This is a genomic window from Nostoc sp. PA-18-2419, assembly GCF_005869855.1.
In the GTDB taxonomy this organism is placed as follows: domain Bacteria; phylum Cyanobacteriota; class Cyanobacteriia; order Cyanobacteriales; family Nostocaceae; genus Nostoc.
Genome location: NZ_SZNH01000023.1, coordinates 1 through 57671 on the forward strand (window position 1 = coordinate 1; position 57671 = coordinate 57671).

At 40.3% G+C, this 57671-nt stretch carries 59 protein-coding genes, 1 tRNA gene and 2 pseudogenes (1 of these 62 running past the window's edge); 33 read left to right on the plus strand and 29 right to left on the minus strand.

Annotated elements, in window-relative coordinates; all coding sequences use genetic code 11:
- On the plus strand, positions 1–260 hold a 260-nt coding region (locus FCR06_RS21535; protein WP_138503360.1), incomplete at its 5' end, for a transposase family protein.
- A gap of 63 nt (positions 261–323) precedes the next feature.
- Positions 324–1307, plus strand: coding sequence for an AIPR family protein (locus tag FCR06_RS21540; RefSeq protein WP_138503362.1), 984 nt, complete (start codon positions 324–326; stop codon positions 1305–1307).
- A 113-nt stretch (positions 1308–1420) separates the two neighbouring features.
- Here FCR06_RS21540 and FCR06_RS21545 read toward each other — a convergent pair whose 3' ends face one another.
- The 6 genes from FCR06_RS21545 to FCR06_RS21560 form a co-directional block, all read right to left on the minus strand.
- Positions 1421–2401, minus strand: coding sequence for an HNH endonuclease (locus tag FCR06_RS21545; protein WP_138503364.1), 981 nt, complete (start codon positions 2399–2401; stop codon positions 1421–1423).
- A gap of 69 nt (positions 2402–2470) precedes the next feature.
- Positions 2471–2944: a DNA phosphorothioation-associated protein 4 gene (locus FCR06_RS21550; protein WP_138503366.1), complete on the minus strand. Its 474-nt coding sequence runs from the start codon at positions 2942–2944 to the stop codon at positions 2471–2473.
- 104 nt (positions 2945–3048) lie between these two features.
- Positions 3049–3171, minus strand: a complete 123-nt coding sequence (locus FCR06_RS34340) for a hypothetical protein (RefSeq protein WP_262984694.1) — start codon at positions 3169–3171, stop codon at positions 3049–3051.
- 85 nt (positions 3172–3256) lie between these two features.
- A complete protein-coding gene (locus FCR06_RS21555; RefSeq protein WP_138503368.1) occupies positions 3257–5329 on the minus strand; it encodes an AAA family ATPase in 2073 nt (690 codons plus the stop codon).
- Positions 5326–5499, minus strand: coding sequence for a hypothetical protein (locus FCR06_RS32835; RefSeq protein WP_189523511.1), 174 nt, complete (start codon positions 5497–5499; stop codon positions 5326–5328). The genes FCR06_RS21555 and FCR06_RS32835 overlap by 4 nt, the downstream gene beginning before the upstream one ends.
- A 325-nt stretch (positions 5500–5824) precedes the next feature.
- Positions 5825–7186, minus strand: coding sequence for a DNA phosphorothioation system restriction enzyme (locus FCR06_RS21560; RefSeq protein WP_223280221.1), 1362 nt, complete (start codon positions 7184–7186; stop codon positions 5825–5827).
- 17 nt (positions 7187–7203) lie between these two features.
- On the opposite strand from FCR06_RS21560, the gene FCR06_RS33665 reads away from it, so the two are divergent.
- Complete coding sequence (locus tag FCR06_RS33665; RefSeq protein WP_223280222.1) at positions 7204–7368, plus strand: hypothetical protein; 165 nt, start codon at positions 7204–7206, stop codon at positions 7366–7368.
- Between the two features lie 60 nt (positions 7369–7428).
- Here FCR06_RS33665 and lexA read toward each other — a convergent pair whose 3' ends face one another.
- A complete protein-coding gene (lexA, locus tag FCR06_RS21565; protein WP_138503372.1) occupies positions 7429–8034 on the minus strand; it encodes a transcriptional repressor LexA in 606 nt (201 codons plus the stop codon).
- 223 nt (positions 8035–8257) lie between these two features.
- Positions 8258–9178, minus strand: coding sequence for an ornithine carbamoyltransferase (gene argF / locus FCR06_RS21570; protein WP_138503374.1), 921 nt, complete (start codon positions 9176–9178; stop codon positions 8258–8260).
- 328 nt (positions 9179–9506) lie between these two features.
- On the opposite strand from argF, the gene FCR06_RS21575 reads away from it, so the two are divergent.
- Together FCR06_RS21575 and FCR06_RS21580 are read left to right on the plus strand one after the other, a co-directional pair.
- Positions 9507–9578: transfer RNA gene (locus FCR06_RS21575), tRNA-Thr, on the plus strand.
- A 571-nt stretch (positions 9579–10149) separates the two neighbouring features.
- Entirely contained in the window at positions 10150–11100 is a 951-nt protein-coding gene (locus tag FCR06_RS21580; protein WP_138503376.1) for an IS630 family transposase, read from the plus strand.
- 1037 nt (positions 11101–12137) lie between these two features.
- Here the strand turns inward: FCR06_RS21580 and FCR06_RS21590 are convergent.
- Positions 12138–12539 (minus strand): hypothetical protein, encoded by a 402-nt coding sequence (locus FCR06_RS21590; protein WP_138503378.1) that lies wholly within the window; start codon positions 12537–12539, stop codon positions 12138–12140.
- Positions 12540–12632: 93 nt separating this feature from the next.
- Here FCR06_RS21590 and FCR06_RS32840 point away from each other — a divergent pair, with 93 nt between their 5' ends.
- From FCR06_RS32840 to FCR06_RS33695, 11 genes and pseudogenes are all read left to right on the plus strand, one after another.
- Positions 12633–12797: a hypothetical protein gene (locus FCR06_RS32840; RefSeq protein ID WP_189523512.1), complete on the plus strand. Its 165-nt coding sequence runs from the start codon at positions 12633–12635 to the stop codon at positions 12795–12797.
- A gap of 286 nt (positions 12798–13083) precedes the next feature.
- Entirely contained in the window at positions 13084–13860 is a 777-nt protein-coding gene (locus tag FCR06_RS21595) for an isochorismatase family protein (RefSeq protein ID WP_138503380.1), read from the plus strand.
- 278 nt (positions 13861–14138) lie between these two features.
- On the plus strand, positions 14139–14186 hold the full coding sequence (locus tag FCR06_RS33675; RefSeq protein ID WP_262984697.1) for a hypothetical protein: 48 nt from the start codon (positions 14139–14141) through the stop codon (positions 14184–14186).
- Positions 14179–14295 (plus strand): helix-turn-helix domain-containing protein, encoded by a 117-nt coding sequence (locus tag FCR06_RS33680; protein ID WP_223280224.1) that lies wholly within the window; start codon positions 14179–14181, stop codon positions 14293–14295. The genes FCR06_RS33675 and FCR06_RS33680 overlap by 8 nt, the downstream gene beginning before the upstream one ends.
- Before the next feature lie 148 nt (positions 14296–14443).
- Positions 14444–14608, plus strand: coding sequence for a hypothetical protein (locus FCR06_RS33685; RefSeq protein ID WP_223280225.1), 165 nt, complete (start codon positions 14444–14446; stop codon positions 14606–14608).
- A 13-nt stretch (positions 14609–14621) separates the two neighbouring features.
- Entirely contained in the window at positions 14622–14918 is a 297-nt protein-coding gene (locus tag FCR06_RS33690; protein WP_223280226.1) for a hypothetical protein, read from the plus strand.
- A gap of 4 nt (positions 14919–14922) precedes the next feature.
- A complete protein-coding gene (locus FCR06_RS21610) occupies positions 14923–15159 on the plus strand; it encodes a hypothetical protein (protein ID WP_138503382.1) in 237 nt (78 codons plus the stop codon).
- 79 nt (positions 15160–15238) lie between these two features.
- Positions 15239–15598: a hypothetical protein gene (locus tag FCR06_RS21615; RefSeq protein WP_138503384.1), complete on the plus strand. Its 360-nt coding sequence runs from the start codon at positions 15239–15241 to the stop codon at positions 15596–15598.
- 388 nt (positions 15599–15986) lie between these two features.
- Positions 15987–16310, plus strand: a complete 324-nt coding sequence (locus FCR06_RS21620; protein WP_138503386.1) for a hypothetical protein — start codon at positions 15987–15989, stop codon at positions 16308–16310.
- Between the two features lie 50 nt (positions 16311–16360).
- Positions 16361–16792, plus strand: coding sequence for a hypothetical protein (locus tag FCR06_RS21625; protein ID WP_138503389.1), 432 nt, complete (start codon positions 16361–16363; stop codon positions 16790–16792).
- Between the two features lie 70 nt (positions 16793–16862).
- A pseudogene (locus tag FCR06_RS33695) lies at positions 16863–17605 on the plus strand (IS630 family transposase); the annotation flags it as partial.
- A 76-nt stretch (positions 17606–17681) separates the two neighbouring features.
- Here the strand turns inward: FCR06_RS33695 and FCR06_RS21640 are convergent.
- Positions 17682–18376: pseudogene (locus tag FCR06_RS21640) on the minus strand (IS1 family transposase).
- Between FCR06_RS21640 and FCR06_RS21645 the strand changes: the two are divergent.
- The 5 genes from FCR06_RS21645 (at position 18357) to FCR06_RS21665 (ending at position 20931) form a co-directional block, all read left to right on the plus strand.
- The gene (locus tag FCR06_RS21645; RefSeq protein ID WP_138503394.1) at positions 18357–18776 is read left to right on the plus strand and encodes a hypothetical protein; all 420 of its coding nucleotides are present in this window, start codon (positions 18357–18359) and stop codon (positions 18774–18776) included. The pseudogene FCR06_RS21640 and the gene FCR06_RS21645 sit on opposite strands and share 20 nt — an antisense overlap.
- Positions 18777–19202, plus strand: a complete 426-nt coding sequence (locus FCR06_RS21650) for a hypothetical protein (protein ID WP_138503396.1) — start codon at positions 18777–18779, stop codon at positions 19200–19202.
- A 64-nt stretch (positions 19203–19266) separates the two neighbouring features.
- Entirely contained in the window at positions 19267–19968 is a 702-nt protein-coding gene (locus FCR06_RS21655; protein ID WP_138503398.1) for a hypothetical protein, read from the plus strand.
- A 92-nt stretch (positions 19969–20060) separates the two neighbouring features.
- Entirely contained in the window at positions 20061–20336 is a 276-nt protein-coding gene (locus FCR06_RS21660) for a hypothetical protein (RefSeq protein WP_138503400.1), read from the plus strand.
- A 115-nt stretch (positions 20337–20451) separates the two neighbouring features.
- Positions 20452–20931, plus strand: a complete 480-nt coding sequence (locus FCR06_RS21665) for a hypothetical protein (RefSeq protein WP_138503402.1) — start codon at positions 20452–20454, stop codon at positions 20929–20931.
- A 55-nt stretch (positions 20932–20986) separates the two neighbouring features.
- Here the strand turns inward: FCR06_RS21665 and FCR06_RS21670 are convergent, their stop codons facing one another.
- Positions 20987–21211 carry a hypothetical protein gene (locus FCR06_RS21670; protein ID WP_138503404.1) on the minus strand — a complete coding sequence of 75 codons (225 nt, stop codon included), beginning with the start codon at positions 21209–21211 and terminating at the stop codon, positions 20987–20989.
- A gap of 538 nt (positions 21212–21749) precedes the next feature.
- On the opposite strand from FCR06_RS21670, the gene FCR06_RS21675 reads away from it, so the two are divergent.
- Both FCR06_RS21675 and FCR06_RS21680 read left to right on the plus strand, forming a co-directional pair.
- Positions 21750–22064 carry a hypothetical protein gene (locus FCR06_RS21675; RefSeq protein ID WP_138503406.1) on the plus strand — a complete coding sequence of 105 codons (315 nt, stop codon included), beginning with the start codon at positions 21750–21752 and terminating at the stop codon, positions 22062–22064.
- A gap of 126 nt (positions 22065–22190) precedes the next feature.
- Complete coding sequence (locus FCR06_RS21680; RefSeq protein WP_138503408.1) at positions 22191–22517, plus strand: hypothetical protein; 327 nt, start codon at positions 22191–22193, stop codon at positions 22515–22517.
- 44 nt (positions 22518–22561) lie between these two features.
- Here FCR06_RS21680 and iscB read toward each other — a convergent pair whose 3' ends face one another.
- The 4 genes from iscB to FCR06_RS21700 form a co-directional block, all read right to left on the minus strand.
- On the minus strand, positions 22562–23305 hold the full coding sequence (iscB, locus tag FCR06_RS21685) for an RNA-guided endonuclease IscB (RefSeq protein ID WP_262984695.1): 744 nt from the start codon (positions 23303–23305) through the stop codon (positions 22562–22564).
- Positions 23306–23359: 54 nt separating this feature from the next.
- On the minus strand, positions 23360–23626 hold the full coding sequence (locus tag FCR06_RS33700) for an RRXRR domain-containing protein (RefSeq protein ID WP_262984696.1): 267 nt from the start codon (positions 23624–23626) through the stop codon (positions 23360–23362).
- A 1529-nt stretch (positions 23627–25155) separates the two neighbouring features.
- Positions 25156–27000 (minus strand): tetratricopeptide repeat protein, encoded by a 1845-nt coding sequence (locus FCR06_RS21695; RefSeq protein WP_138503410.1) that lies wholly within the window; start codon positions 26998–27000, stop codon positions 25156–25158.
- 144 nt (positions 27001–27144) lie between these two features.
- The gene (locus FCR06_RS21700; protein WP_138503412.1) at positions 27145–28449 is read right to left on the minus strand and encodes an adenylate cyclase; all 1305 of its coding nucleotides are present in this window, start codon (positions 28447–28449) and stop codon (positions 27145–27147) included.
- 214 nt (positions 28450–28663) lie between these two features.
- On the opposite strand from FCR06_RS21700, the gene FCR06_RS21705 reads away from it, so the two are divergent.
- The 4 genes from FCR06_RS21705 to cls are packed head-to-tail and all read left to right on the plus strand — an operon-like array spanning position 28664 to position 33683.
- Entirely contained in the window at positions 28664–30244 is a 1581-nt protein-coding gene (locus tag FCR06_RS21705; RefSeq protein WP_138503493.1) for a DEAD/DEAH box helicase, read from the plus strand.
- A complete protein-coding gene (locus tag FCR06_RS21710) occupies positions 30174–31388 on the plus strand; it encodes a DUF790 family protein (RefSeq protein WP_138503414.1) in 1215 nt (404 codons plus the stop codon). The genes FCR06_RS21705 and FCR06_RS21710 overlap by 71 nt, the downstream gene beginning before the upstream one ends.
- Before the next feature lie 5 nt (positions 31389–31393).
- On the plus strand, positions 31394–32239 hold the full coding sequence (locus FCR06_RS21715) for an endonuclease/exonuclease/phosphatase family protein (RefSeq protein ID WP_138503416.1): 846 nt from the start codon (positions 31394–31396) through the stop codon (positions 32237–32239).
- 1 nt (position 32240) lies between these two features.
- Positions 32241–33683 carry a cardiolipin synthase gene (cls, locus tag FCR06_RS21720; RefSeq protein WP_138503418.1) on the plus strand — a complete coding sequence of 481 codons (1443 nt, stop codon included), beginning with the start codon at positions 32241–32243 and terminating at the stop codon, positions 33681–33683.
- 72 nt (positions 33684–33755) lie between these two features.
- On the opposite strand, the gene FCR06_RS21725 is transcribed toward cls, so the two are convergent.
- The 5 genes from FCR06_RS21725 to fabG all read right to left on the minus strand — a co-directional run bounded on the left by FCR06_RS21725 (position 33756) and on the right by fabG (position 37989).
- Positions 33756–34451, minus strand: coding sequence for a PD-(D/E)XK nuclease family protein (locus FCR06_RS21725; protein WP_138503419.1), 696 nt, complete (start codon positions 34449–34451; stop codon positions 33756–33758).
- A gap of 38 nt (positions 34452–34489) precedes the next feature.
- Positions 34490–35047 (minus strand): hypothetical protein, encoded by a 558-nt coding sequence (locus tag FCR06_RS21730; protein WP_138503421.1) that lies wholly within the window; start codon positions 35045–35047, stop codon positions 34490–34492.
- A 12-nt stretch (positions 35048–35059) separates the two neighbouring features.
- A complete protein-coding gene (locus FCR06_RS32845) occupies positions 35060–36361 on the minus strand; it encodes a hypothetical protein (protein ID WP_189523513.1) in 1302 nt (433 codons plus the stop codon).
- A 579-nt stretch (positions 36362–36940) separates the two neighbouring features.
- Positions 36941–37090 (minus strand): hypothetical protein, encoded by a 150-nt coding sequence (locus FCR06_RS32850; RefSeq protein ID WP_189523514.1) that lies wholly within the window; start codon positions 37088–37090, stop codon positions 36941–36943.
- Positions 37091–37242: 152 nt separating this feature from the next.
- Positions 37243–37989, minus strand: coding sequence for a 3-oxoacyl-[acyl-carrier-protein] reductase (gene fabG, locus FCR06_RS21740; RefSeq protein ID WP_138503423.1), 747 nt, complete (start codon positions 37987–37989; stop codon positions 37243–37245).
- 604 nt (positions 37990–38593) lie between these two features.
- Between fabG and trxA the strand changes: the two genes are divergently transcribed.
- Positions 38594–38911 (plus strand): thioredoxin, encoded by a 318-nt coding sequence (gene trxA, locus FCR06_RS21745; protein ID WP_138503425.1) that lies wholly within the window; start codon positions 38594–38596, stop codon positions 38909–38911.
- Positions 38912–39242: 331 nt separating this feature from the next.
- The gene (locus tag FCR06_RS32855; RefSeq protein WP_189523515.1) at positions 39243–39404 is read left to right on the plus strand and encodes a hypothetical protein; all 162 of its coding nucleotides are present in this window, start codon (positions 39243–39245) and stop codon (positions 39402–39404) included.
- A 36-nt stretch (positions 39405–39440) separates the two neighbouring features.
- On the opposite strand, the gene prmA is transcribed toward FCR06_RS32855, so the two are convergent.
- Together prmA and serA are read right to left on the minus strand one after the other, a co-directional pair.
- Positions 39441–40361 carry a 50S ribosomal protein L11 methyltransferase gene (gene prmA, locus FCR06_RS21750; RefSeq protein WP_138503426.1) on the minus strand — a complete coding sequence of 307 codons (921 nt, stop codon included), beginning with the start codon at positions 40359–40361 and terminating at the stop codon, positions 39441–39443.
- A gap of 69 nt (positions 40362–40430) precedes the next feature.
- Positions 40431–42011: a phosphoglycerate dehydrogenase gene (serA, locus tag FCR06_RS21755; protein ID WP_138503427.1), complete on the minus strand. Its 1581-nt coding sequence runs from the start codon at positions 42009–42011 to the stop codon at positions 40431–40433.
- A 509-nt stretch (positions 42012–42520) separates the two neighbouring features.
- Between serA and FCR06_RS21760 the strand changes: the two genes are divergently transcribed.
- Complete coding sequence (locus FCR06_RS21760; RefSeq protein ID WP_138503428.1) at positions 42521–43240, plus strand: Uma2 family endonuclease; 720 nt, start codon at positions 42521–42523, stop codon at positions 43238–43240.
- Positions 43241–43356: 116 nt separating this feature from the next.
- Here FCR06_RS21760 and FCR06_RS21765 read toward each other — a convergent pair whose 3' ends face one another.
- Together FCR06_RS21765 and FCR06_RS21770 are read right to left on the minus strand one after the other, a co-directional pair.
- Positions 43357–44208: an HIT family protein gene (locus tag FCR06_RS21765; RefSeq protein ID WP_138503429.1), complete on the minus strand. Its 852-nt coding sequence runs from the start codon at positions 44206–44208 to the stop codon at positions 43357–43359.
- Between the two features lie 78 nt (positions 44209–44286).
- Entirely contained in the window at positions 44287–45069 is a 783-nt protein-coding gene (locus FCR06_RS21770; protein WP_138503430.1) for a Uma2 family endonuclease, read from the minus strand.
- 483 nt (positions 45070–45552) lie between these two features.
- Here FCR06_RS21770 and FCR06_RS21775 point away from each other — a divergent pair, with 483 nt between their 5' ends.
- The gene (locus FCR06_RS21775; RefSeq protein ID WP_189523516.1) at positions 45553–46044 is read left to right on the plus strand and encodes a hypothetical protein; all 492 of its coding nucleotides are present in this window, start codon (positions 45553–45555) and stop codon (positions 46042–46044) included.
- 498 nt (positions 46045–46542) lie between these two features.
- Here the strand turns inward: FCR06_RS21775 and FCR06_RS21780 are convergent, their stop codons facing one another.
- Positions 46543–48765, minus strand: coding sequence for a glycoside hydrolase family 65 protein (locus FCR06_RS21780; RefSeq protein ID WP_138503431.1), 2223 nt, complete (start codon positions 48763–48765; stop codon positions 46543–46545).
- A gap of 968 nt (positions 48766–49733) precedes the next feature.
- Here FCR06_RS21780 and FCR06_RS21785 point away from each other — a divergent pair.
- Positions 49734–50882, plus strand: coding sequence for a histidine decarboxylase (locus FCR06_RS21785; RefSeq protein ID WP_138503432.1), 1149 nt, complete (start codon positions 49734–49736; stop codon positions 50880–50882).
- A 55-nt stretch (positions 50883–50937) separates the two neighbouring features.
- On the opposite strand, the gene FCR06_RS21790 is transcribed toward FCR06_RS21785, so the two are convergent.
- From FCR06_RS21790 to FCR06_RS21805, 4 genes are all read right to left on the minus strand, one after another.
- Positions 50938–54324: an EAL domain-containing protein gene (locus FCR06_RS21790; RefSeq protein WP_138503433.1), complete on the minus strand. Its 3387-nt coding sequence runs from the start codon at positions 54322–54324 to the stop codon at positions 50938–50940.
- A 202-nt stretch (positions 54325–54526) separates the two neighbouring features.
- Positions 54527–55411, minus strand: coding sequence for a ParA family protein (locus FCR06_RS21795; RefSeq protein WP_138503434.1), 885 nt, complete (start codon positions 55409–55411; stop codon positions 54527–54529).
- A gap of 303 nt (positions 55412–55714) precedes the next feature.
- On the minus strand, positions 55715–56314 hold the full coding sequence (locus tag FCR06_RS21800; protein WP_138503436.1) for a cytochrome b/b6 domain-containing protein: 600 nt from the start codon (positions 56312–56314) through the stop codon (positions 55715–55717).
- 166 nt (positions 56315–56480) lie between these two features.
- On the minus strand, positions 56481–56738 hold the full coding sequence (locus FCR06_RS21805; protein WP_138503438.1) for a PAS domain-containing protein: 258 nt from the start codon (positions 56736–56738) through the stop codon (positions 56481–56483).
- 777 nt (positions 56739–57515) lie between these two features.
- Between FCR06_RS21805 and FCR06_RS21810 the strand changes: the two genes are divergently transcribed.
- A protein-coding gene (locus FCR06_RS21810; protein ID WP_138503440.1) for an AAA-like domain-containing protein crosses the window boundary here: on the plus strand, positions 57516–57671 show its start. It continues 1848 nt past the right edge of the window; the window shows 156 of its 2004 coding nt (coding positions 1–156); the start codon lies at positions 57516–57518; the stop codon falls past the right edge of the window.

A 57671-nucleotide genomic window follows, 5' to 3' on the forward strand; every position in this document is an offset into this window, starting at 1 on the left:
ACAGTGGCTACCAAGGGATTTCTAAGGTACATACAAATAGTCAGTTGCCTCACAAAAAACCTAGAGGAGGTAAGTTAACCAAAGAGCAAAAGCAATCTAACCGGACTTTAGCGAGTCGTCGAGTCCTGATTGAACATGTTAATCGGCAGTTAAAAGTTTTTCGGATTTTGAGTCAGCGCTACCGTAATCGCAGGAAACGTTTTGGATTGCGCTGTCATTTAATTGCTGGGCTTTATAACTACGAAATTCAAAAAGCCTAAATTCCTGTTGAATTTAACTCAATCCTCCACCATACCACGAAACTTTTTTGCAAGAGGTCTAGTATGTTGACTACTCTGGCACAAAAGCCAGAAGAGTTTATTTTTTACAACAATGGAATTTTAATTGTTGCAGACTCCATACAGGTTAAAGGTCATGGTGTCGGTGGAGGGTTTGACGTTGAGCTTTTACTTGTCAGTCCTGAGCAGGAACAGGAAGACAATTTCATAGGTAATGGTATTGTAAATGGTGGGCACACTTACACTGCTATCACAAAAGCCCGCAGTCATTACGATAAATTAAAATCAAAAGGAGCAAAACCAAAACTTAACCAACAAACTGGCAAGGCTGACTACTTAGAGTTGGAAGATGCTAGTGTGCAAATTTTTGTGCTGGTCAACATCAGCCAAGAAGAAATATCAAATATTAGCAGGTATCGTAATACTAGTGAAAGTGTTGAGGAGTTTAGTCTTAAAAACCTAGCTAAAGATTGGGACATCATTGAAGAATACCTTCCTGCTGGATGTAAACCTTATGTTGCTTTCAGAGAAGGCGAAAATAAGCAATTCGATGTGACTGATTTGGTTCGTCGCCTTGCTTGCATTAATAATAAGTTGTATCCTTGGCGAGGTTCAGACGGTTCACCTAAAAATCCTAGTGCAACTTGCTCTGCATACGGAACTCTCATTAAGAATTGGAAAAAGGAAGACTTTAGGGAGATTGTGCCTTTACTTAAAGATGTACTCTATATTGAGGAGTGCCTTCGTGATGAATATGATCGGCAAAAAGGGCAGAGTAAGTTAAACGGCGTTGAAAAAAAGACTTATCAGTTCATTACAGGTAAGCAATTTAATCATACCCTTCCCATTACTTTCGTATTTCCCATTCTTGCAGCCTTCCGTGTATTTATCAAAGATGGAAAGTGGGAGAGTCCTGTCGAAAAGTTATGGGATGAGATGGGAAACACCCTCCTGAATAACTTGCTAACTGCCTACAGAAATGAGGGGAAATCCAGCCGCCTTTGGGCGTTCTGCTTCAACATGGTCTAACCTTCTTCTAGTTCCCATGTTGAAATTAACTGAATAGTTAAACTTACCTGAGCGTTAATAACTATACCCCTATGGCAGTTAAACTCTTATATGGGTATAGTTTGATATTTATTTCATCTTGATTGAAATATGTTTTCACGATGCCATTGTAGCGCTTCCAGTTCTGGAAAGAGTTGCTCTGTATTTGGTAGAAGTATTGTTTCACCATGAAAATCTTTCATAGGTTTAGTATGGGGAGATGCTTCTTCTAAATTATTACTAACTATAATTTTGTATTGCTCATCTACAGCAAACCAACCGCGATCAAATGCCCAATGATGGTTTTTACATAGTGCTATTCCATTATGAATTCTACTATCATAGAATTGTGAGAATGGCTTTATATGTGCGCCATCAACTATGTTTTGAGTTATAGATTTAGTTACTTTTAGACCACAAAAAACGCATTTGTAATCATAAATATTTACAATCGCTTTCCTGAAAAAAGCATTTCTAATTACTGCTTTTCTTATTCTCCATCTAGGATTAGCATCTAAATTACAAGAATCAATAGTTTTGTCTATATCTAAAGGCACATCTTCAAATTTTTGGTTAATGTTTAAAAAACCTTCTATCGTATTATCTTCAGATGGTAGCCAAGCTGAAACAAGTGTATCAATTAATATTTGCCTAGAAATTTCATCTTGAATGGACGTAAATAGTTCATTATCCAAATGTGCATAGTCAACATCTTCCTTGAGTTTGGGAATTGTTTGCGGACGACCACCATCATATTCAGAAGTATACTTAAGATGCCAAAATTTACCCTGCTCATTTTTTAGATGAAAAAAAGGAAGGGCAAAATCACTTCCCTTAAAAGTACTAGAAGCAAGTACTTCCCAATACTTCTTGAATGTATCAATCAATTCATTAGATATTGTGATACGATTATCTGTTATTACACCTTGTGTAATTAGGTCAATTATAGATACAAGTAATATAGGTTTATTAAGAGCATCACCCTTTTTTTGACTTTTATATACCTTAATATTAGAGAAACATTCACAATAATAAACTAAACTCCGCTGATTTGCTGGCTGTTGTTCTTTACTCATTGTTTAATTTATATATCAAAAGTATTTTCTTAGCAATTTGGTAATTATTATGCATGGACTTATAGTGATTTATGAAATAAATTTGCTTAAATCAAAATCCTCTTCTTGGGAGTTCTCTTCAAACCTCTCATGACTGAGAATCAATAAAATTCTTTCAGAGTAATCTACTGCCCCCCGGATTTCTAATTGTAAAATTTCAAGTCCACCATTAGCATATTCTTCAAAAATATAATTACGTTTTTCGTTATTATTTCCTTCTTGGACAGATAAAACTTTTATATCTTGCATTTCAGCAATTGCTATTAAATTTATTACCGTATTATATCCCCTAACTATAAACTGTTCTTGGGGTATTGGTGACGGTTCCCTTTTAGAAATTTCTCCTAAAGGTACGCGTTTTTTATGCTTTGCGCCTAAAGCTGCTGCAAACACAATTACATCAGCAAAAGTATTAAAAGGCCCTGTTCCACCATCTGAAGATGTTAAATCCTTCACCAACTCAGCCTTATCTTTAGCAACCCGGATTCTGCCAGTTTCAGCCATGATATTAATATTTACATTGTTGCTGTTTTAACCAATGGCTAAAAGCGATTCCTAAGCTTACGCACTTGCCAAGGTATTATTTTATAATAGTATGTGGGCGATCGCTAAACGAACAAATTATCCACCAACATAGTCCATCCTGGTACTACAAGTTCAGCTTCAGCCACCTCATCACGGCGATAAGCTTGCGGTTTTTCAGGATTACTAACACGATTAATAATGAACAATCTAGAATAATCCTAATTTAAACAGCGAATGCACGAAATCATAAGATTCCTGGCAAAAGTCTTTCTTTGCGTCCGTGCATAATAATTACCTATCCCGTTCAACTTCTATAATTTCCGTATACTCAAAGTCATTCGGGCTTTGTTTCACTAAAGAATATCTTTCTCCACTCAACTCAATATAATCTTGTTCGCAATCCGGTTTAGAAGAATAATATGTAAGTACATATTCTTTACCAATTCTATTTGTCATTTCTGCTTCCACTTCACCCCGCCACTGAGTTTTAGTCACTAAAACTATCAACTGATTCGCTAATTGAGGAATTGTTTTAGCAATGTGTCGCCGCGAATTCTCATCCAAACTACCAAAGGGTGAATCCATGACAATTGGGAAAGTGCTACTATCGGGAATCATCATCATTTTCCGCTTCTCACTCCATTCCCTTACTTTATCAATAATGCTGGCAATAAAGGATAAACTGAGAATTTGATTTTCCCCAGTGGAAGCTGCAACAGGTGCTTCTATCCCTGTAGTATTTTCTACTAATGTCAGTTCATATTTTTCACTAATTTTAGGAATGTATGGAGTCACAGAAATCTCCATGAATATTTCTTGTACTCGCTTTTCTAGTTGCAGGCGAAATTGTTGCTCTTGACGATTTCTAACTTCTGTTAACCGTTCGATTGCTTCTTGAGTGGCGTTAATTCGTCGCTGTGCTAAAGTTTGCTTGTCTTCATTCAGTTTTTGTTTAGCGATTTGTTTGTTTAAACTTTCAATTTCAGTTTTGAGTTGAGCAATTTGCTGTTGATTTGCACCTTGTTCTCGATTTAATTCATCAATTTTACTTTCAATTTCATCTAAGCGTTTTTGTAAGCTACTAATTTCTTCATTAGCATCTTTTCGCAACCGTTCTTGAATATTATCTAAATCACCTTCAATTTGAGATATGCTTTGCCTTAACTGATTAATCCTAGTTTGTTCTCTATCAACTTCTTCCCAAAATTCTATGGCTTGCTTATCAATTTCATCTACTTGTGCGCTCATCCGAATTGCAGTCTCTTCCACCGCCGAAGAACCTGCTTTGTCTAACCATGTACTTACATGAGTATGAGAATGATTACCCTCGTATAATTCTGCGCCACAAATACAGCGTTGAGAATTAAGTAAATCATTTACAAATTCTTTTGAAATTCCTGATGTTAACTCGCCACGTTGCTTTAAATCATTGATAATTCCTCGAAACTGGGATGTAGTTTCTGAGAGTAAAACTGTGTAACCTCGTGCGGAAATAACTTTTTTCAGGGCTTCTTTCGTTTTTTTATATTCTTCTTGATTTGCCGTTTTCTGCGATTCTAAATCCTGCCATCTTTCTTGCAATTCTTTAGCAGCGCTCAGTTCTCGTAACCGATTACTTGTCTCTTTTTTAAAAGTTTGTTGATATTCTAACTCTTCTTTAATCTCAGTTTGTCGTTTGGTAATACGTTCGCGCTCTCGTTCTATCTTTTCTTGCTGTCGTAATAGTTGTTTAATTTCAGAGTTACCAATAGCCTCTAACTCATTTTCTAAAGTTTTTTTAGCATCTCCCAAATGTCTGATGGAACGGTTGATGACTTCCACACCCAAGAAAATTTTTGTAGCTTCAGCAATTTCAGCTTTTTTATCAGAACGGACTATTTCTTCAATTCGTTCGCCGTCAAAGAAAAAATATTGATGTAAAGTAGCGGGTAAAATTTGATTAATTATATCGTCTGGTTGCTGAATTGGTATATTCCATTTACCATCATCCGCACCAACCCACATGGTTAATTGAGTTTTACCAGCGTCAAAATCACCTTCGTTTTTATAACCTCGACAAGCGCGTTTAACTCGATAGCGTTTACCTTCATGTTCCCAGCCAATTTCTACCCAGCATTCTACAACTTGACCTTTTTGAGCTTCTGCGACCGCCCGTTTATTTACTAACTGTTCTATAGATGCAAAGGCTGCACTAAATTTTTCATATAATACCCAAGTAAAGGCATTCAGTAAACTAGTTTTTCCAGAGCCATTATTGCCATGAATAATCGTCGTGTTGTGAACATCTCCACCAGCTAGAAGCATCTCTGGTGTCGTACCATAAAAGGAGCGAAAGTTGCATAGCTTGATTGAAGTCAGCTTCATCGCACCTCTTCCTTGATAATGTCCAAAATATTATCATTTATATGGCTGTTAATCTTTTTATCTAGTCTGCCTTTTTCCAGTTTCCATACCCGCTCAATAATTCGCCGTACCTCCGGCGGAGCGCTGGTTATTGGCTCCTGCACATCATCGATATTTGCATCTTGTGACATCTTCAGTTTGAAAATATAGTTTTTCTATATTTTAACTTTCTCTAGTAGTGCATTTACCTCAGTAAAGCCACTGTTAGCGTTATCTGGAATTTGACAAAACTATTTTTTCAAATTTATAATTTTCTTTGAAAAAGACTTTATTATTGAATTGTCTTCTGATATAATTAATATTAATAGTTGATATTATAATGGGATGTAAGTAACTTTAAAAATTTTACTTACATCCCATTATAATGAAAGTCATAATTTTATTATTTCATACTTAATGCTTCTTTTTTCAAAACTCGAAAAGTTTTACAAAATAATACAACTATATAGTTGATTATCAAATATCTAATAAACCATATCGCTTTTGTAAATCAAGTAACTTCATTCTAGCTTCCCCAGCGTTATCAGCCAAATCAGCAAACTCCACAAAGCGACGCAATTCCTTTTTTAAAAGATTACGCTCAACTTCGATAGTTTCTCTATCCAAATCTGGTGGCAAAACAATCATGTCAAATATTGTCGCGCGTTCCTTGGCAGGATGAGGACGCAAAACTCGTCCACGTCGTTGGATAAATTGGCGAGGATTACCAGAACTTGATAAAATCACCGCAGTTTGAATTGCCGGAATATCAACACCTTCATCTAAGCAACGAATTGCTACTAAACCTTGCAATTCACCGTTTTCAAATTGACGGCGCAATATCTCTCTTTCTTGTAAAGTTGTTTGAGCCGTATAGGTGCTTACCTTATACCCTAAATCTACCCCCAGAATTTTAGCAACGGCTTTGAGTTGACGCAGGGATGAACGTTGCCCATCTTCTTGTGAACCATCACTGCAATAAAAAAGAGTGTGAGTAGTATCTCGGCGAGTTGCCATTAAATCCCGTAAAGCATTTAATTTATTTTCTGCTGCCCCAATTAACCTTGCTCTTTGCATCAATAACGGTTTTAAATCTTCATTGTCTTCAAATCCCGCTTTGCCATTTTCTCGTTGACGATAAAGTAGCGATCGCCCAATTTTTTTAGTTAGCTTTAAATAAGCAATACTTTCTGCCTCGGTTAATTCCACTAACACCGGATAATAGAGATAATGTACCAAAGCACCACAGGCGATCGCATCCCTCAAAGTGAACTCTGGTTGAAGAACTGGGCCAAAATAATCAAATAAAGATTGCGTCCCAAAATCGTCAAAATATCTCTCCGGTGTGGCAGATAAAGCCAGTCTCAACCCTACACTACGCGGTAAACTTTCTTCTAACTTGGGTGCGCCTAAATTATGCGCCTCATCCCCAATAATTAAAGTTTTGGCAGGAAAATATTTGAGTTGAGAGCTAAACCCATCTCCAATTAATGTGGAGTTAGTAGTAATCACAGTCACAAACCGTTGAGAACCAGAACGCAGATTATAAATTTGCGTGGAAAGTTGACTTTGCCAAGTGCGTAAATTCTCAAAAGCTAAAATGGGTTGCAAATTAAATTTTTCACATTCTCGCGCCCATTGAGTGACGAGATGGCGGTAGGGACACACCACCAACAGAACTTGTAAATTAATCTGTTGGTAGAGTTCACAAGCGATCGCAAGTGCCGTAATCGTTTTACCACTACCAGTAGCCATTTTGAGCGTTCCTCTACCATGATTAGCAAACCAGCTAGCGATCGCTTCTCGCTGATATTGCCGCAATTGCAGAGATAAAGGCATTTTGGGGCATCCTGGTAATGGTTGTCGAGTCTGGTAACTGCCCTTACTTTCCCTTGCAAATGGTAATTTTAACCGGAAAGTGGGCAGTTGCCGTACTGAATTTGGCGTCAGGTACATATGTTAAGCACAAACTAAATTATTGGGCATTGGGTAAACAGGAAGTGTTGATTGATGACTGGTGACTGCTGAGTGAGGAGTTATTATTCTCCTCATCTCCCTATCCCCCATGCCCCATTCCCAATTCAGTTGTAACCCCGCCAAACACCAATTAGGGAACCTTGTACCTGTACTTGCATGGCGCTGACTTCAATGGGATTGTACTTAGAATTTGCTGGTTTGAGGGTAACGCGATCGCCTTGACGATAAAAACGTTTCAATGTCGTACCGAATCCATCAACTCTTGCGGCGACAATGGTGCCATTTTTTAAATGATTTGGTTCTGCTACTGGACGCAAGAATACCACATCCCCATCAGCAATTAAGTCTTCAATCATGCTATCGCCAGCTACCCGCAAAGCGTAAGTTTGGGGAGGTAAGGATAAATTAGAAAAGTCTAAATGATCTACAGCATCAGTAAACGGTTCTATTAAACCACCAGCAGCGATCGTGCCTAAAATTGGTACACCTTGCTTCACACCACGTAAAATCCGAATCGTTCGCGCTTGGCCTTCAGTCCATTCTATATATCCTTTAGTGCGTAAATGTTCTAAACGACTTTGAATTGGTGCTGGTGATTTCAAATTCATCGCTTGCATCATTTGCCGAATTGAAGGCGAATGCTGATGCATTCTGATGTATTCTGCTAACCATTCGTAAAGTTCTTGTTGAGCTTCCGTTAGACGTTCCATAAATTTGCGGGAAGTAATTATAAATCTCTCTAGAACATTAGTACTACAAAAAACTCCCTATAAGCAATAGAAAGGTGAAAATATTAAAGGCAAAAGTAAGAATATTTTATTTTCTTTGAGCTATTTATTCTTGATTTTTTACTGATAAATTGTCAAGAGTCAGCCACACGTCGCTATTCTGACTCTTATATTTGGGAAAGACTTGGCTTAATCGCGTCTTCCTTCATTCTGCCCCTAAGATACTAGCAAGCAAAGCCTTTTGGGCGTGGAGGCGATTTTCTGCTTGTTCCCAAACTCGTGATTGAGAACCTTCAATAACTGCCTCAGTGATTTCTTCACCACGATGGGCTGGTAAACAGTGTAAAACAATTGCCTCTGAGTCAGCAAGGCTCAATAATTGCTCGGAAATTTGGTAAGGCTGGAAAATTGGCAGACGGTTGTCTGCTTCTGCTTCTTGTCCCATACTCGCCCAAACATCAGTATAAAGTACAGCAGTTCCTTTAGCTGCTAATTCTGGGTCATGAGTGAGTAGAACTTCAGTTTTGTTATTAGCGATCGCTCTTGCTTGTTCTACAATTCTAGAATCTGGCTCAAATCGACTAGGAGTGGCAATTCTCACATTCATTCCTACTAAAGCACAGCCCAACATCAGAGAATTAGCGACATTATTTCCATCACCCACGTAGGTTAAAGTTAACCCAGCAAGGGTGCCAAAAGCTTCTTCAATTGTCAATAAATCAGCTAATACTTGACAGGGATGTTCTGCATCAGTTAGAGCATTAACTACTGGAATCTTGGCATAGTTAGCAAAAATTTCCAGCTCCTGCTGTGCAAAAGTACGAATTGCCAAAATATCGAGATATCTATCTAAGACTCGCGCTGTATCCTGCACAGGTTCCCCGCGACTAACTTGAGTGACATTAGGGTTAAGGTCGATTACTTGTCCACCCAATTGATACATTGCCACGGTAAAACTTACTCGCGTGCGAGTTGAAGCTTTAGAGAACAATAACCCTAAGACTTTATTACACTGCAACTTCAACTGTTGGGATTTAAGTTGAGTTGCCAATTGCAGGAGTTCTTGAAGTTCGGTTGAACTAATGTCCGCCAGACTTAATAAATCTCGTCCGATCAACGCTGCCATGCTTGTGATGTGTAAAGAACAATTTCTCAATTCTGTTCCTTTACCCAGCCGTGTCAAAAAAGTACAATCTTACAACCGTACTAAATATTTTGGCGTCCAGCCCAGGATTTGAGTTAGCTTTCGCTATGAATATTAATTTATCAACTTTATGGGAACTCCAAGAAATAAATTATCCCACTTGAAGTTGATGACTGATGACTGTTAAGTGTGAGCAGGGGAATATTTTTTAGAGATCGCCCTAGACAAATAGATTAATTATGATAATATTAGAAATCGTGGTTGAAATTCTAGAGTGATATATCTAGTGGACTACGTCTATGCCAAACTTGCCAGCATAGCACAGTGGTAGTGCATCCGACTTGTAATCGGAAGGTCATCAGTTCAAATCTGATTGCTGGCTTAAGCCCAAAACCAATATTTTTCTTAGCCAGACTAGGTTCTGGCTTTGTTTGTTTTTCCACGACAAAACGATTTACGGTAATAATATTGTGCTAAATTACCTTGAATTACCGTTAATCACAATACAAAATTAGCGCAAAATTAGCGCAAAATTAGCATGGGTATCAGAAGTGATAAATGGACAATTGAGGCTGTTAACGAGCTGACTTTTCACGGGATGTAGAAAGGGGAAATTGGTTCGCGAATCTCACTTTCAAAAAGAACTCTAACCTTAGAAGTTAGATTTTGTCCAGTTTCAATAAGTCCTCCTTCAAGATTAAAAAACTCCGTCCGTTTCAATGTTTATGCTGTTTATGCAAAAGAAATTGATACTCCTGATGGGTGCGAACCGATAGAGTGGATGTTACTGACAAGTGAATCTGTACTCTCCCAACAAGATGCCCCATCAATTTTGCGTTGGTATACGTATCGTTGGTGAGTGGAAGAGTATCATAAGATTCTTACAGCATTTTTCAATTGAGTAGACTACAAATCTAGTAAAATAAAGATTTAGTAAAAATACTCATGAATAAATGCCTGCCCCCTACTCAACAGATCTACGCCAACGTGTGATTAATGCTTATAAAGCAAAAGAAGGGTCGCAACGACAACTAGCTGATCGCTTCAAAGTGAGCTTATCGTTTATTCAGCGGTTAATACGTCACTATCGGAACACAGGAAAAGTGGATGCCAAAGTTCATGGAGGTGGAGCGATCGCTAAAATAAAAGTTGAGAACTTACCTGCTTTGCAGCAATTAGTAGATGAACAACCGGATGCCATACTAGGAGAATTATGTGAGCGCTATTGCATTCAAAGTGGAATTACTGTCAGCGTAGCGACGATGCACCGTGCAGTTCAACGATTGAAATTGACGACTAAAAAAACTCTGTATGCCAGTGAGCAAGATAGCCAGCGAATCAAACAGATGCGCTTTGAGTATAGGGACTGGGTTTTGGGCGTTGATCCTCACAATTTAATATTTGTAGACGAGTCTGGTTTGAACTTAGGCATCACCCGAATCTATGGTCGTGCACTACGTGGTCAGCGGTTGTACGACTCTTGCCCTAAAAATCGAGGACAAAACATCTCATTGATTGGGGCACTAAGTATGGATGGACTAATTGCTACCATGAGTATTCCTGGTAGTGTCAACACCGATGTATTTCTGACCTATGTTCAAGAGGTTCTTGCACCTCAGTTGTGGGTGGGAGCAGTCGTAATAATGGATAATTTGTCAGTGCATCACGCGCAGATCATTCAAGATGTGATTGAATCTGTCGGCGCAAAGGTCGTCTTTTTACCTCCTTATTCGCCTGATTTGTCCCCGATTGAATTGTGTTGGTCAAAACTTAAGCAGTGTTTGCGTGCAGCAAAAGCTCGAACTTACGAAGCGCTTGATCAAGTGTTAACCCAAATTATTAATCAGCAAATCTCGTCTGATGATGCTTGGGGCTGGTTCGCTCACTGTGGTCTATTCATATGAAAACCGCTGTAAATCTGGCTGCAAAGCAGAGAGCTATCGTTTGGCTGGTGAGAGTATGTCATCAATGCTGGGGTTTTTAACAGTTATTGCAGCACAACTACTACAAATGACTTATTTACATCGGAACTCTCCTCATAGTTCGGCAGCGGATTTTTTGATGGTGGCAATGGCAACAAAGATAAGCTGCTCTTTGGCATTGGAAGCTATACAGTCTCAAATACCACAACTGACCAGGGCTACTATATAGTAAGCAATGGAACGACTGATATGTTCGTAAAGAACTTTGAGTTGATTGGTAGTGCCAGTAATCCTGCTGCCGCTTTTAGTTTCTCTAGTGTTGTTGGCGAAACTTTTATGGTGTAGGTGTGGATACAATACTTCTCGGGTTTTGCATTTTTAACTCGGAATCAGGTTAAGGGACAAGCACGCAATAAATTACTCAACAAAAATCAAAAAGCTAGAGTAATCAAGAATGATAATCATGAGGATTGCTTGGGACAGATGCTTTAAAAAGACTTCTGAAGTTCCCAATTTAAAAAAAAGGGTCAACGTGATCGCTTTACCTTAGAAGGTGCAATTAAGGTCATTGGATCAAACAAAATTTTATTTAGAGACAGCACAGCTCTTACAGAAAACTTGAGGCATGACCTAGAACGACGAGGAGCAATTTTTGGCGATCGCCCCCCAGTTCTCAACCCGAAATAAGCCTACATGAAAAATTTTTCACAAGCTCCAATAGTCCGATCGCAACCAAGAAACTGAAATTATCCACAAGTTATCCACATGACAGAGGTAACAATTTAGTGAGGACGTTGTTTGGCGCCGCTATTCCATCGCTCAAGTCTTGAGCCTGCTGCATTGGATACTTAAATTTCCAAGCGCATAGGTATGCTCTTGGCAAAATATTTCGCTCTCGATAGCTGAAAAATTTTGGTACACCTCGTATTGGCGATCGCGGTGTATTGGCGAGTTGCAGTCAGGCGATGCCAAACGCGAGTGCGTCTTGTAGAGTTGGCGGCAAGCTACGCAAGTAGTAATCAGGATTCTCGCCGAATTTGGCTTCTGATAAAGAGTTGTTCTGCAATAATTAGAATGAGCAGTGGCTCTACAGATGCTGTGGCGATCGCCTCCATCGACCAGTTGTGATTTACCAGGTTGGAGATCGCTATAGCAAGCGTTACTACAATAAGAAATATTGGTAGGAAGATGACAAAATTCCGATCCCAAGCAGGTTTATCGCGTAGTTTCGCTTCGCTCCGTAGTACACCTTGACGCCAAAATCGAAAGGTACTAAGGACAGCGGCAAGGTATAACAGTCCAGCATTTACTAGCAGGCTTGTTTTTTGGTTTGGAGTGATGTCAGAATGCTCAAGTACGACCACCGTTAGGCAAACTCCCGCTGCTAGATACAGAAAAGTAAACATAGTAAAGTGTCTCATTAGTTTCTCCTTGGCTTTAAGGAGGACAGGCTCGCTTAACAAACGCATCTAAATTATACTTGCTCAAGACATACTCACTGCCCTTCAAGGGCAATGATCTTGACAGTTCAAAGTAACTTGCGCGATCATTATAGTCTTACTCTACAGTCCCGCAAAATTCTGGCATTGCGATCGCACAGACTCAATCGACTTAAATTCTATGCGTTGATCGGTGAATGTCCACCTGATGAATTCATTCCTGTAAGAATGCCAAAGTGATCCAGTGTTGCAGATTCACTCTTTACGAATGGGATTGCAAAAACTTTGGTAACTATTCTCATGCAAAAATAAGCAATATCTGACGATTCCTGAATTTACAGGGGTGAGTGTGTAGTAAAATTTGCTCACCTATGTAAAGCAGATTTGACCCAATTTACCACTTCTTTAGCGCCACGACATCCTTTTCCTTTCTGTTCTGAAAGCAGAGCAAGTGTCCGGTATCCCACACGGTGCCGATCCAAAGAACCAAATCCGTTTACCCATCTACTAAACAAGAAAGGCAACCATGAGCAATCCATCCACTCCACAAGGTCCTGCCGACATCTTCAGCCCGCTCACCGACGGCGTTCTACCCAACAAGACCTCCGCTGACGAGGCCCGCAAAGCCGGCCGCTACGGCCACGACAAGCCGACCCCGGACAACAGCATCATGCTGCTGGTCGATCATCAGGTCGGCCTCATGGTCGGCGTGCGTGACTTCGTGTCCCTGTCCGAGTACAAGAGCAACGTCGTCGGACTAGCGCGCGTGGCCAAGGTACTCAACATCCCGACCCTGATCACCTCTTCCAATGCACAGTGGCAAAACGGCGACACGCTAACCGAGATCAAGGAGCTGTTCCCCGACCAGCCGATCTACCGGCGGACCGGCATCATCAACTGCTACGAGGACCCGACCTTCCGCAAGGCACTTGAAGACCTTGTGGAAAGCACGGGCCGCCGCCACATCATCATCGCTGCCGTGACCATCGGCACCTGCTGCGCGTTCCCGACGCTCTCCATGCTCAATGACGGCTACAAGGTGTTCCCGGTCGTGGACGCTTGCGGCGGGTGGAGCCGCTACGAGGCGGAAGCGGCTATGTCGCGCATGAGCAACGCGGGCGCAGAGTTGGTGACCACCTTTGCGCTGGCCTGCGAGTTGCAGGCCGACTGGAAGTTGCCCACCTCCAACGCCATGCTCGACCCGTTCAACCAGAATCTGCCGGAGTATGCCTTCGTGATCGGGAACTTCTGGAACAACGCCAACCAGCACACGGTGCCCGACCCGTTCGGCATGGTGAAGTAAGCAACCCAGCCATTATTGATGCATGCAGAGGCCAGGATGGTCAAAAAGCAGCCCTGCTGAATTGGGTTGCTTTTCGGTGTTGTCCTACACCAATGGAGGTGGGTCATAGCCAAACTGGCGTGACCTAGCCACTCCTACAACTCTGTATTGTCCGCCTCGTCAGCGCACTGTTTGGTGATCGCCGTCTGCGTGTTCAGCGCGCAAAAACTTGGCACGCTCGTGCCTACTGGTAAATTGGCATTGAGCCGAGATAGCTGCGTCAACGGCAATTAGCTGATTTGGTAGGGGTCACAGAAACTACTGTTCGCAATTGGGAGAATGAATAACCGAAGCGGGGTTGAGTGGTTTGAAAGAATTGCAAAGTTGTGCAATGCCTTAGAATGCACTCCTAATGATTTATTTGGTTACGAAAAAATTGGAGAAGGTGATGATTAACCCTTCTACTATTAACCCCCTGACTCTGTCTTCAGTTTCACTTAAAGAGCGATCGCTATCTCTTCATAAATAGTTCGCTAGTGCCACCGAGGCATTTTGTAAGGCTCTGCTTTGAAACTGGAGAAGAAACTAATTTATAAAAGAACTAATGCAAATTCTAGATTTTTTGGTTGACATTAACGGCATTGGTCAGTTGTGGGGTGCGAATGACCAATTTTTAGGAGTGTTATCGAATAATCAGTATGATGTAAACTCAATCAGCAATCCACATGGTATGTATGGAGCGCAATATGGTTTGTTTATACAGCATTAGCAATCCACATGGCATGTACGGAGGTCAATATGGTTTATACAGTCCATATAACCTGTATTGCCTTAATCCTCCTATCATTTTCTACCAGGGTCAACCAATTTTGATAGTTACAAGAAACGCTTACGTACAGACCAATGGACTAGCTGTAATCGATCCAGATTTGTTACTAAGGCTATACGTGCAACTAGCAAGCTCCATGCCTACAGTTGATTTAGTGCAAGTACAACTAAATGCATTATCGCAAAGTAGCCAAGCCAATGCTCAAGCTATTAATAATGCGATGAGCATGGTCGCAAACTTGTTCCATTAACGGAATGGTCGGCACTAGCCAAGCAGCGATCGCAAATCTGAAGCAGCAAAAGAAAATGATTAACCCTCCTGCCTTTTTCTTAGCCTTCTGCCTCCTGCCTTCTGCCTTCTGCCTTCTGCCTTTCCCTATGAAAACGATTGAAAGTAAGCTATATCCAACCGTTGCCCAAGCACAAACAATTAACTTATGGCTTCAAAGCCTGAAGTGGATATGGAATCAGGGGGCTGGAACTTCGCTTTGAAGCTCAACAACGCCGATGGAGAGAGAAGCTAGATCGCCCTCTTCCCGACAGCCTAAAACTCAAATGGAAGAACGGTAAATTGGTAGGCTGTGGCGTTCGCAAGACCAAAGCTGGTTATAAATATTGTGAAATTCGCACATGTAGGGATATTAAAGATCCGCAAAAATTTGCAAGTAGTGAATTTTATAGAAGCGATCGCATTCCCGAATGGCTGAGAGATATACCTAGCCGTTTCAAGAGTGGGACTGCGGACTCATTAAAGAACGCATGGAAAGCTTATTCCGACCCAAAACATCCAGCCAAAAAACCAAAGTTTAAAAGCAAATCCGACAAAATCAAAACTCTAGTAAACAAAAATACTGGAGGCGTTAATAAAGAGCTAAAACCAGAAAGGCTGCCAGACAGCAATAATGGGTATGTTCACTTTCCAAAGTTGTAGAGCCTTTAGAATTGTGCAGCAAGCAGATACCAACGCTTCACGAAACCACCTACTGAATTCAAGTTTCCTGGTTTCAGGGAGGTACCGCGCTTGGGCGTGGAAGCTTATGCCACTGAAGGGGGGCGATACGCCTTCGATGCAGGTGGAAGCTAGACAACTAGCACCGGAAGCTGAATATGCTTCCCGATCGCCGAAGGCCGGCGTTCCACCATCGCGCGGACTGGGGCAATTGCAAGCCCCATTCGCACCTCAACAGCCTTCGCAAAGAAAAAAGAAAAAACGATCCGTGCCAGTGACGGATGAAAGCTTGATACAGCTTAGATTGTGGGATTTTGGCATGGAAATAGGGGCTGAAGGATGAGGGCGATCGCAAGCAGTCACTCACTGGATGTCGGAAAATTCTTCTTCACGGGATTTGGTGCTGGCTACAGTAATAATTCGGCGATTAGTGCCCAACTGGCAAGTGGAAAATACTGGTGAGCCAAATCAAATTCATGCGCAGTTATTAGACTTGGTGATTGAATTTGCTAGGAATGAAGAGTCTGGCTGGGCGGATGTAGTAGCAGTTCAAGTCACTGAAGAAGAACTGGGAAACTTTCCGACGACCAACGAGACCCAGACTGGACAGAAATTTACTGGCGAGTCCGACGATACTGGCCGTAGGAAGAAAGATTTAGCGAAAGAAGATTTGGCGACCAGCCAACCTGGGTAATTCTCCAAGCACTGTACTATGGGGCGAAATTGCACCGAGAAGAGTTGCATTTGACAGAGCTGGGAATCGCCACTCTCACCAGCTGCTTTGTAAATAGTAATCGCGATCCCAAATCGGAAGCCGCCAAACCCAGTGATTTTTTCTACTTCACGCCTACTGAAGATGAAAGGGGAAGGATTTCAAGCGTTGCAGCCAATGCTTTCTTCGCCTTGGCTGATGCAGGTAAATTGCCGGGGTGGGTAGTGTTTATAGCACCTATTGATAAGTTAGTCAAGTCCGGTAATAGCGATCCGTGTACTCCCCTTGCGTGGATTGGTGAAGGTGTGGTGCTGCTACAGCCAGTTGTTAATGATCTGACTTTTGACGTCATGTGGAAAAAGGGACAGGGTGTGGGGAAAGACCGAATTTGCATAGTGTGCGCCTTTTGGAATCCTGATAAATATTACAAGTATTTTCACGCCATTCACTCTAGTACTCTGTAAAGTTTGAATTGAGGGATAAAGTCAGGGAAAATAATCTAAAAGCAATAGCCTCAAAAGACACTAAGCACTGATGCCGAAGAAAAAGTACATTGTCACCTTGACAGATGAAGAGCGCGCGCACCTAGAGGAATTGACTAAAAAAGGAAAGGCTGCCGCCTACAAGGTGAACCATGCAAGGATTATGCTCTTGGCAGACACTAACCGAGTAGAAGGGGGTTGGAAGGATGAGGCCATCAGCCAAGCGTTGAATATTAGTGTTGCCACTATTGAACGAGTGAGACAGCGGTTAGTAGAGCAGGGACTAGAGGGCGCGTTAAGCCGAAAACCGCAAAATAACCGCAAGCCACGTTGTTTAGATGGAAGTCTTGAAGCCCACCTAATTGCTTTAACTTGTAGTGAACCACCAACGGGACAGGGGCATTGGACAATGCGAATGCTGGCACAGCAAATGGTGGAATTAGGTTATGTAGAAAAAATATCTCATGAAACCGTGCGTCAAACCCTAAAAAAAACGAACTCAAGCCGTGGTTAAGTAAATCGTGGGTAATTCCGCCTCAAGGCAATGCAGAATTTGTCTGTTGCATGGAAGATGTCTTAGATGTGTACACTCGTCCCTATGACCCAAATCATCCGTTTGTTTGTTTTGATGAAACCAGTAAGCAACTAATCGCCGAAAAAATTGAACTAATACCTGCCGAACTAGGAAAAAAACAGCGATATGACTACCAATATGAACGTAATGGGGTCTGCAACTTATTCATGTTTTTCGAGCCATTAGGTGCTTGGCGGCACGTAGAGGTAACGCAGCGGCGTTGATAATAGCGATCGCTTTTTTTGTGGTATCTGTTGCAGTTATAAAAAGTTGGGCGTTGCATAAATGCGGGATGAATTAGCCAAACACAGGTATTTGTCTATACTTCAAGTAATGAAGTAATAAATAAACTGAGTGTTTAAGCATATCTACTGTTTTTGAATAACATAATGTCTTTCGGTGTAGACGTGCGAGGTAGTGACTAAGCCTTGTATTTTCTCCTTCAACCCTGGTCATACATGTTTTGCTGAGAATATGGTCTCCTGGATTGATAAAACTCGCGTAAACCTTCCAATCCATCACTGACATAAAAATAGCATTGCCAGAGTCTAACAATATCCCATAAAGGCTGAAATGTTTCTGCACTGTGGTCTGCCAATACCCAAGCTAGGATATTTTTACGAAAGTGATTTACTGCTGTCCATAGCCACCTAACAGTTTTTTTTGAGCCAATAAAAGTTTCTAACTCATCAAGCTCACCAACTAATGGTATTTCCTCAATCGGTGGAGCGTCTGGAAGCATAGAGCCAACTTGTTTTACCCAGTTAATTACAGTTGTGTGATGAACCTCTTTATCGCGCTCAATTGCCCTAAATCCCATACCCTTTACATCCGGTCGCAAACAGCTTTCCTTGACTTCATCTGGATACCCTTTTGGTGGATTGTAGACATCTATAAATTGGCGCTCGCAATCAACACAAATGTGATGAGAGTTTACCTCGACGCTTACTATTTTTTCTAACCCTGGTGGACTTGCAGTATGGACAATGCACAGTAGATAGCCTCAACTCATCCCTCTATTATGCAACGCCTCATGTCCATGTCTTTGAAACCAAAGCTGCGATGTGGCAAGCCGGAGCTAAACTTTCGCCTTGGAAGAAGGATGGAAACGGTGGATATGGAGCAATTACACTTCCTATTTGGCGCTACAGATATGAAGGAGATGAACAAATCACGGCTCCAAAGGTAGGTAATGTTTTGTTTTACAAAGAATGTTTAGGTAGCGAGTGCATTTCTCATGAAGCTGTCCACATGGCAACTAGCTATCTTCGATTGATTCAGCAGTTGCAACTGACCGACCAAATTGACGAAAATGAAGAAAAATTAGCTTACTGCATTGGCTCTTGTATGCGTCAGATTGTAGATAATTTGTATAAATTAAAAATACTTTAAATGGGCAAAATTAACATCAACCAATCAAAATTAAACTCCATCATCAATCAAGCCTTTGATGTGGTAGTCGAGGTACAGGGAGAGGCGTTTCAAAATGCGATCGCATCTCCAATATGGGAATGGCCGCGTGAGACAGTCCGCAAAAACGGGGAAACAGTAGGAAGTCCCCGCGATCGCGTTGACACCGAAGAACTGATTGACTCTCTTGTAATCAGCCGCACACGGGACGCCGCAGAATACGAATGGGAATCTGACCACGCTACCATTGTTCACGATGGTGCAACGCTACAAGATGGCACTGAACTGCCAGGAACATCTTGTGGAAGTAATTGGGCTTTTGTGTGGCGATTTACCCAACGATTACTTAATAGAAAGAGTCTCGCCAATGCCCTCCAACGACAAGTTACTAACGGTGGAACAATGTAAAATTTTTCTAACAGATTGGGAAGTCAGGGAACCCTAGCCCGGATCAGAATCTCCGGAGATTAGAATGTCTAAGACTTTTCAAGTTGGTGCGGGTAATAAGGTAAAGCTTTATGTGGCGTTGTTACCACTAGGCGATCGCACCGAACCAACCGATGTTAGTGTGACTACTTCAGCCGCCATTGCCAGTGGTGCAACCAGCATTACTGTAACTGCCTTGACGGGCCCGATTGCAGGTGGCACACCTTTAACCTTTGATAACGGCACAGATAAATTAACAGTTTACTTAGCTAAAGATGCCAAACTTGGCGCCACCTCATTGCAAATTGAACCAGCTACAGTCGGTTTGACGGGTAGCTCGTCTGCGGCTCAATACACAGCAAAATTGAGATTGCTTGGCGGTACTCAGTTAAATGCGAATATCAACTCGGATAGAACCGACGTACTCGTATTTGAAGACCCACTCGGCTACAAAGATGGAGCGGTTACAGGGCAATCTTGGGAAATTCCTTGGACTGCGAATTTACTTAGTGATGATGAAGCCTTCCGTCGAGTATTTTACGCAGCTGCTAATGCTGTTTCAGGCAGAGAAGTTTTTGTGTGGCAAGAAGATGCACCACCGGCTGGATACGCTAAAGGCGATGGCTTGAAGGGTGCGACTGTAGTAATGAACATGCAAAAAAACATGACATCGACGGCCATCTTGACTCTTACCTGTACCTTTATGGGACAAGGCTCACCAACAATTACACGGTATTCGTTGAGTTAAAAAAGTATTGTCAGCAAGACAAGAGCGCTCTTTCAAAGTAGAGCGCTTTTTATTTGGGAATTTTGATTTCGTACACCTCACCTTGCCAAAAAATGGCTATCACTCCACCTTCAAAAGATTCTCGCCTTGGCAAGGGATATAGCTATTTATTTGCGATCGCCCTCACCAGCATCATTGCCAGTCAATCCGTCAATGTGCAATTTAAAATCAATTCCAAAAGCGAGTTTGAAGCTAGCGTCGCCACCCGCGAACTCAATACCCAAATTTTCTTACCCTGTGTTATTTTAATCGCTGCGATTTTGGGACTTCCTACAGATGCGATCGCCCTTGCTGTGGGGAAAATTTTAACCTCGAAGGAGCCTGAGTGATGTGGGATGGCTCAAACGATTACAGTGCTGGATTAAACGATTCTTCCCTCACTCGAAAAAACGTCGCAACTCCCCAAAAATCATCAAACGCTGGTACGGAAAACATTGCGCCGTATTGCGACTTGAGAGATCGATCAAGGGCGGAATTTCTACGTATCGGATTGTTCCACTACAAGGTGGATTTGACTACCTCATTACCCTTGATTATCTCCCAGACCTACATGGAGAAGTGCTTGGGGAATTCCAGGGCACCATTATCGAAATTCCAGCGAACACTTATCCGCTTACACATCGCTTTGCGGTCTGGCGCGTTTTTCCCAATGGCAGCAGCAATCCTATTGGCATTTGGGATGTTGACCTCGAAGGATTTTGCCAAAACTCATCACTTCGGGAACTCGCGCCCCGCCGCGCTGTTGCAGGAGTGGCATTAGTGCCATTATCGCTAATAGCAAGCTTTAAAAATCCTTCCCTCTCGTGGCAAAACCAGATGGAACGAGTTGACTGGCTTGGACTGCTAAAACAAAGAATTCAAGGGGAATTGCAAAACCCAAATCATAATTTGAAGGCTTGCATTATTTTGCATAATGCCTCATGAAAAATTTTCCATGAAGGGCGATGCCTGCGGCGGGCTGCGCCAACGCACTTTGATATCATCGTTGGTTGTCAATGAAGTCTCGTCTCACCGCTTCAGTGATAATTCGCCGCAAATATCTTACTCTCTCTTCTTGAGGAAGTGCGTGTAGGGCATCGTGGATGCTCTGTGGTAACTTCAAACCCGTTACCTTCTTTGCCAAAGGCTCAGTCAATTCCTCCGTATAGCCTTTGAATTGATATTCTTTAAACTCTTCTGATTGTACTGGAATGGGATTACTCATTGCTGGTTAACCGGGTTTTATCCCATGATAATCCCCAAAAAATATTTGGTCAAATTATTGATATTCGCGGTTAACCGGGATATGATAAAGTGTGGAGGGCAGAAACCTCCACGCTGAACCTAAAAAACTAAAGGAGGAATATGACACAATCCGGTAACGGACACAGTCAGTACAACCCGGAGGTTGAGTACCAACGAGTTGTCGATGACTCGGACGTTTTTTACAAGGAACCTATCCCACTATTCTAAAAATCCCTAATCGTTGTCATAAAATGTGCTTCAAAACCTTGATTTTTCATTTTTAGTTCTCAATCAACTTAAGCTTTGTAGCATAAATCTTATTAGTGGGATAGGTTCAAGGTTGATCCGGAAACGGGGGACCGGGAAGACGTACTCACCGCCAAGGATGTGATGGATGAAATCGACAAGAAGTTGTCTGAATCAGACGACGAGGAATGATCCGTCCTAACACCTAGCCAGTAGCCCCAAGCGCCACTAGGGGCTACTGGTTTCCTTAGTTCTTCATTTATATTACAACAATGAATATTTGCATTCCGAGTAACTTGAGAATTTTTCATCATCAACAAGGTCGCTGGCAGCACATTTTGGGAAGCTCGTTTTACAATCCGCATGGCGAGCCGCCAGATTTAGAATTTGCTATTCGCAAATACAATATTTCACGCCAAGAGCTTGTAACAGGGCTATTTCGAGCTAGTGATAATAAGGCAGGGTATTGCATCGGGGATCTAAAACAAAAGCAATTTTATTATTGCGGTATCGATGTCAAAGCAGTGCGAGAAAAATTGCGATCGCTTGGAATTGGCAGGGATGACCCGATGGAAAATAGTTTGTGAAAAATTTTTCAGGAGGGCGATCGCATTGTTGATAGATTAATGCGTTGGCGCAGCTCGCCGCAGGCATCGCTATTCTTTTTCGACTAATTCATAGAGAAGCGATCGCACTTTGATATCATTTAACAAATGAGCACAGACACAACTGTTTATCATCCCGATTATTACCGCATCGTTGAGCGCGTCTCTAACGGATGGTTATTTAAAAAAGGCGAATTATTTTACACATCTCTACCATTCGCTGTTGACATGAGCGACCTTGAGCTTCTGTATGGTATTAGCAAGCTTCAAGTTGCTGTTGAACTACGTAAAATAAATGGTGACAAAGCTGGTTATTATTTAGCAGACCTTCGCAATAAAAAATATTACTTTTGTGGAACTGAAGTGGAAGACGTGAGACTCAAATTGCGATCGCTTGGAATTGGTAGGAACGATCCAATGGAAAACGAGTCATGAAAAATTTTTCATGAAGGGGTAATTGGCGTTCCTTTAATGGCTAATTAATTAGACAAAGGTGGACTAACAGCATAACTGTAACCATCGACTTTGTGAATTAATTCATAATACTTGTGTCTCACTGGACTAACTTTGCCTTTACTCGTGACCATTTCAAAAACCCCAGTAGCGCGAACAACTACTCGCCCTACATGCACTCCCGCAAATTTACCAGTAGGGAGAATAGCGCGAACCATGTCACCAGACTGAAAGCCAAAGAATGATTTTTGTCTGGTACGATGCCTGATTGGAAAACCATATTTATTGGTGAAGCACATCTGACGCGTACCCCATCCTTTTGCTGTTATCAGCAATGGTTGAGTAATTAAGACCCGCAATGCCTCCATAACACCAACACAAGCAGCATCTAGCCAATGGGTTTTAGGTAGGTTAAGTCGAGTGCGGTTAAACTTGGTTCTACCTCCAGTACCCACTTCCACGGGCAGTCCAGTCGCTTGCAGTCTGTTGTACAATGCCCATCTAGTCGAATTGACTGCCGCCGCGTCTTTTAACGGTTGCTTTGCCTGTTTTAAAATACACGCTAGCACATCGGGTTGATCTGCCAAAAAATCTTTAACATCTCGGTTCCCTTTGGCTTGATTACAAGCGTGGCAAGCCAGAGTCAGGTTAGAAACGCGATTGCTCCCACCTCGACTTTTGGGGTGAATGTGTTCGATTTCTAGTGAGATATTGCCCGCACCACAATAAGCGCATTTTCTCCCCCACTTTTCTAACAAATACTCGCGCACCTCATAACCAGCAAGCTCACCCTGTTGATATTCAACTCCTGATATTTCTGGATTTTATATTACTTGGGTGTCAAACTTGACCAACTCATGAGACATCCCTTTTATTGGGGCAAGTTTTCTCAATCTCCTTGTCAAAGTCAGAATATTTTCAACTCTAGAGTTGAGACTTGGTGGTAGCCACCCATCAGGACGAGCACGGTTTAGAAATCGGGCTTTGCGGTAGCGAGTATTGCAGCTGCGTCTTCCCCTGCGGATGGCGCGACGTGACTCTAGGTCGTTTTTGATTTGTTGCCCTCTGTGCGTGAGTTCAGCACCCCACACAACCTTGTCATCCTGTACCAGTGCTAGTCCAGTGTTTTAGAACCAGGGTCAACTTTGAGTTGACCCTGGTTCGATTGTTGGTGAGGCATTACTCAGAATCAAAAGAGATTTTTCTAACCGCAAGATTTTTTATATTGACCCCGAAAACGAAGAGCGTGAATACGGGTATTTAGAAGACGTGGTAGACGTAATACGTCGTAAAACCTGTAAAAACAAATCTCCAGAGGAGATATGCGACTGGCTTGATGGGGTTTTAGACGAATACATCGCAGAGGTGGGTACCAGGAAAATCTTAGATGATTCGCACCTTCATAGACTCAGGAGTTTTGATTGTAACTGCACGAGGAGAAGATCCTATTTCTGAAATGGCGATGCAAATTCTCGACTGGGATCTTTGAGAATTTGCGTCAAGTATTTTTTTGAAATTAGAAGTACTTCCTAAGGCAATTTACAATGAGAGAATCGCTGAAGTCCGTTTTATGAAGAACATTTTAATAGCGTCTTACACTGGGCAACAAATCTGCACGAAATTATTCACAATGCTTATCATATAGAGGCCAGCCAATCAGGGCTAGGGGCAATGGATGCGCTTCATATAGCAGCGGCGGTCTCACTTGGTGCAGTAGAATTTATTACTGCTCAGAAGGCTAAAAGTTCCATTCACCGTACTAATAGCATAAGGATTATCTCAATTTCGCCTAATTAATAAAACTTCTAGATTCAATATTAGATGCCATAACAAGAAGCTGCAATAATTTAAAAAATGGAATATAGCTACCTTCATTTGATAAAAAACTTTTCACATTTTTGCAGTTGCTACTTGACTGGGAGCAAGTTTATTCATTAGGCTCACCAACAGGACATCCTAACTTGAAAAATTCTGCGGTTTTCTCTTTACTGCATGTTCTTTGGAGCGAGTAAAATCTTCCGCATGAACTTGGTTTGTCGTACGTTGGACGCATATCCAATTGTTTAACTAAATCAACCAATTGCTGATAATTCATCTAACATTCTAAATCGGAAGGTCATCAGTTCAAATCTGATTGCTGGCTTAAGCCCAAAACCCATAAAACTAAGGGTTTTTGATTTTTTTCTGATACCCCACTCTGATGATTTAGCATATTAAAATTGTGCTAAATTAGCCTGAAATATAGTTAACTGCCAGAGAGATTCAATGCAAATTTAGCTCAATAAAATAGACTCTTGAAGCAGTCAATAGGCGATTGAAAACGCTGAATGTGAGAGAAGTGGTATACTAAAAGGGCGGTCTATGTGTTTGTGGCATGTTTCCCCAAAACATTAGCGCCAATAAGTAGGTTGGCGTAAATAATTATTGTTGGGGTAAGGCAGGGAACAGGGGGAGAAATAGCTTGAGTCTTACTTACTTTTATTCACATAGTTTGGTTTTATTGCACCAACTTACTTAGTTCCTTGGAACTAATATTAATTATCATCAAAATGCAATTATAGCGCTTTATAATTGCGTAAACTAGAGAAAATTTATAGGGTAACACACTTGTACTAACATCCTATATATCTTGCTTGTATATTTCTAACAGATTTGGGATGTAATCATATCCATCTACACCAATAAGTACAATAATTTTAGAACGATGTTGCTGTAATAATTTTTGGAAATCTTCCGTCCCTATTTGTCCCTGTAAAATTGTCAGTAACCCTGCTGGTTGACGCCATTCACGAGAACCAATTTGGTTCAAAAGATACATTCCTAAGCTACCTGTATAGATAGTTTTCTCGACATTTTGTAGATGATAATAACCTTCAGCTAAATAAGCTAAATTCCGTCCTTGAAGATATAAATCACCAGAAAATTGTGCTATTTTAAAACCATCTTCGAGGTATTTAATTGCCGTTTGGTGTTGTCCAATAACTAAATAGGCAATTCCTAAGCTGCTGAAACATAAGGCTTTACTTGGAATATCTCCTAATTTTTCTGACAACTTTAAACCTTGTTCCAAATAGTTAATTGCTGACTCATAAGTTTCTGGTTCTAAGTTTTCCAACTGCTGAGCCTGCATAACTTCGCTGTAACCTAAATTTACCAGCGCGTTTGCTTCCCCTGTTCTATCACCTGCTTGCCGACTCAATATTAATGCTCGTTGACTGTAATTTATTGCTTCGGCATAATTTTGCTGTTGGACGTAGGTACGGCTGAGGTGGTTGAGATTGGCAATTTCACAAGGCCTATCGCCTGCACTCCTCGATATCTCCAACGCTTGCTGATGAAAGTCTACAGAGCGCTGATATTGTCCCAAAGCACGTTGAGAATAACCTAATAGTGTCAAAATCCGCGCTTTTTCTTGGGTTCCCTGCACATATCGCAACGGTTCATCCAAATAATCTAGAGCATTCCGGAGATAACTGCCAGAAAATGAGGCGAAAATGCCACCGTAAAGCGGAAAATATGAACGTTGGGCAAAGGTTCGCAGAATTTGCAGCATAATTTGAGAACAAGCATCGCTATATGCTGCACCAATGGTTTGAAAACCACTTGCTAACTGACTCCAAATTACTGCAAAGGTCAAAAAAGTAGAAATGGACAAATTTGGCCCTGCTTTAACATCGTAAGCTTGTTGGTCAAACCAGTTAATTAAGCCTCGTTGCAAATATTGTAGAATCAACGCCATTTCTACCCAATCTTTAAGGGTGATAGCCCGTTGCTGTTCGGCAAATTGAATTGCAGATTCCTCCATCGCTAAGGTGCGAAACAGTGCTTGGGGTAATTCACTATTAAGTTGCTTCGCCCAACTTGCCCAAGGGCCACGTTCGCCAGGTACACCACCAAATCCCAAAGATTCTCTTTGCTCATACATCCAACTGAGCAAATTGTCTTGGAGGCGTTGCCAAGAAGCTAAACCACGGGTAATACCATCAGAAAATTGTTGTAAATCAGCATCTACCTGGGCAAATTGCTGTAATGATTTTGATAACTGCTGTAATTGGGGCAAATTTAGAGGATACTTTTGATTTGGGTCAATAACACGCACAAATGCTGCCAGACGCTCATTAGGAGAAGCTGTAGTAATTTCTGTAAGGGCTGAGGCGATCGCTTCGGTAGCTTTGTTTTGCTCTTGCCAACGTTGCCATTGAGTTTGAATGGTTTTAATAGCTCTCAAACTTCGAGTCGCTTTCGCTTTTTTGAGTTCGTCTTTTTCGCTATCGACTTGGCCTTGGTGAACATTCAAGCGATCGCTCAAAGCTAGCTCAAACACTTCCCCTGTACCGGAAGTGATACCTTTAACCAGCATTTGATACACCTGTTCCACAGAGCTAATTTTGCCCTTGAGGGTGGTTTCGACAATTTCATCGATTAAGGCAAGATAGCGATCGCGCAATGGCAGAGAGTCTGACACTTTAGCTACTAGGAGTCACGTCAATTCTAATTCTAGTCTGGGAGTGGGGGAGTGAGGGAGATGGAAAGATGGGGAGATGGAAAGATGGGGAGACAAGGGGGGATAAAAGAGATAATTTTTCACCTGTACCTATTGCCTTCTAACTCATAACTCCTCACTAAACACTCCTTTTAATATATAAGTCATCATTTCACCTTTACCTTTAACCTTAATTAAACCTCGTTCTTCTAATAAATATTTATCCTTTAAAAGTTGATAACTTGCTTCACAAACTTGAATACTACCTGCGATACCGTGTGATTCCATTCGACTAGCTATATTGACTGTATCTCCCCAAAGGTCGTAGGCAAACTTTTTCAGACCAATCACTCCTGCTACTACTGGCCCTGTACTAATGCCAATACGAATACAAAAAGATTGATTGTTTGCTGCATTAAACTTATTTACAGCATTTTGCATATCTAACGCCATGTTAGCAATGGCGATCGCATGATTGTTAGATTGATTTGGCAACCCAGCAACGGCCATATATGCATCGCCAATCGTCTTAATTTTTTCGACTCCATGACGTTCTGCTAATTGGTCGAACAAACAAAATATTCTATTTAGTAAATCAACTAATTCCGCAGGAGATGTCCGAGTTGAAAGTTCTGTAAAACCAACAATATCAGCAAATAACACCGTGACTTCATGAAAACTATCAGCAATAGTTGTTGGCTGTTGTTTTAATTGTTCTGCAATCATCTCTGGTAAAATATTTAGTAACAGCCGTTCTGATTTTTGCTGGGCTACCTCCATTGCTTTACGTGCATTAAATTCATTTTTTTGCAAGCGCTCATATAAATAAACAGAAAAAACACAAATTATGCAAGTCCAAAAGAAGTATAATCCTTGTTCAACATAAAAAGCTGATATATTTTTTAATACTGGATTATATAAAATATATAAAATAAAATAACAAATTATTGTTCCGATTTGAGATATTAAATGCATCCACCACTGGACTGGAATAATTGTAGCTTGAGTAAGAAACATCAGTGTCCAAATATTGCTTCTAGGCTCGAGATTATTAAATAGCAACGCTATATCAATTTGGACAACACAAGTTACAGACCAGCATAAACTCAAAAAAATTAAATCAGGATGGCGCTGACCTATAGAAGTTTTACATAAAGCCCAACAAATAAGAATGAATAGTTCTACTATAAAACCAATTTTAAAAGCATATATTTTGCCTTCTATTTGTGAATTTACCCAAAGGAAAAAAGCAATCAAAGTCAAGCCAGAAATCAGCATAATCTGAGCCTGCAATTGCAATCGCTTGAGTAGGAAGCGCTGTCGCTGTTCTTTGTATGATTCGCCAAGGCTATTGCTGATTTGCCAATGGGGCATTCCTTGAGTAATCAGCGCATCTAGTTGAGTTTTGTCAGAGTTATTTGGTTGAATCATGCACTTTTTACGTTATTAGTAATCAAGGGAGTGGGAGTGATGAGGAAGATGAGGGGGATAAGGAAGATGAAGGAGATGGGGAGATGGAAAGATGGGGAGGTGGGGAGGTGGAGAGAAAGTAATTCTTCTTTCCCCTCATCTCCCCATCCCCTTATCCCCTGATCCTCTTCCCCATGCCCAATGCCCGATGCCCCATGCTCAATGCCCAACAATTATGGCTCGTACCCCAACATTAACTTTCGATCGCGGCACACTAATTTTGCATCCACCACCACGCGGCAAAGCTTGGATGGACTATGCTACATGGGATGATAGAGTTGAAAAATTCCGCATTCCGGCAATTAGATACCGATCACTAGTGGAAGCACTACAGGCGGAAGATGTCAACTTTCTCGATGAAGCAAAGGAATTTTATCCTCTAGATTTGGTTTCGAGTCTGGAAATGGAACCATATCCTCACCAGAGTGAAGCCCTAGCTGCTTGGAAACTAGCGGGTAGGCAGGGGGTGGTTGTGCTTCCGACAGCGGCGGGAAAGACTTACTTAGCACAAATGGCCATGCAGTCAACCCCCCGTACGACGCTGATTGTAGTGCCTACTTTGGATTTAATGCATCAGTGGTATGCACATTTGGAGGCGGCTTTCCCGGATGCTGAGGTGGGATTGCTAGGGGGTGGTTCGCGGGATAAAACACCTATTTTAGTCGCAACTTACGATAGTGCGGCAATTCACGCTGAAGCGATAGGAAATCAATATGGTTTGATTGTTTTTGATGAGTGTCATCACTTACCAACAGATTTTAATCGGGTGATTGCTGAATATGCGATCGCACCTTATCGTTTAGGACTTTCTGCTACACCAGAACGTACTGATGGCAAACACGCTGACTTAAATATTCTCATTGGCCAAGAAGTATATCGCAAACGCGCTGAAGATTTGGCGGGGAAGGCGTTAGCAGAACACGAAATTGTGCAAATTAAGGTCAAGTTATCGCAGCAAGAACGAGAAAGATATAACCAATTAATTCAAACTCGCAACGACTTTTTAAAGCAATCTCGCATTTCTTTAGGGAGTCTGCAAGGTTGGCAAATGTTCGTGCAAATGAGTGCTAGATCCCAGGCTGGACGTAGAGCGATGTTAGCGCACCGCGAAGCCAAAGATATTGCTTTGGGTACTGATGGTAAGTTGCGAATTTTAGCTAATTYATTAGCAGAACATTATCCAGCACGAATTTTGATTTTTACTGCTGATAATACTACGGTTTATCGCATTTCTCAAGAGCTACTAATTCCGGCAATTACTCATCAAACTCCGGTGAAAGAACGCCATGAAATATTAACAAAATTTCGTGAGGGTACATATAATACTTTAGTTGCTTCTCATGTGTTAAATGAAGGAGTTGATGTACCTGCGGCTTCTGTAGCAATTATTTTATCGGGAACTGGTTCGGCTAGGGAGTATACTCAGCGTTTGGGGAGGGTTTTAAGGAAGGGAAATATTGAGAATAAGCAGGCGATTTTATATGAGGTAGTGGCTGAAGATACGAGTGAAGAGGCGACTTCGGCGAGGCGACGCGGGGACATGCAGACACAAGAACGCCGGGAGAAGAAAGGGAATTTGCAGGTTGTCTATGGGAGTGGGAAGGGAAGGAGTTTAAAAGCGGCGGAACAGTTAGAAATTAATTATTCAATCCAAAATCCAAAATCTAAAATCCAAAATTCAGCAGATGTTACCGACAGAATTATTGATGCATCGCCAAAACGGAGAGGAGATCATTCCGAAGAGACTGAAGATTGACAATCAAACTTCGGAGTTGGCGATAGAGTTAATTAATTATTTTCAATCAGCAGTAGGGAAAACTCAGGGTGTACTTGAGCGACAACTAACTGATTTTGAAGGAGATTCAACAGATTATCGGGTGAAGCGGGGATTAGCTTATATCCTTAAAAGCAGTTTTTGTACTTTTGAAGTGGTCAGTCCTTTGGAACCACAAATGTTAAGAGAACGGGTATTTTCTCTGGCTGCAAAGTCTGTTTCTAGTCGGGAATCAACACAAGTCACTCTGGGAAAAGTTGCTGATGAGTTAACTCAAGAACTTGAGCGGGAAGTTTTAACGCAACAGGTTCGGAATGGATTATATGCAGATTTATCTGAAAATAAGATTTTGACAGTTTTTGATGCACCAACAGCACCAGATTTATTAAATCGCTATAACTTATCTCAGGTGCAGGGTGTTTTTTATAAAGCCAGTCAGTTGGTGTTAAATGCTCATCGGAATGTGCCAGGAGAATATAAGCTGTTGTTTCGCTATTTAAAGTTGTTTCAATTGATGGCTTATATTGAAGGTGATGCTGACCACGGGTTTACAATTACGATAGACGGCCCGACGAGCTTGTTTAATTCTAGTACGCGATATGGGTTGGCGATCGCTAAACTCATCCCCGCTTTACTTCACGTTACAAAATGGAGTCTTTCTTCGATTCTCCAAACTCGTGATGCTTATACAGATACTTGGAAAACTGGACGTTTTACGCTCAATTCTGAATGTGGTTTGGTATCTCATTATCCACCAGGAAAGCCCTACGATAGTATGCTAGAAGCATCATTCGCTGATAAGTGGGATGCTTTGAAAAGTGGTTGGGCGTTAGAGAGAGAAGTTGATTTGATACCGATTCCCGGTAGTGTAATGATTCCTGATTTTCGCTTAGTGCATCCTGATGGACGTACCTTTTTATTAGAAATTGTTGGTTATTGGCGTCCAGAATATTTACAAAAGAAGTTTTCTCAGGTGCGGCGTGCGGGACGTGATGATTTAATTTTGGCAATTTCTGAGCGACTTAATTTAGAAAAAGCGGGAGTAAAATTAAATGATGTTCCCGCAAGAATTGTTTGGTTTAAAGATAAGTTATTGCCAAAAGCTGTGTTAGCTGTGATGGATTGATAGTGATGCCTAATATTCAAGAACACGTAAACACTCTTTTGACACAATTTGTTCCATCTTATAGATTTCTTCGTTTACAAGAACTTACAATTGATAAAAATCATTCTCTGCAAACAGAAATTAATAGTAGTTCGATTAAGATTCTCAATTGGAATATTGCTAAACAAAACTATAATAAAAATTGGTTAAAAGATTTTTTAAGTATAATCGATAGTTACCAACCAAACTTGATATTTTTACAAGAGTTTTCTCTGAAATTAGAAGCAAACCAATTAGACACTTTGCTGAAAATGAATTGGAATTTTGCTCCTAACTTTGTTGATATTCATCATCAAACCTATTCAGGAATTTTCACAGCAGCTACAATCAGCCCCCTGACAAAAAAAGTTCTGACTACTGCACATCATGAACCAATTGTGAAAACTCCTAAAATTTCTTTAGTTACTGAATATCTGCTATCAGATAAACAGACAACCCTCCTAACAATAAATAGTCATTTAATAAATTTTGTTGATTTAAATAAATTTCAAATCCAACTAAATGAATTAGAGCTAGTATTATCTACACATCGTGGGCCACTCATATTTACAGGAGATTTCAATACTTGGAGTCGAAAAAGAGCAGTTATCCTCAATCAATTAACAACTCAATTGGGATTAACACCAGTAATTTTTGCACCTCATGAGAAGCAGAAAATAAAACGCTTCCTATTCTCACCTCCTTTAGACCACATCTTTTATCGAAATCTGACTCTGAAAAAAGCCAGTGCTAAAGTACTAGACAAAATTTGTTCATCCGATCACAAGCCATTAATGGCAGAATTTACTTATATCAATACTCAAAAAAATTAAGATGCTTGTAGATGGTGGTGTTGTAGCTATTTTTAGCACGGCTACAGTTTTTGTCCATGTTGTAGGAGTTGCACATGCAGCCCATGCAGTCATGAATGTACGTTCTTCCCAAGGGGCGATTGCCTGGAGCATTTCTCTAATTACCTTTCCCTGGCTAGCTATTCCGTTGTATTGGATTTTAGGAAGAACTAAATTTCATGGATATGCTGAAACACTGCGCTCAGTTTATGCACAACACTACAAGCTTATTCAGCCGATTTATAGTGAACTGATTAAATTTCAGGTTACACCACCTGATAATCTAGGCAAGTTGCAACCATTAGCGGAGGCTTTTACAGACATTTCTTTCACATCAGGCAATGCTGCTGAATTATTGATTAATGGTCAGCAAACCTATGAAGCAATGCTGAAAAAGATTGCGTCGGCAAAAAATTATATTTTGTTCCAATTCTATACTGTTAACGATGACCAAGCAGGTAATCAGTTTAAAGAAGCATTAATTGCTAAAGCTAAGCAAGGAATAAATATCTATTTTCTCTACGATGAAATTGGTTCCAAGAAACTATCTCGCCCTTATATCGAGTCTTTAAAACAGCATGGAATTGCAGTAAGTGCATTTAATACTACCCAAGGTCAGGGTAATCGGCTGCAATATAATTTTCGCAATCATCGGAAAATTCTGGTAGTGGATGGAGAAATAGCATTTATCGGGGGACTGAATATTGGTGACGAATATTTAGGAAAAAATCCTCGTTTGAGTCCCTGGCGCGACACCCACATGATGCTTGAAGGCCCGACTGTACAAAGTGTACAAAACTCCTTTGTGCGAGATTGGTATTGGGCAACTCGAAAACTTCTCGAAGTTAATTGGGACGTAAAAATTAATCAAGAAACTAATCAAACTGCATTTATTCTTCCTACAGGCCCGGCAGATTCGCTACCAGCTTGTAAGCTTTTTTTCGTGGAATTAATTAATCAAGCTCAAACTCATCTCTGGATTGCTAGTCCATACTTTGTGCCGGATGAGGCAACATTGTCAGCCTTAAAACTAGCAGCAATGCGAGGTGTAGATGTGCGAATTCTCTTACCAAATCGACCCGATCATTTATTTGTTTATTTATGTTCTTTCTCTTATTACACCGAAATGGAAAAAATCGGTATCAAGCTGTATCGTTATAAAAATGGGTTTATGCATCAGAAAATTATAGTTGTTGATGAGAATTTAGCAGGGGTAGGAACTGTAAACTTAGATAGTCGCTCTTTTTCTCTTAACTTTGAAGTTATGGGGTTTATTACCGAGCCTCAGTTTGTCCAAAGTGTGAAAAAAATGTTAGAGGATGATTTAGCTGTCTGTGTTGCTGTGGATCTTAATGAGTATGATAAAAAACCTTTTTGGTTCAAGTTAGCTGTGAGAGTTTCTCGATTGCTGACTCCTTTACTTTAATTACTAATAATTGTCTTTACCTCTAATATCGTGAAACTTCCATATCTGCTAAAAACTTCTCTACAATCTCATTCACCGACTCCAAATATTTTTGCGTTCCCAATATTCGGCAACTCTTTTTTCCCACTGCTCCCAATAATCTTTTATCAACGCTGATTCAAACCAAAATACCTCGGCTGGCATTTCTGGAATTGCTACTACTAACAAAGCATGATTTAGCTGAATGCCATAATCTCGATAATAGTTGTTAATTGCTCCAATGTATGCTGTAAGTTGCAGTGGATGTTCGTATAAATGCTCAATTGAACCTTTAGGTTTGTCTGCTGTTTTCCACTCGCAAATACAAGGGATGCCTTGATAACTGGCAATACAATCAACTTTGCCAGAATAGCTCAAATCGTAATGAAAAACTGAGCCTTCTACGAGTCTCACTGTGTCGATTTCTTCTAAAACTGGCTTAATACTTTCCCAGTAAGGGCGACTGGCTTCGGGACAAACAGGATTTTGCCCCAGCAGGTAGCGCTCAATTTGTTTGTGTGTTTGGGTTCCCCGACGACTGGCGTTTGTAGATATGCGGGTGGCTTCTTCTGTACCTACACGCGCTTTCCAATTTAATAATCTGTCTCTATCTTCTTGAGGTTTGGTGACATTAAGTATTGTGGTGACGCTAGGGAAGCGGTTTCCCTTGGCATCTACATAATATTGTTTACCATTTTCTCTCAGGGATTTACTATTAATTCGAGGTAGCAGTTGGGTGTCAAATTGCATCAGTCAATTATAAGTGTTTGACCGTAAGATTTACTGTATTAGTAACTATAATTTTTCGTAACTCTAATCAGAAAATGCAAAGCTTCATTAACTGCTTGAGAATTGGGAAACATTTCTGCAACATCTGCATCTAAACGAACTGTCAACCCTTCATAATTTTTGCCCTGATGTTCAAAATTTACCGTACCGTTACTTTCTAAAACTTGATATGACTGAGGTTGAGTCTCAGGTATAAGCTTTTGGTAAAATGGTTCATTTAGTTTGTTAGCAAGGGATTCCCAACTAGTCGCTTTCAGTTTTAAATGATCCTTTGCTTCACGTAATGTTTTAAACTGTTTCTTTAAAATCTCAACTGTATAAATGTCCTTTTGATACGTCTTGGTTTTTTGATTAAGGTCTTCCTCAACCATATCAACTACCTCATTGATAAGTCTCTCATGATTTTCAGAAATTTGAGCAGCAGCCCCTAAAATACGGGAGGTGGCTTTTATCTGTACCTCAGTCTCTTGTTTAAGCCTATCAGCAATATTACGAATTTGCTCTCCGAACTTTGCTTTACTTTGAGTTCCTGTGGTTGATGCTGATTTTTTACTCATAAGGACGCTTGTTTATTCTGAAAGTATCTCTTTAATTGCAAGCCAGATGCGTTTAAACTTTTGTACCAAACCTACAGGATTACTTGATGTTTCCTCTCCCACCGAATCAACCAGGGATTGAATTCGATCCATACGCTCTGCTACAACGTAGAGGTTATTTATAGCTTCATCCTTACTTACCAGAGATTCACGCAGCAGAACAACCATCTCAGCAATTTCCCGTTTTAATCGCTCGTTTTCGGCTTTACGACGAGTTTCCCACCCTTTAATACTAGCCTTGGAACGTCGCTCAAATTTAAGTTGTGTTTGTGCCTCATTATATAGAATCACATAGTTGTCTCGCTCAGACTTAATTTCCTCATATTTGGTAAGTAATTCAGTTGCTCTCGCTTTTTCTTCATTATAACGAGATAAAGTTTGCTGATAATTTTTTTGCTCCTCAAGATATTTCTGGTAATTTTGTGCTGCACGTTTTCTTAACTCATTAATCTCATCTTGGTTAGCTTTAATTTCTTGCTGAATTTGAAGAACTTGGGATACAGCTTCTTGATTTTCTTTTGCACGTTTTTGCGATTCATCACGCTGAGAGATTAATTCAGTTGCTTTAGCTGTTGCTTCATTGTAATCAGATAAAGCTTGCTGATAATTTTTTTGTTCATTAAGATACTTCTGGTAATTTTGTGCTAATTGCTGTTTTAAATCATTCACCTCAACTTGGTAAAGTTGGATTTCTTGGCGAACTTGAATAAGTTGGGATGCAGCTTCCTGATTTTCTTTGGCACGTTTTTGCCATTCATCACGTAGAGAAATTAATTCAATTGCTCTGGTTTGTTCTTCCTTGTAGAGACATAAAGCCTGCTGATAATTTGTTTGTTCATTCAGATATCTCTGATGATTTTGTGCTGCATGTTCTTTTAATTCTTGAACTTCAACTTGGTAAGTTTGGTTCTCTTGCTGAACTTGAGTAAGTTGGGATGCAGCTTCCTGATTTTCTTTAGCACGTTGTTCCCATCGAAGTGCATCGGCACGAGCATTCGTCAGAAAGTGTTTAAGCTCATGATAGGAAAGTGGTTCTGTTGCAGGTAGATTAGTATTTTTTATGGTGTAATTTTTGCGGCGATCCTTGTCTGCGTCTCGCATAGCCATAATAAGTGTTATAAATATTACTTTAATTCTTATATTAATACAATCTTTTTTAGTTGAGTGCATACACTCAAAATTTACTAAGTCTGCAAGAACATCCTTGATTAGCACAAGCTTCTCTACTGGCGATCGCATCATCAATGCCTGTAGAGTTAGAACAGACTTCAGCATTTAAGCTAAGTAAGTCGGCGCTAATATTTAAAACTATGTTAATAAACGTAAATGTAGTCTGTATTGGGTGTGTTACTACTGAGGATAAGGCACCATCAATAATTCAAGGTGGGGCGCTTGGCAACAACGCATCCTACATCTACTGTTACTATTCGTGAAAATTTAGCAAATCTTTCCGTAGACGTAGCCCACCGTAGGCATCGCTTCTCCTCACAATAGTAAAAAAGACAAGCAGCAAGCTAGCACAGCAGCAAGGGAAAGCAATTTATAAATTCGCCTCAACGCATATGATTATAAAATTGAGAAGTGCGATCGCTCAAACTAAAAGTTTCGTGTTCTGAACTGGAATTTTCATGTTTTGAACTCGAAGTTCCGAGTTCTGAACTCGAAGTTTGATGTTTAAAACAAGAATGTTTCTGTTTCAAGTGAGAACGTTCTTGTTCTAAATGAGAACATTCCTGTTTCAAACGAGAATGTTCTAGTTTTGAGGTGGAATCATGGTGTTACTAACTCGAAATTTTATGTTCCAAGCCAGAATGTTCTTGTTCCAAACGAAAATGTTCTAGTTCTGAGGTGGAATCATGGTGTTATGAGGGCGTAGGCGTAGCCCGTCGAAGACATCGCTCCACCTAGATTATAGAATGATGTGCGATCGCCTGTGATAGTTGAAAGATAAATCAGATGGCGATCGCTTTTATCTTCCAAGCTAGATATTTCGATTACAAACATTTTCGTAAGAGCGTACAGCTGTACGCCCCTACAATCTATTTATTCGTTGCAAAGTATTAGTAGCGACCCACAATAAAATTGATTGCAACAGACGCGATTAATCGCGTCTCTACTCTTCACTTTTGAACAGACATGATGAATCGCATCTCTCTTTACGCCATTACCATCCCACCATCAACATTAAAGACTTGTCCGGTGATGTAGGCGGCGGCGGCGTCGGCGGCGAGGAAGCGCACCATCCCAGCGACTTCTTCTGCTTGACCAAAGCGACCGAGTGGGATGTATTTGAGAATATCTTCGGTGTTGCTGAGATTGCTGGTCATGTCAGTGGCGATGAATCCGGGGGCGACGGCGTTAACAGTAATCCCGCGAGAGGCAAGTTCTTTGGCGACAGTTTTGGTAAAACCAATGACACCAGCTTTGGCGGCACTGTAGTTTGCCTGACCTGGGTTGCCCATTTGCCCTGCAACTGAGGTAATGTTGATAATCCGCCCCGATCGCTGTTTAAGCATGATTTTACTGGCGGCGCGCGTACATAAAAACACACCAGTTAAATTGAGGTCGATGACAGCTTGCCAATCTTCTGGCTTCAAGCGCAAAAGCAGTGTATCGCGGGTAATCCCTGCGTTGTTAACTAAGATATCCACACGCTTAAACTTTTCCATGACGGCGTTAACTAGCGCGTCTACTTGCTCGACTTTGGAAACGTCTGCTTGGAGAGCGATCGCCTGACCTCCGGCTGCTGTAATTTCGGCAACAACTGCGTCGGCGGCTGCACTGGAACTGGCATAATTAACAACTGCGATCGCTCCTTGTGTGGCTAATTCAATGGCGATCGCTCGTCCAATTCCCCGCGAAGCACCTGTGACAATTGCGACTTTATCTTTTAATAGTGTCATTTAATGTTCCTCAATCTGAGAATACCGCGCTAATTATCTTATGGTGATTTAGGGAACATCTGAATATTGTTTGGATAAAATCTAATTATTGCCGAGTAGTAATCTTGCTTGCATAATACAAATTATAGTCAGTTGAGCAGTTTTGCTTCTAATTCTTTGAATATCACATTTTTAGTTCAATTAACTATCTCTAGTTATTTTTATATTAATATTTGGAGAAGTTAAAATATATTATTGATTTAATTATAACTGCGTAGGCGAGCTTGTCATTGCGAAAAGTCAAAGCGACGGCTGACGCTGCTCTGGATTTTTCAAGACAGACATTGCCAAATTAGATAAACTAGCAAGTAGTATAGACATCAGTGTCGTGAAACTTTGTATTAATTATTTGGTTGGTTGAGATAGGTATAAATAGATATCTAATTCCGATGCATAAAATAATATAATATATTGATTTTATTAGAATTATTTAATTTTTTTTGCTGATTAACTAGTTTATGTTGACTAATCTAATATTTTCCTAAGAAAAACCCATAAACATATACCTATTTTATTTTCTAAGAATTACTATTGAAACAAACAATTGAAAAGCGGTGTGTATCACATGGCAACTAAAAAACAATTTAATAGCTTTGAAGAGATGCTATCTGATTCCGATGTACCTGTATTAGTGGATTTTTACGCTGAATGGTGTGGCCCATGTCAAATGATGGTGCCAATTTTAGAGCAAGTGAATGCCCAACTCAAGGATCGCCTGCGGATTGTGAAAATTGACACGGAAAAATACACACAATTGGCAAGCCAGTATGAAATCTATGCGCTACCAACCCTAGTTCTGTTTAAGAAGGGTCAGCCTGTGGAGCGAATTGAAGGTGTAAGACAAGCAGCGCAGTTGGTGGAACAGCTAAAAACAATTATTTAGGTAGCATTGAGAATTTGGTTTAGTCCCCAAAGGCGCGAAATGTCGCGTCTTTTTTAGTAGCGTAGACTGCTTGCTATGCTATAGCAGGAGGCAGAGGGCAGTTCTTGCTGGAGGTAAAACTATTGCTAACTCTCGCATTCACCCTTTTCAAGTTTCCTAAAGAGTGTGACTACGGCTATAACTCACGAATTACCATTTAATAAACTACTACCAAATAAATCTAAAGTAAACATTAAGCATATATACTTATATGTCTTAAGAAAGTGGTTGACAAATTAGGATAGCTGTATTGTATAGATATAAAAAATTATCTTGACAAGTAAGGCGACCTATGATTTCACAAGAAATATCTAACAAAGCCTATATATGGGTAAATATTGATTTTGATAAAGTTAAAAATAGAATCAATTTAGTGACTTCCAAGATTGAACAAGTCATCCAAAAGTATCAATTTTCAACTAAAGCTGGTGACTGTGCCAAAAGAAATAATTAGGTTGTTTGCAGGGCAATCGCAATTAATATTGTTTGCTTAAGAACGCCTTACATTCAAACAACACCATTCTTTGCGCTTCCACAGAGTAGCAACAACCCAACCATGTTTTTCTAAAGCGTCAGCGACAGCTTTGGATTGTTCGAGTAAAATACCGCTGAAAATAGCCCAAGTGCTAGGCTTAGCGATCGCACTTATTTCTGGCACCAACTCGATTATCACATCAGCCAAAATATTACAAACAATACCGTCCACCGGGTTTGACAGCAGTTTTGTCAAAACGTCTACGCTTCCTTGTGTAGGTAATAAACGTTCTGGACTAATGTCATTCAGTGTGCGGTTACTAATAGTTGATTGCACTGCTAAGGGGTCAGTATCCACTGCATAGACTTTCTCTGCTCCCAGTAGTAACGCTCCAATGGAAAGGATACCAGAGCCGCAGCCTATATCCGCAATTATCGTATGTTCTTGTTTACTATTAGTATCAACAAAAGATTGTGGTAATTGACTCAGACGCATTTCCAGAGATTCCAAACATAGCTGAGTTGTGGCATGACTGCCTGTACCAAATGCTACACCTGGGTCAAGACGAATTACTAACCGTTCGGTTGTTTCTGGTGATGGTAGCCAAGCAGGATTAATCAAAAAGCGATCGCCAATTTCTTGAGGCTGCCAGTATTGCTTCCAGCTAGTTGCCCAATCTTCTTCATCAATCAATTGCCAGCGTACTGTAGGAGGCAAAAGTCCTACACACAGGGCATCTTGACGCAGCCGCAGTGATAATGCTGCCAAATCTAGCAGTTGTGTTTGAATTGTCGGCAAGTAACCCCTGACTAAAGAGGAATTTCCTTTGCTTTCACTAGCTGTGCCACGACAGCCAAAATCTTCCAGCCGCCAAAAGATAGAATCTTCTAGGTCTGGTTCGCATAAAATTTGTAGTTCCCACCAAGTGTTTGCCATAAAAAAGTAAAAAGGTAAAAGGCAAAAGAAAAAAGATTTCTTTTTACTTTTGCCTTTTTACTTTTGCCTTTATAGAGTTACTGTATACGCGTCCCGAATACCAGGGACTTTAATAATCTCATCTAAAATACCCTCAGGTAAAGGGTCATCTATGCTCAAAGCCATGACTGCGTCACCACGGACGATTTTTCGACCGACTTGCATACTGGCAATATTCACATTGAAACTGCCGAGTAGCGAACCGAGTTTACCGATAATTCCTGGCATATCCCGGTGTAGGGTAAATACCATATATTTACTGGGTGGAACGTTAATCGGGAAACCGTCAACGTCCGTGAGATGGATTTCTCGCTCACCCAACAAAGCACCTGTGACAGAATGAGTACCTAAAGTACCCGTGGCTTCTAAATGCAGCGTGCCGGCATAGTCTCTAATGGAAGCATCGCGGGTTTCAATCACTCGAATTCCGCGTTCTTTAGCTTCTATGCTGGCATTTACATAATTTACTCGTTCTCGCAAAGCTTGGTAAAGTAATCCTTTGAGGGCAGCTACCACCAAAGGCTGACTTTTGTTGGTCGCGAGTTCGCCTTGGAGTCGCACATTCAAGACTTCCACTCGTCCGCCAGCTAGCTGTCCGACTAGATTACCTAGAGTTTCTGCTAGTTGCATGTAGGGTTTGAGTTCTTCCAACACATCGGGGCCGAGTCCGGGAATGTTGACGGCAGAACGCGCTGGTAGTCCCAAAAGCACATCGCGAATTTGTTCGGCGACATCAATGGCTACATTTACTTGCGCTTCCGTGGTGGATGCACCCAAGTGCGGGGTGAGGATGACTTCCTTGCCTAGCGATCGCAATTCCGATTCTCCCAATGGTTCTGACTCGAACACATCCAAGGCTGCACCTGCGATTTTACCAGCTTTGATTGCTGCTGCTAAAGCTGTTTCCTCAATGATGCCACCACGAGCGCAATTGACAATCCGGGCTGTGGGTTTCATCTTTGCCAAGGTTACGGCATTGATTAAGTGGGTGGTTTCTGGGGTTTTAGGGATGTGTAAGGTGATATAATCTGCTTGCTGGAAGAGTAAATCCAGATCTACTAACTGACAGCCAATTTGTTCGGCTCGTTCTGTGGAGATAAAGGGGTCATAAGCTAGGAGTTTCATTCCCATTGCCTTAGCCACAGCAGCTACATGGGAGCCGATTTTACCCAAACCGACAATACCGAGAGTTTTTTTATAGACTTCTGCACCGATAAAGCTATTGCGATCCCATGCACCACGTTTCACCGAAGCATTAGCATCGGGGATGTGGCGAGACAAAGCCAAAATCATCGCTAGGGCATGTTCAGCAGCAGCGATAGTGTTTCCCTCTGGAGAATTGACTACTACAATTCCTCGGCGTGTGGCGGCAGGAACATCTACATTATCCACACCCACACCAGCACGACCGATAATTTTGAGTTGGGTACTGGCTTCAATAATTTCTTGGGTGACGCGCGTACCAGAGCGAATCATCAGCGCGTCGTACTCACCAATAATTTCTATCAGTTCGGCTGGTTTGAGACCTGTTTTGACATCAACAGTAGCAACTTGAGAAAGAATGTCAATTCCAGCTTGGTCAATAGTATCAGATACAAGAACCTTAGACATGATTACTTTATTTAAAGCTACAGGTTTTGCTGCACAAGACTTTTTAGTTTAGTCTTTATCTGTCGCAATTCAGCAAAAATTATGCKTTTTAATATCAACTTAACCTTGAGTTACACTGCGTACCGATGATATCAGAATGTGAGTTGCTTGTGGTGATGTGTACTGCCTCCTAGTATTTGAAGGTGAGTGAGTATTTGCACTACCCTCTCGCTAAATATAAAGCATGAATAGCATCAAACTCGATATATTTATTAATAGTTAAAAGTTACCTAAAATTTTCTCAGTTTCAGCAAGTTTGCGGAATGTGCCTGCTTGGTCAGCTCAACTAGTGGAAACTTTTTGTTTAGTTGTTGGAGTTAGGTAGAGGTTGTATGGACTTGCTCTTAGCTTTTAGGTTGGGCGTTCAATCGCTCTATGTAGATTTCTTAGAATCCCTCTTGGACTTGAAATCGCTATAATTCTGGTGAGCCAAAAAACCAAGTATCATTTGAGTTTTGGAAAAACCAACCATGTCAGGGTACAACTTGCCAAGGTACTTGTCCTCAGCCGAGGAACTACCCGACTCTGATGAAACCCCTGTGGATAATGAACTGCAAGAATTGATACCAGGCTTGCTGAAGGCGATACTGCTGATACTCTGGGCAGAACGCATGGACTGGTTCTTTGGGATAGATATGGCTATTTATTATCACCCAGATCTCCCGGTCATTGTTCCAGATGGGTTTTTGAGCTTAGGAGTAGAGCGATTTTATGATGAGGAACTGCGTCCCAGTTATGTGCTTTGGGATGAAAACGTTGTACCAATTTTAGTACTAGTAGTAGTTTCCCAAAATTATTGCGAAGAATACAGCGCTAAATTGGATCAATATGCAGCTTTAGGTGTACTTTATTACGTGATTTATTCGCCTCGTCGTCGCCGCAAACCACGATTGGAAGTGCATAAATTAGTTAATAGTAAGTATGAATTGCAGAATGGAAACCCGGTTTGGCTACCAGAAATTGGTTTAGGAATTGGTTGCGAACGGGGAAATTATTCTGGCGTAACGCCAGAATGGATGTATTGGTATGATGAGGCTGAAAAACGGTATCCTACACCAGCAGAACAAATTAAACAAGAAGTACAACGCGCCGAACAACAAGCACAACGTGCTCAAGTTGCAGAACAATGCGTTCAACAGTTGGCGGAACAATTAAGAGCGCTGGGAATAGATCCAGATAATCTCGGTTAGTTAAAATATTTGGTAAGATTTTCAGCAAAACCGAAAAATCAGCTTTTTGAGATTTATGTAGTTGTCAAAAGTCTTGTTTTACTACTAAAACTAAAGCTATCAGCTAAGAAAAATTACTACTTTTTAGGAATAACGTTCCTGATTCCACTTTTGAGAGAAATAGTATCATCTTTGTAACGAGGAATGATATGAATACTGGCGTGCATAATATTTTGACCTGCTTCTCGATTAATGTTCATTCCTATATTAAAACCATCGGTTTTAAATTCAGCTTTCAAAATCTCTTGTACCTTATTTATCATAAACCAGCAAGCAGATTGTTCTTTAAATAGTAGTTCAAAATAATTGCTAACATGACGTTTAGGAATAACTAAAACATGTCCTTTACTTATAGGATAGCCATCAAATATGGCGTAAGCAGTTGCTGATTCCGTTAATAGCTTGAGATTTCTCCGGGGATTACAAAATATACAATTATTAGAGGAATTTTGCTGATAATTATAGTGAATATATTTATAAATCTCCCGATGTTCATCTAAATAAAGTGAATCAAAAGGAAGTTTGACAATACATTGGTAAGTAGGCTTTTGATAAATATAATGTTGGCGAAATCCTTCTTTTTTAATATCTCTTCTGACAGCGTAATAAGCTTTTCCTCCGGGTTTTAATAAGTGTGATAATTGCATAATAATATTAGCTTGGTCTTCAGGAAATAAAACATTTAAAACATAAAAGCAAATTACTGTATCAAATTTATTATGAGGATATTCTGGAAAATAATAAGGATCGTAGCCTGTAATATCACAACCTTTTTGGCGTAATATTTTCACATCATTACCAAAGCCACAACCAAAGTCTAGTATTTTGCCTTGGAGAAGGTTTTGATTTAATAAAAACTGTGCCGGAAATGATAGATAACTTCTTTCGATCGCAGTAAGATGACTGAATTGATTTTTTTGCTGTTTCATAGAATTTTGGTGCTGATGTCCCAAAATTATTATTCCCAGCATTTGTTTATGTTATACGATGTCTAGAACGGGCTACGCCTACGCATCAGGGTCAATACCTAGCTCACGTAACTTAGCTGCTAATATATCAGCACGTTGGCGTTCTTGTTCAGCACGTTGGCTTTCCTGTTGGGCACGTTGGCGTTCTTGTTGGGCACGTCGGCGTTCTTGTTGGGCTTGTTCGCTGCTCCACAACAGTAAATTTCCTTCTGTATCCCACCAGCGCAACCAATTCATAGTTTGACATAATCTTTCACCTTGCCAAATTCCGAGAAATAACTCTAGCTCAGGAATCCAGTAATGTCCGTTAGCGTCTGCTTGCTGCAAAATATATTGTCCATTTTGCAAGCACCGCAGTTCTATGCTTGGTTCATAAGGGTCATAGGTTACGTAGGTGGGAACTTGGAGAATCTTTTCGTAATAATAGAGTTTACCGTAGGGTGGAGTTGAGCGGATTGATAGTTCTCCACCTTCTGTATCCGAGAGAAATTCCATCACTACAGCCACAGCAGCGCCTTCTAAATTTGGGGTGTAGCTTCGACGAATTACATTTGTTCCTACAGACTGTACTTGAGGAACATAAAACCAGTCTGGTGCTTTGACAACAATTTTTTTGTTGACTGTGGCTACCAGTCCAAAATTAGAGCCAATTAGCATATGGGGTTGGATGCGTCCTGTGCTTCCCAAAGCATCGGTAAGTGCAGCAGCGATCGCGGGTTGCTGAATATTTTCCACTGGCTCGTCAGGTAAAATAAAGTCGGCTGGAAGTGCTTCCCAAGTAACAATTGGTTCTTTTTGGATGGGATTAACTTGTAGAACCATAAAACTACTCCTAATATCAATGCAATTATTTTAAGCAGCCAATCCGTTCAGTATTAAATGTTGTCTGCGATAAACAACGCAAAAATTATATAGTTATTTCAGGCGCTCCTGGTTCTGGTAAGTCTAGATTATTGCAATATCTAGCGTTGGATTGGTAGAAAAAACTCTCGAACAGAATGATTATAATCTGCCAATTCGTTTGCTGATTGAATTAGGCAGTTATATGCGCGCTCGCTCAACATCTACTCAAGTAATCCTAAGTTATACGTTATACTTTGTTGTTTTCACCAACAATATTATGTATAAATCTGACTTTTTATACTCAAAAAGTATCACAGATGACAAAAAATTTTTCAATCATCGCACCCAGGAAAACTTTTCTTCTTTATTCAATACTGTTAGGATTATCTAAAGACTTGTGGAATCTGCTCTTCGTAAACAGACTGGACTTGCATAAATTACTATCAACAATCGATTCACATCATGAACCGCTTTGCCTCTATTTTTCTGGCAGGCTTGATAGCGTCTGCTTCAGCTTTGGCTATTTCTCCAAAAGCTGATGCGTCTTATCTTGCTGAGTTAGATAGTTACAGCTATCATCACAATGATGATGGTAACTATCAACTCCAAAGTCGTCACCACAGACGTGATGATTATGACCGCGATCGCGACTTTCGCAACATTCGCGACAATCACGACCGCTATGAGCGCGAGCGCAAGCACCGCTATGAGCGCGATAATTATCGCCGCCATGACCGCGATCATAACTACCGCTATGAACGCGATCATAACCGCCGTTATGAACGCGATAATTATCGCCGCCATGACCAGGACAATAATTATCGCAACATTCGTGACGTTAACCGTCGCTATGATCGCGATAATTATCGCCGCCTCGATCGGGATAATAACCTTTACAACATTCGTAATGATCGCTATCGTTATGAGCGCGATCGCAACTGGAATCGTTATTAACAGTTTTCAGTTAGCAGTTACCAGTTATAAGACGAATCTTGATAACTGGTAACTGTTCAGTGTTCATCGATTTTACTTAGCGTTTAACCCCACCCCCAACCTCTCCCCCCGCTAGCGGGGAAGGGAGCTTTTGCATCTTTGGGGTTGCGATTGTATTGGAATGAAATTATAGCGGTTCTCAATTGAATGCAACACAATCTTTCTCTTGTGGGATGGGCTTCTAGCCCGTCCGGGTTTAAGGGCAGGCAAGAAGGATGCCCACCCCACAAGATGTGTATTTCATCTGAGTGAGAACCGCTATATAATCGCGATACATCAATCCACCTCAAATACTCGTCAACGAGTCTTTGAACTTTGTTGATTACTCTCTTGGCGCTAAAGAAATACATAATTTTAACGAACCGCATTCGCGCAAGTCTGGGACAGGAGAAGAATGCTAAACTCCTACCTCTAATCAGCAACACTAAAAAAATCAACAAATTTTCACGCTTTCATCTACTAAACTGGAACTTCTACTTCTGTTTCGGCTCCTAAGTCAAAGTCATACCACTCATTACGCCATTGCAGGCGAAACTTCAGACGCGTCCAATTAGGTGGTAAATTGGGACAAGCCACAGGGCCAAATTGAGTCATGCGGATACCAGCAAATCCAAAAACTACTGCTTGCCAAACTCCTCCAGCACTGGCAGCGTGAACTCCTTCACCTGCATTGAGCCGGATATCTTCCAAGTCTACTAAGGCTGATCGCATAAAATGCCTATAAGCTTCAGTTGGTTGATTCAGGTCGCAGGCTAAGATGGCGTGAATGGCTGGACCGAGTGATGAACCATAGGTATGGTCGGTGCGTTGGCTGTAATAATCCCAGTTGGTAGCCAGGGTATTATAGTCATAGCGATCGCGCAGCAAATACAAAAGCATCAACACATCTGGCTGCTTGAGAATCTGCTTTTGGCTTGTGGCTTCAATTCCCAATAGACCTTGCAGAGATTTGCTGCGCGGTTCGTAATCAGCAAAGTTAATCTTTTCTAGCTGGAAAAAGCCTTCAAACTGCTCAATTAAACCTGTTTTTGGATCTTGATTGACAAATAGATGCTCTGGGATTTCTGCCCATCGGTGCAGACGTTGTGTAGTTAAGTTGAGTTTTTGCACCAATTGGGCTGAGGTTTCGGGATAGGCTTGTTTGAGCCAATCCCACAATGCCAAAGCTGATTGTAAATGCCACTGCACCATGAGATTAGTGAAGGCATTATTATTGACGCGATCGTGATTTTCATCAGGGCCAATCACATCCAAGATATCGTAGCTGTGGCGCTGTTGGTTCCACTGCACCCGACTTTCCCAGAAAACAGCCGTATCTAAAATAATTTCGGCGCCGTAATCCCGCATCCAGTCATCATCGTTGGTGGTGTGCCAATAGTGTAATACTGCATAAGCGATATCTGCGTTGATATGCACTTCGATGTCACCGCACCAAATACGGACTAATTCGCCGTTAGGAGTTGGTACCCAGCGCGGGGTGACTTCATCGCCAGTCATCGCACTTTCCCAAGCAAACATGGCTCCTTGATAACCTGCTTCTTGGGCTTTGCGTCTAGCTCCTGGTAAAGTGTGATAGCGGTAGGTGAGCAAGTTTCGGGCTAGAGCTGGTTGAGTGAAGGTGAGGAAGGGAATAATGAAAATTTCTGTATCCCAAAATATGTGTCCGCGATAGGCAAAACCAGAGAGGGTTTTGGGAGGGATACTCACTCGGTTATCGTGACGCGGTGTTACAGCTAATAATTGGAAGAGATTATAACGGACACTTAATTGAGCTTGGCGATCGCCTTCAATAATCATGTCACTGTCTTGCCACACTTGCTCCCATGCAGCAATGTGAGCGGCTAACAAAGTAGCGTACCTGGGTTCGTTACCTAGCCTTTCTATCGCTGCGGCAATCGGGACTTCTATTTCCCGTGAAGTAAACACGGTGACAATCTTTTCCACAGTCACCATTTTTCCTGGGTAAAACTCTAAGCTGGTTGCCAAAGTGGGAGAACTGCAAGCATGTTCAACGCGCACAGGTACAGTCTCATCATCTATCACTAACTTAGCCGCCATCGCCAGTTGAATACCTGAATGCAGAGTTTGACTATTTAGCCAGATGATTCGATCTATACCCCCTTGATTTAAGGTTCGCCAATGTCTAACACCTTGGGTATATGGTTCGGCATCAAACCCTGCTTCAACGACGATCTCACCTTCAAAGTCTACCGATGTCACGCAAGTACGAATCGCTAAAACATGTTGATCTGCTAAACTAGCGAACCGCTGAAAGTGAAAATCTAAGGTATGACCACTAGGACTACGCCAGCGCACATCACGGCTAACTAAACCCAAACGTAAATCAAGCCGCCGCTCATAGTTGAGAATTTCACCACTATCTATGCTAAAGCGTTCACCTGCTACTTTTACTGTCAATGGCAACCAGTTAGGACAGTTCACAAGTTCAGTATGAGCAATTGTCACATCATCATAAACGCCATGAATGAGTGTGGCCGGAATATTCTGGGAATACCCTTCCTCGAAACTACCTCGCACTCCTAAATAGCCATTACCAAGGGTAAAAACAGTTTCTTTGTGATGCAACTGTGTCGGATCGAATTCCGTTTCAATAACGTTCCAGTCAGTAGTGTCAATCAGTTGTTGATTTTGTTGAGAATTGTGAGTGGATACGTTGAGCATGAGTAAAAAACCTATGTCTTGTCTTGGGGCTGGCTGTGGACGAGATCAAATACACTCAGGAGCAATATCAAATGATTCACTCCTTGTCTCTAGCGTTTACACTTGAATATAGGCTAAACACAAAAATCCAGATTCTTAACCACAGTAGCGCTTCACATTTCATCTGTCTACAGTTAGATTTCCTTGTTAATGTAAGTTAAAATTCATAAATCTCAACCAGATGCAAATTGAGACAGTTTTTCTTCAATTTCTTTCACACAGCAGAATAGATATTAATGCGCTTTAATTTTGGAACTTGTCTGCGTGGTGCGCGAAGTGAAGTACAAGCTCTTTAGCTCCTCTGTCGCCCCCTCAAGCCTCAGAGTCTCCCCCATGAGCAAATGGCGTCAACAAAATTCGTAATTCGTAGTTATTAGGCTAGGACTGAAGTCGGTAACTTGAAAAAAGGCTAGCTGTTTTTTTAATCTCTATCAATTAATTAATACCAATTCTCTGGGAAACTGCACATTATTTTGACCCCTCCAACTTCCACGCGAGTTCGGGGAGGTTGGAGGGGAGTAGAGCAGAAGTTGCTGTAAGTATTTCTCTAGCGCTCTCAAACACAGGAATTTTAATCATAAGTAATTACCCTTATTTTACCTAATACAGAGGCTGTGATGCAAAGATAAACAAAGTTTTTCATCAGTGATTATCCGCAGTTGATTTAAAGTGAAGTTTTTTTAAATACTGATAATCTTCATATATTCACGTATTACAAAGATTTTGATAAATTTTATCTTCAAATTTATTCATTTAGTCAAGATTTTAAATAAAAAATATAATTAAAAAAACTTTTTAAGTAGTTGCACTGATTATTTTTTTTAAAAAAAATATTTTATGCTTAATATGAAAAAATAGTAAAGAAATGGAGTTTATATCTAAAAATTAGACTAAAACTTCCATTAAATCAAAACTAAAAAATACAGATTATGTCACATAAAGTTGCTCAAAAGTTAGAAAAATTTCTACAGCAGATAGAACAGCGATCGCACTTTCATGCGGGTTATCCATATAATTTAAGTTGTGATTACAGTGAAATTGTAAAATTTTTCAATTTTATGTTAAATAATGCGGGAGATCCTTATGTAGAGCCAGATTTTGGTCTGCATTCTCGTCAATTTGAACAAGAAGTATTATCTTTTTTTGCCCAGCTTTATAAAATTCCAGAAAATAAATTTTGGGGTTATGTGACTGCTGGTGGAACTGAAGGTAATTTATATGGAATCTTTTTAGCAAGAGAAATTTACCCGAATGGGATTCTATATTCATCACAAGATTCTCATTACTCAATTTCCAAAGCAGCTAAATTATTTCGGATCAAACATCAGGTTGTAGATTCACAAATTAATGGTGAAATAAGTTATCATCATTTAGAACAGGTAATTAGTCAAAATCGGAATTATCCTGTAATTATCAATTTAAATATTGGCACTACTGTTAAAGGTGCGATCGATAATTTAGACAAAGTTTTAGAAATTTTAGATCGTCATCAGATTAAAAATTACTACATTCATTGTGATGCTGCACTTTCAGGATTAATATTACCATTTTTAGATGGCGCTCCTCAAGTGAACTTTCAAAAACCAATAGATAGTATAGCTATTTCTGCTAAATTTATCGGTTCTCCATTACCTTGTGGTGTAGTCTTGACTAAGAAAAAATGGGTAGAAAGAGTGGAAACAATGATTGAATATATTGGTTCCAAAGATACAACTATTCTCGGCTCTAGAAACGGTCATACTCCTTTGATTCTTTGGTATGCACTGCAAAGTAGAGGTTATAATTGCTTAGCCAAAGAAGCAAAGACCTGTATTTGGAATGCTCAATATCTTTTTCACCAACTTCAATTGAGAGAATATCCATGTATGCTTAATAATTTCTCTAATACTGTAGTACTTCAAAAACCTTCTCAAAGATTAATTAAAAAGTGGCAGTTAGCTAGCTTTGAAAATTGGGCGCACATTGTAGTAATGCAGAATATTGATAAAGATAAAATAGATACCTTTATTGATGAACTTGTTTTAGAACAAGGGTTATTTAATCAAGTAAAAAATCTACAGTTACAGTCAGTAAGCTAATTGTCGTTAGTTCTCAATCCTTCGTTATTTATAAACATAAACGAAAAAGAAAAATTTACTTACTGAAGAAGTCTTTGCAACAAAAGTTAGCAGCCAGTAATGCTTCTACTTCTACACTTTCTAAAGGCGGTAAGAAAAAATAACCTTGTCCATAATCACATTGTAATGCCTTTAGTTGTGCTAATTGCTCTACAGTTTCTATTCCTTCTGCTGTTACAGACATATTCAAATTATGAGCTAATGTAACTATCGCTCGAACAATTTCTAAATTTTCTCCACGACTACCTATATTGTTGACAAAAGAGCGGTCAATCTTAATAGTTTTGATTGGTAGGCGATGCAAATAATTCAAAGATGAATAGCCGGTACCAAAATCATCCATGTGTAACTCGATATTCAGGGCAGTTAACTGGGAAAGCACAGTAGTAGCTAATTCAAAATTATCCATCAACAAGCTTTCAGTAATCTCTAATTTCAAACTGCATGGCTTCAGTCCAGTTTGCTGCAAAATCAGTTTAACTTGTTTAAAGATATCGGGTTGGCTAATCTGTTTACCAGAAAAATTGACACTAATCGTTAAATTTAGTGAGCTAGGAAATTGTTGATGCCAGATGTGCATTTGGTGGCACGCTTGATAAAGCACCCATTGCCCAATACTAACAATCATTCCCGTCTCTTCCGCCAAAGGGATAAAATCTTGAGGGGAAACAATTCCTCGTTCTGGATGATGCCAGCGAATCAATGCTTCAAATCCAATAATTTTACCAGTTAACAGTGAAATAATTGGTTGGTAGTAAAGGCGAAATTCTTCTTGCTTGAGTAGCAGTGCATGTCGCAGAGCAGTTTCTAATTCTAAGAGTAAAGATGCACTTTCATGCATCTTTTGATCGAACACTTGATAACGTGCCTTACCAAGTGCTTTAGCAGAGTACATTGCTACATCAGCATCGCGGATTATCTGTGCTGCTTGCTGATAATCTACTTTACTAAAAGCAATGCCAATACTAGCATTAGCAAACACTCGATGCTCGTTCAATTGAAATGGTAAAGCTAGCACCTTTTTAATGCGTTCAGCTATTTGTATAGCGGTGTTAATATCATCAATTTCCTCAATTAAAATTGTAAACTCATCTCCACCAAAACGAGCAACTATATCTCCGGCTCGGACAACTGACTTCAGCCGATGAGAAATTGCAATCAAAAGTTGATTTCCTAGTAGATGTCCAAGGCTATCATTAACGACCTTAAAACGGTCTACATCTAAGAAAAGAACAGCAAATAGATAATTATCGTTCTGCTTAGTACGTTCTATTGACTGCTGCACTCGCTCGATAAATAAAGATTGATTAGGTAACCCCGTTAGCACGTCGTGAAGACTATTGTGTAGTAATTGTTCTTGGGCATTTTGACGCTTGATAATGTCTTGTTGGAGTTGTTGATTAACTCGAATAAGTTCAATGGTGCGTTCTAACACTAGTTGCTCAAGCTGACAACGATACTGGACTAATTCTTCCTCTGCTAGCTTACGTTGAGTGATGTCACGTACAATAACAACATATTCTCGTAGTTGAGGATTAAATGGGCATGAAACAGTCGATTCAACAATTCGTAGACCTTTGTTGATTTTTAAAGTTTGCTCACTTCTAATAGACCATTTCTCTGGTTTACCGTGATAAGACATTAACAGTTGATTCAAGTTTTGCCCAAGTAACTGCTGAATACTTAATTCAAATAATTCTTCAGCAGCGGCATTGATTTGACAAATCATCCCATCTTCATCTAAAACTAAAACAGTATCTGGAACCGTATCGAGAGTAGTTATAAATAGGTTTTTCGCTTGTTTGCGTGCCTCATCAATAGCAACAATTTGTGGTAGAGTTGTCCAACAGGCGATCGCTACTCCTATAAAAGAAAGTATCACCAACAAAATAGCTAATAAAGAGTTAGGAGCATTATTAGTAACTTTGCTTAATAAATCACGGATAAACCAACTGCTACAAGCAGTAATACAAATTAATGATACTAAGACAACCACTTGTAGGACAACAAAGTCTGGGTTGTTTGTACTAGACTTTGCATCGTAACGCTCAGTCCACCATCTTGGATCTAATGGTCCAAATCTTAAGTGACGTAGTACTATATCTCCTAACATCAAAACAATGGGTAACAATAATCCCACTAAAAAATCTCTCCAATTCCAAGCTAAACCTCCAACTATCAGAACTATCGCTTCTATAAAGAAAAAACCAAGTGAGCACCAAGGCCATAATACCTGCGGTTGACCTCGACACAACCATAATCCTAAATGTAGTCCCATAATCGACAACAGATAACAAGTACCTGCTACTGTCACCAGCTGAGATACATTTCCCAAATTCAAACAAAACAGACTAAGGATGAAGGCAACTAGAATGGCAGGTCCAAGAACACCTTGACGGGAAACTACTGCAAATATCTCAGAAAGCTGTCCGTCTAAACCTAGTTGGTATAAAATCCGAGGAGAATTAGAAACTGCCGTAGCAGAACTTAAAAGGCAGGATATAGTAATTAGAAGTGTTACTAAAAATGAAGCATACTTACCCCAAAAAGGGACAGAAGCTGCTAGCAAATTTAAGAATACATCGTCGCCTATTGTTGGATTTGGAGCCGAACACGTTAATACCCAAGAACTACCTATAAATACCGGAGGAATTAACCAAGCAGCCACAGATAAGAACTTCAATGTTTTTTCTGAGTTGTGGCTATCAGCAACAAAAGAAGAAGTAGTTTCACAAGCATAAATTGAATAACTAGCCAAGAAAAACCACTTTGCCCATTCTTCAAAGCTCAAGCTATGTATACTAATTGGGGGCAAGTTAAAACTAGTGCTGGAAAAGGTTAACCATAGTACGCCTTGAATGCAAAATAAAAACAGTAATAAAATCGCTGGGAACACAAAAAATAAGTGCAGCAGCGCTAAAGCACGAGTACCACTGAACGCTACAATAAAAGGAATCGCTGTAAATACAACTTTTAAAAAAGTTTCTGGACAAACAATACCTAATGTTTGAAAGTTGACTTTAATCAGGTTTGTCAAAATAATTGCATACAGTGCTGGTGCTGCCACCCAGCTAAAAAAGTAGCCTAAGGCTACGTAACGGCCTAAACTAGGAAAGTTTTTTAATAACTTTGTAGTATAGTTCGGTGTTCCTCCTGCAACATCCGGCCAATGTCTACCTAGACTTTGTACCTGCAAATTAAGTAAAAAGGAAACAATGGTGCCAAACAACCAAACTAAGATAGCTTTAGACCCTAACGCTGCATGAATGATGGGAGCAGTACCAATCCATCCAACATGACCCGTCAACCCAAAGCCCCAAGTTTCGAGATAACTCAGAGTACGTGGTAGGCGCATTCCCAAGGGCTGATTTTTGTCTGCGTGTACATAATCATTACTAATCATTGTTTCTTAGCTAGATTTACTGGCCTTTTCACTCAATAACTGAATCTTCTTGTTTAAAGCTTCAGTATAAGTACTTAAATTTAAATAAAAGTAGCTTAATTATTACCAGGCTGCATTATTGTATCTAATAATTTAGATAGTGAAATTCCCTACTTATATTAAGAAATAGGGAATTTTGTTGCTTATGAATGATTAAGTAAGACTATACTTTTTGTAACAACTCCTGAGTTAACTGAAAAAATGCCTTTGAACCAGGTGATTGAGGAGCATTTAAAACAGCTGGTATAAAACTATCAACAGCCTTGGCAACATTAACATCAACTGGTATTTGTACTTTACAAATTTTTTCAACGCCAAAATCTTCAACAACCCGGTGCATCACTTGTTTATAGTATCTACCAGTTAGAAGGTTAGCACTAGACATGCTGAAGACAATTCCTAGCATTTTTATATTTATCTTGGTTTCATGTCCGTGGCTATCTTTTAATTGGGCAATCCGTCTTTCCAGTAGTTGAATACCGACTACAGATAAGGGTTCTGGTTTAGCTGGAAGTATATAGAAATCGCTGRCAGCTAAAGCGCTACGAGTCAATAGATTATAACCAGGGGCACAATCGAGAAGAATAAAATCATATTCTTGGCGCACAGGTTTTAAAATGTTGTTTATCAAAACTCTTTCAAAGCGATTCCAAATCGTTTCAAAGTCTTGTTCTCCTAAAGCAGTTGCTTGTTGATGCAGCATTTCTGAAACAACAAATTCATCATATAAATCAATATCTCCTGGTAATAAATCCAGTCCAGGAAGATTACAAACCTGGGATTGAATAATATCTTGAATTGTCAGCTTTGCTTGTGGTTCTGGGTTGATAACCTCGTCTATCAGATATCTAAATGTCTTACTTTGTTTACGACGCTTAGCAAAATCTAAAGGTGACATCAGACTTAGCGTGGCGCTAATTTGACTGTCTAAATCAAGGACAAGTACTCGCTTGCCATGATTTTTAGCTAAACAGGTAGCTAAGTTGACAGTGAGGGTGGTTTTACCAACACCACCTTTCATATTTGCAGTTGCAATTACATATCCCATTGATTTAGTCCTTTGTTAACGCATTCCCATCTAGGTAGCGTACACCCCTTTCGATTTATCAAATCTTCCATTAAATTTAATATTTTGGCATAAAAATAGTAACCGTAGGTTGGCGAGCCACTGCGTTAGATAGGTTTATCAGATCCTTGAGTGGCGTTTGAGGAACCTAACAACGATCCCGTAGGGTAACCCAACATTTCTGGATTTGTTGGGTTTGACTTTGCTCAATCCAACCGACTTTTGTCTGAAGCCAAGCAGATTGTTTTATAATCTTTCTACCCTCCCCACTCATCTTTTATTCGTTTACCAAAACATTGATTCTGTTAGTTGAGAACCTCCTGCTTGACGCCCTAATAAAGAGTGAATTACTGCAAATAAGATAACTATTGGTACTGAAGCAAAGTGAACAATTCGCAATGCTTGCCAACTGCCAAACAAATCCACAATCCAATGAAATTGAGCAGGTTTATACATTCCTATTCCTGTAAATAATGCCAGTAGTAAGATAGGAATAATTGCTGTATAAACAATTCGATGCCAAGCATAAATGAGGCGCTTATAATTTTGAGTTTTTTGTAATGCTTTGAGGTCATTAGCTCCTACAAACCGATGTCGCCAGCGCCTAGTAATTAAAACGTAAATTCCATACCACAATATATTTAATGAAAATAGCCACATTGCTGCAAAATGCCAATGTCTACTTCCTGCAAGCCAACCTCCCAAGGTAAATATTGGTGGAATGTGCAAGCCTGTACGTCCACCAAAAACAGGGTTGGCATTGTAAATTTGTAATCCACTAGTGAGCATAATAAACAGACTAATGATGTTACACCAATGAAATATTTTAGCTCCTATTGCTTGGGTCGATAACTTCGGAGTTTGAGAGGAAACAGTTGAATTCATAGATTTTAATCAGTTGCAGTGACGGTATAGATATAAGCAAAACTGAAATACTTTTGGGATGAAAGCTAATATATTATAAATAATTTTTATTATTAGTAAACAAAGATTAATTAACTAAAACTTCACCTCGATTGGAGTTGGAAAAACTCAGGAAAGCAAAAACAATTTATTTTTGGAGTCGTTCAGATAGTTGATATTGTTGGATAGCGATCGCTTTTTGCTGACTAATATCCTTATGCGTCCCCACTATCCGCAGTAGCCTACCAAATTGATCCCACTGAAATACTTTGCCACAAGTCAAAATCCACTTCCATTCGCCAGATTTAGTTACCATTCGTAATTCGACTTCAAAAACAGGTGTGTATTCTTGAAGATAATTTTGAAATACCTGGCGAATTATCGGTAAATCTGGGGATGTACGAATTCTTCAAAAGATTTCAACTCGTGAGCGATTTCGTTTAGTTCATACCCCAGAATGCTTTTCCACTAGAGATCGTAATAAGTTTTGTTTGTTACCAGATTCCAATCCCACAATCCTAAACCACTGGCTATTAAGGCCATCTTTACAACTGCTTGTGAACATTGCCAAGTATCTCAATTCTCTTGAAGTAAGTCTTTTTGTTGTTTGTGGAGTGACTCTGGTTCTAGAATCTGGGAATCTTGTAGTGAAAGTTGAGTTGAGAGTGAATTGGTAGCGGGTTCTTTGATATGCATAGTTACTGGTACGATGAGGAAGATATCCTTTGCTTGTCTCTAGGCCGTCTTAGCACCCTGACGATCCTGTTGTGGACAGTACGGTTTTGTTAATGAATCGTCAACTTAGTTGATTAGACTGTAACTTAGATCTCAGATTATCAACCAATATCATCAAATTGGATGGAATTTAGCAAARACTAAACGGACAAATGTCATCTTCGTGGCGATCGCCTTGATTATTTTTGAGAAAAAAACAGCTAAATTATCTGTATCTACATTCTAAAATTTGTCTAAAAAAAGTAGATTTAATCATATAAAATTGGCGAAAAACTTGGAAAAAATTTTATGATCAAATCACGTCAGATATCTGAGGATAAAAAATTATTCTAGACTTTTTTGTACCATTTGTGGAAAGGGCTGGCTGTCCTTTACACGCAACAGGCTACATTCAGTTGCAAGAATAATGCTGTAAGAAAATTTCATGCTCAATTAGAGTCAATGAATAATGACTATAGATGAAGTAGCACTGCTATTAAAAGCCAGTCAAGCAATCGGTTTAACAACACTCCAAGAGATTGTATTGCGTTCTTCGTGGGAAGGAAAAACTTACACTAATATCGCAGTTGAAGCAGATTACGCCGAGGATCGCGTCAAGAAAGTT

What these genes read in the sequence shown, in the direction of transcription:
- FCR06_RS21540 (WP_138503362.1), top strand. Translation starts at nt 324, where the DNA reads ATGTTGACTACTCTGGCACAAAAGCCAGAAGAGTTTATTTTTTACAAC.
- FCR06_RS21545 (WP_138503364.1), bottom strand. Translation starts at nt 2,401, where the DNA reads ATGAGTAAAGAACAACAGCCAGCAAATCAGCGGAGTTTAGTTTATTAT.
- FCR06_RS21550 (WP_138503366.1), bottom strand. Translation starts at nt 2,944, where the DNA reads ATGGCTGAAACTGGCAGAATCCGGGTTGCTAAAGATAAGGCTGAGTTG.
- FCR06_RS21555 (WP_138503368.1), bottom strand. Translation starts at nt 5,329, where the DNA reads ATGAAGCTGACTTCAATCAAGCTATGCAACTTTCGCTCCTTTTATGGT.
- FCR06_RS32835 (WP_189523511.1), bottom strand. Translation starts at nt 5,499, where the DNA reads ATGTCACAAGATGCAAATATCGATGATGTGCAGGAGCCAATAACCAGC.
- FCR06_RS21560 (WP_223280221.1), bottom strand. Translation starts at nt 7,186, where the DNA reads ATGCCTTTATCTCTGCAATTGCGGCAATATCAGCGAGAAGCGATCGCT.
- FCR06_RS33665 (WP_223280222.1), top strand. Translation starts at nt 7,204, where the DNA reads ATGGTTGTCGAGTCTGGTAACTGCCCTTACTTTCCCTTGCAAATGGTA.
- lexA (WP_138503372.1), bottom strand. Translation starts at nt 8,034, where the DNA reads ATGGAACGTCTAACGGAAGCTCAACAAGAACTTTACGAATGGTTAGCA.
- argF (WP_138503374.1), bottom strand. Translation starts at nt 9,178, where the DNA reads ATGGCAGCGTTGATCGGACGAGATTTATTAAGTCTGGCGGACATTAGT.
- FCR06_RS21580 (WP_138503376.1), top strand. Translation starts at nt 10,150, where the DNA reads ATGCCTGCCCCCTACTCAACAGATCTACGCCAACGTGTGATTAATGCT.
- FCR06_RS21590 (WP_138503378.1), bottom strand. Translation starts at nt 12,539, where the DNA reads ATGAGACACTTTACTATGTTTACTTTTCTGTATCTAGCAGCGGGAGTT.
- FCR06_RS32840 (WP_189523512.1), top strand. Translation starts at nt 12,633, where the DNA reads ATGATCTTGACAGTTCAAAGTAACTTGCGCGATCATTATAGTCTTACT.
- FCR06_RS21595 (WP_138503380.1), top strand. Translation starts at nt 13,084, where the DNA reads ATGAGCAATCCATCCACTCCACAAGGTCCTGCCGACATCTTCAGCCCG.
- FCR06_RS33680 (WP_223280224.1), top strand. Translation starts at nt 14,179, where the DNA reads ATGAATAACCGAAGCGGGGTTGAGTGGTTTGAAAGAATTGCAAAGTTG.
- FCR06_RS33685 (WP_223280225.1), top strand. Translation starts at nt 14,444, where the DNA reads ATGCAAATTCTAGATTTTTTGGTTGACATTAACGGCATTGGTCAGTTG.
- FCR06_RS33690 (WP_223280226.1), top strand. Translation starts at nt 14,622, where the DNA reads ATGTACGGAGGTCAATATGGTTTATACAGTCCATATAACCTGTATTGC.
- FCR06_RS21610 (WP_138503382.1), top strand. Translation starts at nt 14,923, where the DNA reads ATGGTCGGCACTAGCCAAGCAGCGATCGCAAATCTGAAGCAGCAAAAG.
- FCR06_RS21620 (WP_138503386.1), top strand. Translation starts at nt 15,987, where the DNA reads ATGTCGGAAAATTCTTCTTCACGGGATTTGGTGCTGGCTACAGTAATA.
- FCR06_RS21650 (WP_138503396.1), top strand. Translation starts at nt 18,777, where the DNA reads ATGGGCAAAATTAACATCAACCAATCAAAATTAAACTCCATCATCAAT.
- FCR06_RS21655 (WP_138503398.1), top strand. Translation starts at nt 19,267, where the DNA reads ATGTCTAAGACTTTTCAAGTTGGTGCGGGTAATAAGGTAAAGCTTTAT.
- FCR06_RS21660 (WP_138503400.1), top strand. Translation starts at nt 20,061, where the DNA reads ATGGCTATCACTCCACCTTCAAAAGATTCTCGCCTTGGCAAGGGATAT.
- FCR06_RS21670 (WP_138503404.1), bottom strand. Translation starts at nt 21,211, where the DNA reads ATGAGTAATCCCATTCCAGTACAATCAGAAGAGTTTAAAGAATATCAA.
- FCR06_RS21675 (WP_138503406.1), top strand. Translation starts at nt 21,750, where the DNA reads ATGAATATTTGCATTCCGAGTAACTTGAGAATTTTTCATCATCAACAA.
- FCR06_RS21680 (WP_138503408.1), top strand. Translation starts at nt 22,191, where the DNA reads ATGAGCACAGACACAACTGTTTATCATCCCGATTATTACCGCATCGTT.
- FCR06_RS21700 (WP_138503412.1), bottom strand. Translation starts at nt 28,449, where the DNA reads ATGATTCAACCAAATAACTCTGACAAAACTCAACTAGATGCGCTGATT.
- FCR06_RS21710 (WP_138503414.1), top strand. Translation starts at nt 30,174, where the DNA reads ATGTTACCGACAGAATTATTGATGCATCGCCAAAACGGAGAGGAGATC.
- FCR06_RS21715 (WP_138503416.1), top strand. Translation starts at nt 31,394, where the DNA reads ATGCCTAATATTCAAGAACACGTAAACACTCTTTTGACACAATTTGTT.
- cls (WP_138503418.1), top strand. Translation starts at nt 32,241, where the DNA reads ATGCTTGTAGATGGTGGTGTTGTAGCTATTTTTAGCACGGCTACAGTT.
- FCR06_RS21725 (WP_138503419.1), bottom strand. Translation starts at nt 34,451, where the DNA reads ATGCAATTTGACACCCAACTGCTACCTCGAATTAATAGTAAATCCCTG.
- FCR06_RS21730 (WP_138503421.1), bottom strand. Translation starts at nt 35,047, where the DNA reads ATGAGTAAAAAATCAGCATCAACCACAGGAACTCAAAGTAAAGCAAAG.
- FCR06_RS32845 (WP_189523513.1), bottom strand. Translation starts at nt 36,361, where the DNA reads ATGCTGAAGTCTGTTCTAACTCTACAGGCATTGATGATGCGATCGCCA.
- FCR06_RS32850 (WP_189523514.1), bottom strand. Translation starts at nt 37,090, where the DNA reads ATGTTTGTAATCGAAATATCTAGCTTGGAAGATAAAAGCGATCGCCAT.
- fabG (WP_138503423.1), bottom strand. Translation starts at nt 37,989, where the DNA reads ATGACACTATTAAAAGATAAAGTCGCAATTGTCACAGGTGCTTCGCGG.
- trxA (WP_138503425.1), top strand. Translation starts at nt 38,594, where the DNA reads ATGGCAACTAAAAAACAATTTAATAGCTTTGAAGAGATGCTATCTGAT.
- FCR06_RS32855 (WP_189523515.1), top strand. Translation starts at nt 39,243, where the DNA reads ATGATTTCACAAGAAATATCTAACAAAGCCTATATATGGGTAAATATT.
- prmA (WP_138503426.1), bottom strand. Translation starts at nt 40,361, where the DNA reads ATGGCAAACACTTGGTGGGAACTACAAATTTTATGCGAACCAGACCTA.
- serA (WP_138503427.1), bottom strand. Translation starts at nt 42,011, where the DNA reads ATGTCTAAGGTTCTTGTATCTGATACTATTGACCAAGCTGGAATTGAC.
- FCR06_RS21760 (WP_138503428.1), top strand. Translation starts at nt 42,521, where the DNA reads ATGTCAGGGTACAACTTGCCAAGGTACTTGTCCTCAGCCGAGGAACTA.
- FCR06_RS21765 (WP_138503429.1), bottom strand. Translation starts at nt 44,208, where the DNA reads ATGAAACAGCAAAAAAATCAATTCAGTCATCTTACTGCGATCGAAAGA.
- FCR06_RS21770 (WP_138503430.1), bottom strand. Translation starts at nt 45,069, where the DNA reads ATGGTTCTACAAGTTAATCCCATCCAAAAAGAACCAATTGTTACTTGG.
- FCR06_RS21775 (WP_189523516.1), top strand. Translation starts at nt 45,553, where the DNA reads ATGAACCGCTTTGCCTCTATTTTTCTGGCAGGCTTGATAGCGTCTGCT.
- FCR06_RS21780 (WP_138503431.1), bottom strand. Translation starts at nt 48,765, where the DNA reads ATGCTCAACGTATCCACTCACAATTCTCAACAAAATCAACAACTGATT.
- FCR06_RS21785 (WP_138503432.1), top strand. Translation starts at nt 49,734, where the DNA reads ATGTCACATAAAGTTGCTCAAAAGTTAGAAAAATTTCTACAGCAGATA.
- FCR06_RS21790 (WP_138503433.1), bottom strand. Translation starts at nt 54,324, where the DNA reads ATGATTAGTAATGATTATGTACACGCAGACAAAAATCAGCCCTTGGGA.
- FCR06_RS21800 (WP_138503436.1), bottom strand. Translation starts at nt 56,314, where the DNA reads ATGAATTCAACTGTTTCCTCTCAAACTCCGAAGTTATCGACCCAAGCA.